This is a genomic window from Cellulosimicrobium sp. SL-1 (assembly GCF_011033075.1).
Classification (GTDB): Bacteria; Actinomycetota; Actinomycetes; order Actinomycetales; family Cellulomonadaceae; genus Cellulosimicrobium; species Cellulosimicrobium funkei.
This window is the reverse complement of sequence record NZ_JAACJC010000004.1, coordinates 170,528-228,198: the sequence shown is the minus strand read 5'-3', so window position 1 is coordinate 228,198 and position 57,671 is coordinate 170,528. Positions and strand designations below refer to the sequence as shown.

General features: G+C 74.7%; 46 protein-coding genes (3 of these 46 only partly in view). 35 read left to right on the top strand and 11 right to left on the bottom strand.

Annotated elements, in window-relative coordinates; all coding sequences use genetic code 11:
- Positions 1-2, top strand: partial view of an APC family permease gene (locus GWJ10_RS07675; protein WP_163186604.1) — a 2-nt sliver only. 1,642 nt of this gene lie to the left of the window's left edge; a 2-nt sliver of its 1,644-nt coding sequence is all that appears in the window; its start codon lies off the left edge, out of view; the stop codon is cut by the window's left edge — 2 of its three bases fall inside, at positions 1-2.
- On the top strand, positions 1-3,340 hold the 3' portion of the coding sequence (lysX, locus tag GWJ10_RS07670; RefSeq protein WP_163186602.1) for a bifunctional lysylphosphatidylglycerol synthetase/lysine--tRNA ligase LysX. Its footprint begins 2 nt before the window's first position; only the last 3,340 of its 3,342 coding nucleotides appear in the window; only part of the start codon is in view: it crosses the left edge, with 1 base visible at position 1; it ends in the stop codon at positions 3,338-3,340. Before GWJ10_RS07675 ends, lysX begins: the two co-directional genes overlap by 4 nt.
- 2 nt (positions 3,341-3,342) lie before the next feature.
- Positions 3,343-4,536 (top strand): alpha/beta hydrolase-fold protein, encoded by a 1,194-nt coding sequence (locus GWJ10_RS07665; RefSeq protein WP_163186600.1) that lies wholly within the window; start codon positions 3,343-3,345, stop codon positions 4,534-4,536.
- 7 nt (positions 4,537-4,543) lie between these two features.
- Here GWJ10_RS07665 and GWJ10_RS07660 read toward each other — a convergent pair whose 3' ends face one another.
- The 3 genes from GWJ10_RS07660 to GWJ10_RS07650 all read right to left on the bottom strand — a co-directional run bounded on the left by GWJ10_RS07660 (position 4,544) and on the right by GWJ10_RS07650 (position 7,884).
- Entirely contained in the window at positions 4,544-4,966 is a 423-nt protein-coding gene (locus GWJ10_RS07660; protein ID WP_076403937.1) for a hypothetical protein, read from the bottom strand.
- Between the two features lie 50 nt (positions 4,967-5,016).
- Positions 5,017-6,531 carry a putative glutamine/gamma-aminobutyrate antiporter GadC gene (gene gadC, locus GWJ10_RS07655; RefSeq protein WP_163186598.1) on the bottom strand — a complete coding sequence of 505 codons (1,515 nt, stop codon included), beginning with the start codon at positions 6,529-6,531 and terminating at the stop codon, positions 5,017-5,019.
- A gap of 78 nt (positions 6,532-6,609) precedes the next feature.
- Positions 6,610-7,884, bottom strand: a complete 1,275-nt coding sequence (locus GWJ10_RS07650) for an amidohydrolase (protein ID WP_051028465.1) — start codon at positions 7,882-7,884, stop codon at positions 6,610-6,612.
- Between the two features lie 545 nt (positions 7,885-8,429).
- Here GWJ10_RS07650 and GWJ10_RS07645 point away from each other — a divergent pair.
- From GWJ10_RS07645 to GWJ10_RS07605, 9 genes are all read left to right on the top strand, one after another.
- Positions 8,430-8,633, top strand: coding sequence for a cold-shock protein (locus tag GWJ10_RS07645; protein WP_076404113.1), 204 nt, complete (start codon positions 8,430-8,432; stop codon positions 8,631-8,633).
- A gap of 184 nt (positions 8,634-8,817) precedes the next feature.
- Positions 8,818-9,486, top strand: coding sequence for a Pr6Pr family membrane protein (locus GWJ10_RS07640; RefSeq protein WP_085386813.1), 669 nt, complete (start codon positions 8,818-8,820; stop codon positions 9,484-9,486).
- Positions 9,487-9,601: 115 nt separating this feature from the next.
- A complete protein-coding gene (locus GWJ10_RS07635; protein ID WP_085386812.1) occupies positions 9,602-10,099 on the top strand; it encodes a hypothetical protein in 498 nt (165 codons plus the stop codon).
- A 9-nt stretch (positions 10,100-10,108) separates the two neighbouring features.
- Positions 10,109-10,780 (top strand): hypothetical protein, encoded by a 672-nt coding sequence (locus GWJ10_RS07630; protein ID WP_128957648.1) that lies wholly within the window; start codon positions 10,109-10,111, stop codon positions 10,778-10,780.
- Between the two features lie 89 nt (positions 10,781-10,869).
- A complete protein-coding gene (locus GWJ10_RS07625; RefSeq protein ID WP_163186596.1) occupies positions 10,870-11,568 on the top strand; it encodes a copper resistance CopC family protein in 699 nt (232 codons plus the stop codon).
- A gap of 88 nt (positions 11,569-11,656) precedes the next feature.
- Positions 11,657-12,193 (top strand): hypothetical protein, encoded by a 537-nt coding sequence (locus GWJ10_RS07620; RefSeq protein ID WP_137279932.1) that lies wholly within the window; start codon positions 11,657-11,659, stop codon positions 12,191-12,193.
- 181 nt (positions 12,194-12,374) lie between these two features.
- Positions 12,375-13,109 (top strand): YcnI family protein, encoded by a 735-nt coding sequence (locus GWJ10_RS07615; protein ID WP_163186594.1) that lies wholly within the window; start codon positions 12,375-12,377, stop codon positions 13,107-13,109.
- A gap of 3 nt (positions 13,110-13,112) precedes the next feature.
- A complete protein-coding gene (locus GWJ10_RS07610) occupies positions 13,113-14,825 on the top strand; it encodes a copper resistance protein CopC (protein WP_163186592.1) in 1,713 nt (570 codons plus the stop codon).
- Positions 14,822-15,439 (top strand): DUF1775 domain-containing protein, encoded by a 618-nt coding sequence (locus GWJ10_RS07605; protein ID WP_163186590.1) that lies wholly within the window; start codon positions 14,822-14,824, stop codon positions 15,437-15,439. Before GWJ10_RS07610 ends, GWJ10_RS07605 begins: the two co-directional genes overlap by 4 nt.
- A 27-nt stretch (positions 15,440-15,466) precedes the next feature.
- Here GWJ10_RS07605 and GWJ10_RS07600 read toward each other — a convergent pair whose 3' ends face one another.
- From GWJ10_RS07600 to GWJ10_RS07580, 5 genes are all read right to left on the bottom strand, one after another.
- Positions 15,467-17,392: a sigma-70 family RNA polymerase sigma factor gene (locus GWJ10_RS07600; RefSeq protein WP_163186588.1), complete on the bottom strand. Its 1,926-nt coding sequence runs from the start codon at positions 17,390-17,392 to the stop codon at positions 15,467-15,469.
- A 329-nt stretch (positions 17,393-17,721) separates the two neighbouring features.
- Positions 17,722-18,063, bottom strand: a complete 342-nt coding sequence (locus GWJ10_RS07595) for a type II toxin-antitoxin system PemK/MazF family toxin (RefSeq protein WP_163186586.1) — start codon at positions 18,061-18,063, stop codon at positions 17,722-17,724.
- Complete coding sequence (locus GWJ10_RS07590) at positions 18,063-18,323, bottom strand: hypothetical protein (protein WP_163186584.1); 261 nt, start codon at positions 18,321-18,323, stop codon at positions 18,063-18,065. Before GWJ10_RS07590 ends, GWJ10_RS07595 begins: the two co-directional genes overlap by 1 nt.
- A gap of 236 nt (positions 18,324-18,559) precedes the next feature.
- Positions 18,560-25,900 carry a DUF5979 domain-containing protein gene (locus GWJ10_RS07585; protein ID WP_163186582.1) on the bottom strand — a complete coding sequence of 2,447 codons (7,341 nt, stop codon included), beginning with the start codon at positions 25,898-25,900 and terminating at the stop codon, positions 18,560-18,562.
- 322 nt (positions 25,901-26,222) lie between these two features.
- A complete protein-coding gene (locus GWJ10_RS07580) occupies positions 26,223-27,335 on the bottom strand; it encodes a GTP-binding protein (RefSeq protein ID WP_241005707.1) in 1,113 nt (370 codons plus the stop codon).
- Positions 27,336-27,616: 281 nt separating this feature from the next.
- Here GWJ10_RS07580 and rpmB point away from each other — a divergent pair, with 281 nt between their 5' ends.
- From rpmB to GWJ10_RS07545, 7 genes are all read left to right on the top strand, one after another.
- Positions 27,617-27,853, top strand: coding sequence for a 50S ribosomal protein L28 (rpmB, locus tag GWJ10_RS07575; protein WP_021483267.1), 237 nt, complete (start codon positions 27,617-27,619; stop codon positions 27,851-27,853).
- The gene (gene rpmG / locus GWJ10_RS07570; protein ID WP_021483268.1) at positions 27,853-28,020 is read left to right on the top strand and encodes a 50S ribosomal protein L33; all 168 of its coding nucleotides are present in this window, start codon (positions 27,853-27,855) and stop codon (positions 28,018-28,020) included. The genes rpmB and rpmG overlap by 1 nt, the downstream gene beginning before the upstream one ends.
- Complete coding sequence (rpsN, locus tag GWJ10_RS07565) at positions 28,020-28,325, top strand: 30S ribosomal protein S14 (protein ID WP_021483269.1); 306 nt, start codon at positions 28,020-28,022, stop codon at positions 28,323-28,325. The genes rpmG and rpsN overlap by 1 nt, the downstream gene beginning before the upstream one ends.
- A gap of 47 nt (positions 28,326-28,372) precedes the next feature.
- Positions 28,373-28,672, top strand: a complete 300-nt coding sequence (locus GWJ10_RS07560) for a type B 50S ribosomal protein L31 (RefSeq protein WP_021483270.1) — start codon at positions 28,373-28,375, stop codon at positions 28,670-28,672.
- Positions 28,669-28,791 (top strand): type B 50S ribosomal protein L36, encoded by a 123-nt coding sequence (gene ykgO, locus GWJ10_RS07555; RefSeq protein WP_021483271.1) that lies wholly within the window; start codon positions 28,669-28,671, stop codon positions 28,789-28,791. The genes GWJ10_RS07560 and ykgO overlap by 4 nt, the downstream gene beginning before the upstream one ends.
- Positions 28,792-28,903: 112 nt before the next feature.
- The gene (gene aztD, locus GWJ10_RS07550; protein ID WP_163186579.1) at positions 28,904-30,298 is read left to right on the top strand and encodes a zinc metallochaperone AztD; all 1,395 of its coding nucleotides are present in this window, start codon (positions 28,904-28,906) and stop codon (positions 30,296-30,298) included.
- 154 nt (positions 30,299-30,452) lie between these two features.
- Positions 30,453-30,734: an HU family DNA-binding protein gene (locus GWJ10_RS07545; RefSeq protein ID WP_021482680.1), complete on the top strand. Its 282-nt coding sequence runs from the start codon at positions 30,453-30,455 to the stop codon at positions 30,732-30,734.
- 94 nt (positions 30,735-30,828) lie between these two features.
- On the opposite strand, the gene GWJ10_RS07540 is transcribed toward GWJ10_RS07545, so the two are convergent.
- Positions 30,829-31,200: a hypothetical protein gene (locus GWJ10_RS07540; RefSeq protein WP_021482679.1), complete on the bottom strand. Its 372-nt coding sequence runs from the start codon at positions 31,198-31,200 to the stop codon at positions 30,829-30,831.
- A 168-nt stretch (positions 31,201-31,368) separates the two neighbouring features.
- Here GWJ10_RS07540 and rpmF point away from each other — a divergent pair, with 168 nt between their 5' ends.
- The 4 genes from rpmF (at position 31,369) to GWJ10_RS07520 (ending at position 35,640) form a co-directional block, all read left to right on the top strand.
- A complete protein-coding gene (rpmF, locus tag GWJ10_RS07535) occupies positions 31,369-31,539 on the top strand; it encodes a 50S ribosomal protein L32 (protein WP_009864893.1) in 171 nt (56 codons plus the stop codon).
- Positions 31,540-31,633: 94 nt separating this feature from the next.
- Positions 31,634-32,998, top strand: a complete 1,365-nt coding sequence (locus tag GWJ10_RS07530; RefSeq protein WP_241005706.1) for a YibE/F family protein — start codon at positions 31,634-31,636, stop codon at positions 32,996-32,998.
- The gene (locus GWJ10_RS07525) at positions 32,988-34,682 is read left to right on the top strand and encodes an AIPR family protein (RefSeq protein WP_163186577.1); all 1,695 of its coding nucleotides are present in this window, start codon (positions 32,988-32,990) and stop codon (positions 34,680-34,682) included. Before GWJ10_RS07530 ends, GWJ10_RS07525 begins: the two co-directional genes overlap by 11 nt.
- A 70-nt stretch (positions 34,683-34,752) precedes the next feature.
- Positions 34,753-35,640 carry a 2-dehydropantoate 2-reductase gene (locus GWJ10_RS07520; protein ID WP_206158366.1) on the top strand — a complete coding sequence of 296 codons (888 nt, stop codon included), beginning with the start codon at positions 34,753-34,755 and terminating at the stop codon, positions 35,638-35,640.
- Between the two features lie 19 nt (positions 35,641-35,659).
- Here the strand turns inward: GWJ10_RS07520 and GWJ10_RS07515 are convergent, their stop codons facing one another.
- A complete protein-coding gene (locus GWJ10_RS07515) occupies positions 35,660-36,520 on the bottom strand; it encodes an SDR family NAD(P)-dependent oxidoreductase (protein ID WP_163186573.1) in 861 nt (286 codons plus the stop codon).
- Positions 36,521-36,634: 114 nt separating this feature from the next.
- Here GWJ10_RS07515 and GWJ10_RS07510 point away from each other — a divergent pair, with 114 nt between their 5' ends.
- From GWJ10_RS07510 to GWJ10_RS07465, 10 genes are all read left to right on the top strand, one after another.
- Positions 36,635-37,228 carry a TetR/AcrR family transcriptional regulator gene (locus tag GWJ10_RS07510; protein WP_163186571.1) on the top strand — a complete coding sequence of 198 codons (594 nt, stop codon included), beginning with the start codon at positions 36,635-36,637 and terminating at the stop codon, positions 37,226-37,228.
- Between the two features lie 103 nt (positions 37,229-37,331).
- Positions 37,332-41,528: a hypothetical protein gene (locus GWJ10_RS07505; protein WP_163186569.1), complete on the top strand. Its 4,197-nt coding sequence runs from the start codon at positions 37,332-37,334 to the stop codon at positions 41,526-41,528.
- Positions 41,529-41,702: 174 nt separating this feature from the next.
- Positions 41,703-42,416 carry a LytTR family DNA-binding domain-containing protein gene (locus GWJ10_RS07500; protein ID WP_031317155.1) on the top strand — a complete coding sequence of 238 codons (714 nt, stop codon included), beginning with the start codon at positions 41,703-41,705 and terminating at the stop codon, positions 42,414-42,416.
- A complete protein-coding gene (locus GWJ10_RS07495; RefSeq protein WP_163186567.1) occupies positions 42,413-43,795 on the top strand; it encodes a GHKL domain-containing protein in 1,383 nt (460 codons plus the stop codon). The genes GWJ10_RS07500 and GWJ10_RS07495 overlap by 4 nt, the downstream gene beginning before the upstream one ends.
- A 344-nt stretch (positions 43,796-44,139) precedes the next feature.
- Positions 44,140-46,539: a glycoside hydrolase family 3 N-terminal domain-containing protein gene (locus GWJ10_RS07490; RefSeq protein ID WP_163186565.1), complete on the top strand. Its 2,400-nt coding sequence runs from the start codon at positions 44,140-44,142 to the stop codon at positions 46,537-46,539.
- A 128-nt stretch (positions 46,540-46,667) separates the two neighbouring features.
- Complete coding sequence (locus GWJ10_RS07485; RefSeq protein WP_021482261.1) at positions 46,668-47,084, top strand: hypothetical protein; 417 nt, start codon at positions 46,668-46,670, stop codon at positions 47,082-47,084.
- A 198-nt stretch (positions 47,085-47,282) separates the two neighbouring features.
- A complete protein-coding gene (locus GWJ10_RS07480; RefSeq protein WP_241005705.1) occupies positions 47,283-50,276 on the top strand; it encodes a glycoside hydrolase family 3 C-terminal domain-containing protein in 2,994 nt (997 codons plus the stop codon).
- A gap of 245 nt (positions 50,277-50,521) precedes the next feature.
- On the top strand, positions 50,522-53,011 hold the full coding sequence (locus tag GWJ10_RS07475; protein ID WP_163186564.1) for a glycoside hydrolase family 3 C-terminal domain-containing protein: 2,490 nt from the start codon (positions 50,522-50,524) through the stop codon (positions 53,009-53,011).
- Between the two features lie 21 nt (positions 53,012-53,032).
- Positions 53,033-53,671: a hypothetical protein gene (locus GWJ10_RS07470; protein WP_163186562.1), complete on the top strand. Its 639-nt coding sequence runs from the start codon at positions 53,033-53,035 to the stop codon at positions 53,669-53,671.
- The gene (locus GWJ10_RS07465) at positions 53,668-54,711 is read left to right on the top strand and encodes a glycosyltransferase family 2 protein (protein WP_021482550.1); all 1,044 of its coding nucleotides are present in this window, start codon (positions 53,668-53,670) and stop codon (positions 54,709-54,711) included. The genes GWJ10_RS07470 and GWJ10_RS07465 overlap by 4 nt, the downstream gene beginning before the upstream one ends.
- 9 nt (positions 54,712-54,720) lie before the next feature.
- Here the strand turns inward: GWJ10_RS07465 and GWJ10_RS07460 are convergent, their stop codons facing one another.
- Positions 54,721-55,197: an Lrp/AsnC family transcriptional regulator gene (locus GWJ10_RS07460; RefSeq protein WP_021482549.1), complete on the bottom strand. Its 477-nt coding sequence runs from the start codon at positions 55,195-55,197 to the stop codon at positions 54,721-54,723.
- A gap of 142 nt (positions 55,198-55,339) precedes the next feature.
- On the opposite strand from GWJ10_RS07460, the gene GWJ10_RS07455 reads away from it, so the two are divergent.
- Together GWJ10_RS07455 and GWJ10_RS07450 are read left to right on the top strand one after the other, a co-directional pair.
- Positions 55,340-56,653 carry a thiamine pyrophosphate-dependent dehydrogenase E1 component subunit alpha gene (locus tag GWJ10_RS07455; protein ID WP_163186560.1) on the top strand — a complete coding sequence of 438 codons (1,314 nt, stop codon included), beginning with the start codon at positions 55,340-55,342 and terminating at the stop codon, positions 56,651-56,653.
- Positions 56,650-57,671 carry the 5' portion of an alpha-ketoacid dehydrogenase subunit beta gene (locus tag GWJ10_RS07450; RefSeq protein ID WP_163186558.1) on the top strand. The gene runs 7 nt beyond the window's last position, so the window shows 1,022 of its 1,029 coding nt (coding positions 1-1,022); the start codon lies at positions 56,650-56,652; its stop codon lies off the right edge, out of view. The genes GWJ10_RS07455 and GWJ10_RS07450 overlap by 4 nt, the downstream gene beginning before the upstream one ends.

Sequence of the window (57,671 nt, the reverse complement as noted above, 5' to 3'; positions counted from 1 at the left end):
GACGGGTACCAGCACCGTCGGGCGCGAGACGCCCACCCCGGACGGCGGACGGCGCGCTCCAGCGCCGCCCGCCGTCGCGTCGCCCTGGGCGGAGACGGTCGCGCGCTGGGGCGGCCGGATCCTCGAGGTCTACGCGGTGTGGCTCCTCGTCGCGCTGATCCTCCGTCCCGTCGCGCACCACGCCGAGCGCCCGGTCGCCGAGGTCCTGTCGGTCACGAACGTGCCGTCGTACCCGTCGCTCTTCTCCGCGGTCGTGGTCGGGCTCGTCGCGAGCGGCTTCCTGCGCCGGCGCCGCGCCGCGCTGTGGTTCGTGGTCCTCGTCTGGCAGCTCCCGTCCGCGCTCGTCATGCTGCTCGCGATCGTGCTCGACCGGATCGACCCGGCGGCCGGTGTGCTCGACGACGTGCACTGGACGGCGTACGCGGGCGGGCTCGTCGGGCTCGTGCTCGTCGTGGTGCTCGTCGCCGCGCGCCACGCGTTCCCCGCCCGCATCGCCCGGGGTGCGTGGTGGACGGCGGCGCTCGTCCTCGTGCTCGGCCTCGCCGTCGCGACCGGCGTCGTGTGGGCGCTGCTCCAGGTCGTGCCGTCGAGCCTCGACGACCAGTCGGCGCGGCTCGGGTGGGCCCTGAGCGTCTCGGTCGGGCTGTCGCCGCACGAGGAGCCGTTCGCCATCGACGGCGGCGCGCCGGGCTGGCTCGCGCTCGTCGGCGGCCTGCTCGCGGGCGCCGCGCTGCTGCTCGCGGTGCTCGTGTTCCTGCGGACCGGCCCGCGCGACGCCGCACGCACCCCGGACGAGGAGCTCGCCGTGCGCCGTCTGCTCCTGGAGCACCCGAGCGACGACTCGCTCGAGTACTTCGCGACGCGCGACGACCGCGACGCGATCTTCTCCGGCGACGGCCGCGCCGCCGTGTCGTACCGCGTGGTGAGCGGCGTGCTGCTCGCCGCGGGCGACCCGCTCGGGGACCCGGCGTCGTGGCCCGACGCGATCGAGCGCACGCTCGCGTACGCGCGGCGCCACGGGTGGGCGCCCGGCGTGCTCTCGGCGAGCGAGAAGGGCGCGCGGGCCTACCGCGACGCCGGGCTCGCCGTCCTCACGATGGGTGACGAGGCGATCGTCGAGACGCGGTCCTTCGACCTCGCGTCGCCGTCGATGCGGCCCGTGCGGCACGCCGTCGCGCGGCCCCAGCGCGAGGGGTACACCGTGCGCCTGCGGCGGCAGCGCGAGATCCCGGCGGACGAGCTCGCGGCGCTCGCGCAGGCCGCCGACGCGTGGCGGCACGGCGAGGACGAGCGCGGCTTCTCGATGGCCTTGGAGCGCCTCGGCAGCCCGCGCGACCCGCGCGTGCTCGTCGTCACCGCGCACGACCGCGACGGCGCGCCGCGCGGCCTGCTCACGTTCGTCCCGTGGGGCCGCAAGGGGGTCTCGCTCGACTACATGCGTCGGTCTCCCGACGCGGTGCCGGGCGTCACGGAGCTCATGATCTCGACGCTCGCGAGCGAGGGCGCGGGCATGGCGATCGACCGGGTCTCGCTCAACTTCGCGATGTTCCGCGGCCTGATCGAGCAGGGCGAGTCGGTCGCGGCGAGCCCCTTCCAGCGCTTCCTGCGCCGCCTCGTCCTCACGGCGTCGCGCTGGTGGCAGCTCGACCAGCTGTACCGCTCGAACCAGAAGTACGAGCCGCGCTGGCGCACGCGCTACCTCTGCTACGCCGCCCCCGCGCAGCTCACGTCCGTGTCGCTCGCGGCGGGGCAGGCCGAGGGCTTCGTGCCGCAGTGGCCCGGCGCGCGCGGCGGCACCGGGAGCCAGCAGGTCGCGACGGCCGACGCCGCGCTCGGTGCCGCCGTGCGCGAGCAGGAGGACGCGCTGCTCGCGCTCGACGTGCCGACCCGGCGGCTCACCGACCAGGAGCGCGCCCGCCGCGCCAAGCTCGACGTGCTCGCGGCGGCCGGCATGCCCGCGTACCCCGTGGCCGTGCCGCGCACGCACCGGCTCGCCGACGTCGACGACCTGCTGCTCGGGCACGAGGTGTCCGTCTCGGGGCGCGTCGTGCGGCTCCGCGACCTCGGGGGCGTCGTCTTCGCCGTCCTGCGCGAGGAGAACCACGAGCGCCAGGTGATGCTCACCGCCGACGGCGCCGCCGACCTCGCGCTCTGGCGCCGCGTCGTCGACCTCGCGGACCAGGTGAGCGTCACGGGGACCGTCGCGCGCAGCCGGACGGGGGAGCTGTCCGTGCACGCGGGGTCGTGGGTCATGGCGTCGAAGTCGCTCAAGGCGCCGCCGGACAAGTTCCGCGGGCTCGCCGACCCGGAGACGCGCATGCGCCTGCGCCACGTCGACCTCGCGCTCGACACGCGGTCGTCCGTGACGCTCCGCGGTCGCTCCGCCGCCGTGCACTCGCTGCGCTCGTCGCTCGTCGAGCGCGGCTTCATCGAGGTCGAGACGCCGATCCTGCAGCGCGTGCACGGGGGCGCGAACGCGCGGCCGTTCCGCACGCACATCAACGCGTACGACATGGACCTGTACCTGCGCATCGCCCCGGAGCTGTTCCTCAAGCAGCTCGCGATCGGCGGCATCGAGCGCGTCTTCGAGCTGGGCCGCAACTTCCGCAACGAGGGCGCCGACGCGACGCACAACCCCGAGTTCACGTCGCTCGAGGCGTACCAGGCGTTCGGCGACTACACGACGATGCGGCACCTCACGCGCGAGCTCGTCGTCGCGGCCGCGGTCGCGGTGCACGGCGACGCCGTGTCGCGCCGGCCCGACGGCAGCGAGGTCCGGCTCGACGGCGAGTGGCCCGTCGTCACCGTGCACGACGCCGTCTCGCGCGCCGTCGGCGCCGAGGTCACCCCGGACACCCCCGACGCGGAGCTGCACGCCCTGTGCGCCCGGCTCGGCATCGAGGTCGGCGAGGACGAGACGCACGGTGCGGTGGTCAACGAGATGTACGACCGCCTCGTCGAGGGCCAGACGGTCGAGCCGACGTTCTACACCGACTTCCCGGTCGAGACGTCGCCGCTCACCCGTGTGCACCGCCGCGACCCGCGCCTCGCGGAGCGCTGGGACCTCGTCGCGTTCGGCGCCGAGCTCGGCACCGCGTACTCGGAGCTCATCGACCCGATCGACCAGCGTGAGCGGTTCACGCAGCAGTCGCTCCTGGCGGCGGCGGGCGACCCGGAGGCCATGGAGATCGACGAGGACTTCCTCTCGGCGCTCGAGTTCGCGATGCCGCCCACCGGCGGGCTCGGCCTCGGTGTCGACCGCATCTACATGACGATCATCGGGGCGTCGATCCGCGAGACGCTCGCCTTCCCGTTCGTGAAGCCGCAGCGCCGGTCCTGACCGTGGCGACCGGCCTCCCCGTCCCCGACACCGACCCGGCCCTGCCCGCGGCCGTGCTGCGCGAGCTGCAGCCCGCCGAGACGTACCTGACGAGCTACCCGGTCGCCGTCGTGCTGACGGTGCTCGGGGCGGGAGCGGTGGCGTGGGCCGTGGTGCGCGCACGGCGCGGCGCCCGGGCGCGGCGCGCGCGGCGGGCCCGGGGCGAGGACCCGCGCCGACCGTGGCGCTCACGCGTCGCGACGGCGTCCCTCGCGACGCTCGGCGCGCTGTCCCTCGTGCTGGGCCTGGCGGTCGGCGCCAACGCCTACTCCGGCTACGTCCCGACGTGGGGGGCCGCCCGGGTGCAGCTCGTCGCGCTGGGTCTGGCCGACCTGTCGGCCGACGCGCCGGGCGGCGCGCACCGGGGCCAGGTGCGGACGCTCGCGATCCCGGGGACGGCCGCCGAGCAGATCGCGGACGAGGACGCCTGGGTGTACCTCCCGCCGGGGTTCGACCCCGAGGGCTCGACCCGCTACCCGGTCGTGTACCTCATCCACGGGTCGCCCGACGACCCGAGCAGCTGGTTCGCCGCCGGGCGGGTGCCGCGCACGATGGACGTGCTCATCCGGCGCGGGCTCGTCGACCCGATGATCGTCGTCGCCCCCACGGTGAACGGCACGGGGCCGGGCGGGCTCGACACCGAGTGTCTCGACTCGACGACGGGCGGCGAGCAGGTCGAGACGTACCTGACGACGACCGTCGTCGACACCGTCGACGCGACGTACCCGACGGTCGCGGACCGCGAGCACCGCGTCCTCGGCGGCATGTCGTCCGGCGGGTTCTGCGCGCTCAACGTGGGTCTGCGGAACCTCGACCTGTACGGGGCGATCCTCGCGATCGAGCCCTACGGGAACCCGGGCCCCGGGCCGGAACGGACGATGCTCTCGACGCAGGCGGAGATCGACGCGAACACCCCGACGACGTACCTGCCCACGATGACGTTCACGCACCCGATGCCGGTCTTCCTCGACTCCGGGCAGGACGCGCCGCGGGAGGCGCTCACCACGGTGCGGCGGATGGCGCAGGACCTCGAGGACCAGGGGCAGACCGTCGAGCTCCGCGAGGAGCCCGGTCAGACGCACACGTGGGCCATGGCCGCGACCGCGCTCCCGTACGGGCTCGTGTTCGCGCAGCGGCAGATGGCGGGCGGCGGCTGACGCCGCGTCACTCGTCGGTGAGGAACTGCCCGCCGATGCCCGCCTGGGTCTCGAGCAGGTCGCCGGTGTCGCCGAGCACGACCCAGTTCGGCCCGGCGAGCGCGGCCTCGCCCTCCTCGGTGGGCTGACGCGGCAGGAGCGCGAGGAACTCGTCCTCGGCGATCCCGTCGGCGAACACGGCGAGGAGCGTCGTGTCGTCGCACGCGCCCAGCTCGACGTCCTCGCTGTCCGTGCTCTCGGTCGTGAACGACAGGCACGTGAGGCCGGCGGACGTGGCGGCGCGGTGGAGCGCGTCGAGCGAGTCGTACTCGACGTCCTTGTCGCCCGGGCCGGGGCCGGAGCAGGCGGCGAGCGCCCCGACGAGGACGACGAGACCGACGACCGGGCCGGTCGCGGCGCTGCGAGGGCGGGGAGCGGGTCGGGTAGGCATGTTCCGATGGTCCGCCGCCGCGCGGGTTCGCGCCACGGGAACCTCGCCCGTCACCCCGGCGGGTCGGGACCGCCCCGGTCGGGTGCGGCGTCCGCGGACTGCCAGGTGAAGGGCGCGAACGTCGACGAGTCGTCCCGCCAGGCCGGTGTGCGGGCGCGGTACAGGAGCAGCGGGAGGGCCACGAAGACGAGGGCGAGCGCGACGAGCAGCACGACGTACGTCGTCGGGCTGCCGACCGCGACCTGGCCGGGCGGGGCGAAGCTCGTGACGAGCGCGAGCAGCGACGCGACGAACCCGAGCCCGCCGACCGCCCAGACCCCGACGCGGCCCCCCGGCACCCGGTAGGGGCGCGGCCGGTCGGGCTGCGTGCGGCGCAGCACGACGACCGCGGCGAACATCAGGAGGTAGGCGACGAGGTAGAGGATCACGGTGAGCTGGCTGAGGAGCTGGTACGCGGACTGCACGGAGGGCATGACGACGAACAGCACCGACAGCACGGTCACGACCAGCGCCTGGACGAGGAGGATGTTCGTCGCCATGCCGCGGTCGTTCGTCCGGTGGAACCACCGCGGGAGGAACCCCGCCCGCGCGACGGCGTGCAGGCCCGTGGCGGGACCGGCGACCCACGTCGTGACGCCGGCGAGGACGCCGACGGCGAGCATCGCCGCGACGACCGGCCCGGCCCAGCTGATCCCCGCCCAGGCGAGCAGGTGGTCGAACGCCTGGAGCAGGCTCGTCGTGAGGCTGATGTCCTGCTGCGGCACGACGACCGCGATCGTCAGCGTGCCGAGGGTCAGCACGACGACGGCCACGAGCGCGGCGACGAGGATCGCGAGCGGGTAGGTGCGCTCCGGCCGCCGGATCGCGCGCACGTGGACCGCGTTGACCTCGATGCCCGCGTAGAAGAGGAAGATCCCGGCGGCGAGCACGATGTTGTCGAGGCGCGTGAGGTCCGGGACGAACGCGCCCCAGGAGAGCGTGGTCCGGGACGGCTCGCCGCCGAGGAGGTAGGCGGCACCGAGCCCGACGAGCAGCGCGGCGGGGACGAGCGTCCCGACGATCCCGCCCCAGCGCGCGGTGCGGGCGAACGCGGACGCGCCGCGCAGGGCGATGAGCGTCGCGGCCCAGAACACGACGAGCACGATCGCGAGGACGAAGAGCCGGTCGTCGGCGACCCGTTCGTCGAACCGCGCGTCGGGCCCGGTGTAGGCGAGCGTGACGGCGGCGAACGTGAGGACGGTCGGGAACCAGATGCAGCCCTCGACGAACACCATCGCGATCGCGAGGAAGCCCCACCTGCTCCCGAACGCCTCGCCGACCCAGCGGAACATGCCGCCCTCCTCGGGCCACGTGGACGCGAGCTCGGCCGCGACGACGGCGACGGGTGCGAGGAAGCAGACGGCGGCGAGCAGGTAGTAGAACGCGGAGGAGAGCCCGTACTCCGCCTCGGCGGGCAGGCCGCGCAGGCTGACCACCGCGGCGACGTTGAGCATGACCAGCGACGTGGCCGTGATGGTCGCCGCGGCGGGCCGGGCGGGGTGCTGCGAGGTGGCGGTCCGGGCCATGGCGTCCCCCTCGGCGGGCGCGACGGCCCTCGGGGGAACGCTAGCGACGCCGCGCGCGACCGGCGAGCGGGGCCGGCGTCAGGCCCGGAAGCGCTCGCCGCGCTCGACGACGCGGCCCGCGCCGCGCCCGTCGGCGGCCGTCGCGTCCCACGTGTAGACCTCGGTGCCGGTGATCAGCACGTGCTCCGCGCGCGACGTCACGTCGAGCGGGTCGCCCGACCACACGACGACGTCCCCGTCGAGGCCCGGCGCGAGCGCGCCGACGCGGTCGTCGAGACCGAGGAAGGCCGCGGGGTTCACGGTGAGTGCGCGCAGCGCGGTGTCGCGGTCGAGGCCCTCCTTGACCGCGAGCGACGCCTGGTGAACGAGGAAGTTGATCGGCACGACGGGGTGGTCGGTCGTGATGGCGACGCGCACGCCCGCGCGGGCGAGCGCCCCGAGGTTCGCGATGTCGCGGTTGCGCAGCTCGATCTTCGAGCGCGACGTGAACAGCGGGCCGAAGATCACCGGCACGTCGCGCTCGGCGAGGACGTCCGCGACGGCCGCGCCGTCGGTGCCGTGGTTGACGACGAGCCGGTAGCCGAACTCGTCCGCGAGGCGCAGCGCGGTCGCGATGTCGTCGGCGCGGTGCGTGTGCTGGTCCCAGTACAGCTCGCCCGCGAGGACGCGCGCGAGGGTCTCCTTCGCGAGGTCGCGGTCGAACGGCTCGCCCTTCGCCTCGGCCGCGTCACGCCGCGCGGCGTAGTTCTGCGCGTCGACGAACGCGGCACGGATGACCTTCGCGACGCCGAGGCGCGTCGAGGGCGTCTTCTTCTGGTCCCCGTACACGCGCTTGGGGTTCTCGCCGAGCGCCGACTTCACGGAGACCGCCTCGCGGATCACCTGCTCGTCGACGGTGCGGCCGCCCCACGTCTTGATCGCGACGGTCTGCCCGCCGATGGGGTTGCCCGAGCCCGGCTTCACGACGGCGCTCGTCACGCCGCCGACCAGCGCGTCGCGGAAGCCCTCGTCCTCGACGTTGATCGCGTCGATCGCACGCAGCGCCGCGCCGTTCGGGTCGGTCATCTCGTTCGTGTCGTTGCCGGCCCAGCCCTCGGCCTCCTCCATGACGCCCATGTGGGCGTGCGCCTCGACGAAGCCGGGCAGCACCCAGCGGCCGCGCGCGTCGAGGGTCGGGACGCCGTCGGGCACGACGACGTCCGCGCCGACCGCGGTGATGACCCCGTCCTCGACGAGGACGGTCCCGTTCTCGATCGGGTCGGACGCGACGGGCACGACGTAGCCGTTCACGACGGCGACGCTGCGGCGCGCGGTGCGAGGGGCGGTGCGGGCGGGGGTGGAGGAGGTCGTCATGCCCCCATCATCGCCCGGGGCGACCGTCCGCCACACGCCATGGTGTAGCGTGAGGGCTGCGCCCAGGTCGCGAGCAGGGTCTCGCGACGATCTTCGGTCCTCGGCATCGAAGCACGACCGTGGGCGCCGGGCAGCAGACGCTGCCGACGACGATCTCCGCCCCAGAAGCGCGCGGAGCGAGAGCAGAGAAACACATCACTTCTTCCACCATCCTCGACCGCCCGGCGACCGCTCCTGCGGCCGCGGGCACGCCCGGACCAGACCTCGTGCTGCGCCGCGCCGACGACGACCTGTGGGTCGCGACGGCCGACGGCGAGTACGCCGGGATGGTCACCCGACGCCCGGACGGCTTCCACGTCCACGACCGCTTCACGCGGCCCGTGACCGTCGTCGCCGCCCTGGAGCACGCGCGGCGCCATCTGAGCGCCCCGCCCGGTCGCCCGGCGGGCTCCCGCCGCGACCACACCCCGAACCGCCGGCGCCCTGCAGGGCGCGGTACCCGGACCCGCGCACGTGGGCCGGTCGTCTCGACGAAGGAAAACACCATGGCTACAGGCACCGTGAAGTGGTTCAACTCGGAGAAGGGCTTCGGCTTCATCGCCCCCTCCGACGGCACCGCGGACGTGTTCGCCCACTACAGCGAGATCCAGTCGAGCGGCTACCGCTCGCTCGAGGAGAACCAGAGCGTCTCCTTCGACGTCACGCAGGGCCCCAAGGGCCCGCAGGCGACGAACATCCAGGCACTCTGATCCCGCTCCCGCCCGGCGCCTCGCGCCGGCGGGGGTGACGATCTCCACCGGAGGGCCGCGCCTCGTGCGCGGCCCTTCGGCGTGCCCGGACATCGACGCGCGCGGCGGTGCCCGACGGCGGTCGTGCCCCGGCCGCGAGGACTAGGCTCTCGACCGGAGCCACACCGCGCGCGAAGGAGCCCGCATGCACGTCGTCGTCGGACTGTTCCGGCTGTTCCTCGTCGTCCTCGCCCTCGTCGGGACGCGCGCGATCTGGCGCGACGGGGACATCGAGGGCCTCGTCTACTTCACGAACCAGACGGGCTTCCTCATCGCGGTCGTCTTCGCCTGGGCGGGGGCCGCGTCCCTCCTGCGCCGCCGGCAGCCGCCGGGGTGGCTGAAGGGCGGCGTGACGCTGTTCGCCGCGATCACGGGCCTCGTGTCGTGGCTCGTGCTCGCGCCCGAGGACCCGGGCGCGCCCGCCGTCTTCCTCGGGCTCACCGACGGCCAGATCGAGCACGAGGTGCTCCCGCTCGCCGTGGTCGCCGACTTCCTCCTGCTCGACGCGCACCGGCGCCTGCGCGGCCTCGACGCCGCGCGCTGGCTCCTGTACCCGCTCGCGTACTTCGCGTTCACGACGATCCGCGGGTTCGTCAGCCCCGGCAGCGAGTACCCGTACGGGTTCGTCGACCTCGACGCGCTCGGCTGGACCGGGCTGCTCGTCAACGTCGTGCTCTACGGGGCGGGCTTCCTCGTGCTCGGGCTCGTGATCGTCGGGCTCGACCGGCTCCTGCCCACCGGCCCCGCGATCGGCCGGTACCCCGAGCGCGCGGGGCGCAGCATGCACGTCGTCGCGTCGGGCGAGCGCCCGTGACCGTGCCGCGCGCCGCACGGGCCGACGGGTGAGGCGTCGTCCGTCAGACCGGTGGGGTGGTCGGCGCCGTGCACGGTGGGGGTGGAGCCGTGGTGCGTTCACCGTCGGGCTGATCATGACGGGTGTGCTCACCGGGATCGTCATAGCGGACCGCGGCGACCAGCGGGTCGCCGAGAGGCTCGCCGAGACCGGAGTCCTCACGACGGCGAGCGGGGCGGAGGTGCACGTGATCGCCGTCGGTCGCGGCAGCACGCTGGACGTGGACGCGGTGCGCGCCCTCGTCGAGCTGCCGCACGGGCCCGCCGAGGTGTACCTCGTCGGGGCGTGGGCCGACGGCGAGGAGATCGGCGAGACGGGGTGGCACCCGGCACCGGCTCCGTACGCGGGGACGTTCGACGTCCTGCGGGACCCGCAGGACGCGGGCACGGTCATGGCGGTCCCGGACGTCGAGCACGCCGCGACCGGTGACGACGTCGAGACCGGCGCGGTCCTCCTCGGCGGTGCGGGTGCGTGGACCGTGGCGTTCGCGTGGCCCGCGTGGCGGTCGTTCCCGGAGTCCACCCGCGCGGCCGTACGCCGTCGGCTCGGGCGCCTGTGGCGACGGCCCCGCTAGGGTGTCCTCGTGCCCTCCCCGGTCGTCGGTCCGCTGCGCGTCGCCCGCGCCGCGCTCGTGGCGACCCTCGTGCTCGCGCTGACGGCGCTCGCGCACCGCGTCGCCGGGGGCGCGCTCCCGGACCCGCTGGTCCTCGCGGCGCTCGCCGCGTTCACGCTCGCCGGCACGACGGCGGCCGCCCGCCTGCGCTTCACGCCCGCCCGGCTCGTCGTGCTCCTCGGGGGTGCGCAGCTCGCGCTCCACCAGGCGCTCACCGTCCTGACCCCGGGGTCGTGCCACGCCGTCGGCGGGGGAGCCGGGCACGCTGCGCACCTCGCGGCGTCGTCGGGCGCGGTCGTGTGCGCGGTGCCGTCGGCCGACGGCGCGGCGTCCCCGCTGCACCCGGAGCACCTCGCGGCGTCGGGCGCGTGGATGGTCGCCGCCCACGCCGCCGCGACGGTCGTGCTCGCCCTCGTGCTGGCGCACGGCGAGCGCGCGCTCGAGCGGTTCCTCACCTGGGTGACCCCGCGCGCCGCGCTCCCGCTCCCGGCCCGTGCGGCGGTCCTCGGCCGCCGCGGCGTCGTCCCCGCGCGCCCGGTGCGCGTCGTCGGCGTGTGGCGGTCGCTCCGGGCGCCGACGCGCGGACCGCCGCGGGCGCACGGTCCGTCGGGAGCACTGCTGCGCCCCCTCGCCGCGTCCTGACGCGGCACCCGACGAGGCCGACCCGGCGACGGCCGGGCCCCCGGGCACCACCGTGCGGCCACCGGCCGCGCCTCGGACGGAAGAACCTCATGACCCTCTCCCTGCGCCGACCGCTGTCGGCCCTGCTCGCCCTCCTCGCCGCCGCGGCCCTGACGCTCGGCCTCACCGCGACCGTCACGACGCTCACGGCCGGCCCGGCGTCCGCGCACGACCGGCTCCTCACCTCCGACCCGGCCGACGGCGCACAGCTCGAGGCCCCGCCCGCGGCGATCACGCTGACGTTCAACACCGAGCCGCTCCCCGTCGAGCCGCAGGTCGTCGTCTCCGACTCGGCCGGCACGGTCGTCACGCAGGGTGCGCCCACGATCGACGGCAGCACCGCGACCTACGCGCTCGACCCGGCCGTCGCGCTCGGCGGCGACACGTACACCGTCGCGTGGCGCGTCGTCTCGTCCGACGGGCACCCGATCGAGGGCACGTTCGCGTTCGCCGTCGCAGCCCAGCCGGAGGCGCCCGCGACGGACGACCCCGCGACGGACACGGCGACGCCGGAGGAGACCGCGACCGAGGAGCCGACGACCGGCACCACGTCCGAGCCCTCCGCGACCACGACCACCGACGCCACCGAGACCGCGGACGACGGCACCTCGTCGCTGCTGCCGGTGCTCGTGGGGCTCGGCGCGCTCGTCGTCGCCGCGGCGGTCGTCGTCGTGGTCGTGCTGCGCCGTCGGGGCCCCGGCCCGGACGCCGGCACCGACGACGGCGCCCCGCACGACCCGCAGGGCTGACCGTGCCGGCGCACGCCGCCCTCTCCCGCGCGGAGAGGGCGGCGCCGGCCCCTGCCGCCGGAGCCCCTTCTCCCGCTAGGGTGCGTCCGTGACGTCGCCCGGAGCAGGGGTGCTCCGCGGCGTGCGGGTGCTGCTGCTCGCCGCCGCGGTCGTCGGGCTGTCCGTCGTCGCGCACGGCCTCGCCGGGGGCACCGACCCCGGGGCGGTCCCGCTCGGGGTCCTCGCGGTCCTCACCGCCGTGGCCGTGCGACCCCTCACCCGGCGCGAGGTCGGGCTGCCGCGGCTGCTCGGCCTGCTCGGCGCGGGCCAGCTCGTGCTGCACGTCGTCTTCGACCGCTGCGCCGCGCTGTCCCCGGCCGACGCCGCCGCGCACGCGCACTCCTCCTCGCCGCTCGCGATGCTCGGCGCGCACGCCGTCGCGACGCTCGCCGTCGCGCTCGTGCTGCGGTACGGCGACGCCGTGCTGTGGCGCCTGTGGACGTGGCTCGCAGGACGCCGGGTCCCCGGCCGCCCGCGGCCCGTCGTCGTCCTCGCGGCCCCTCCCGCCGTCGGTGCGCTGCCGACGGTGCGCGACCTGCTCGTGCGCGGCGCCGCGCCCGGGCGCGGGCCGCCCCTTCCTGCCTGACCTCTCCCGGACGCCCCCGCGGACGCCGTCGCCCGACGGAGTTCGCGGCGTCCCGCTCCCGCGCGCCCGCGCGACCGCTTACCCGCCGCCGGCCGGCTCCGCCGACCCGTGGCGCGGCGCGCCGTCGTGCCCGCCGGAGCAGCGTCCCCTCTCCCCGCACCTCTCCCCGAAAGGCACCACCATGCGAAAGACCCTGCGCGCCGTCGGCGCCGCCGCACTGACCACCGGGCTCGTCGTGACCGGCGCGGCCGCCGCGTCCGCCCACGTCACCGTCACGCCCGACACGACCGAGGCGGGCTCCTACGCCCTCCTGACGTTCGGCGTCCCGCACGGCTGCGGCGACTCCCCGACGACGAAGGTCTCCGTCCAGGTCCCCGAGCAGGTCGTCACCGTGACCCCCACGGTCAACCCCGGCTGGGACGTCGTGAAGGTCATGGAGGACCTCGCCGAGCCCGTGGACGACGGGCACGGCGGCCAGTACACCGAGCGCGTCGCGGAGGTCGTGTACACCGCGAAGGCGCCGCTGCCCGACGGCTACCGCGACGCGTTCGTGCTGTCGCTCAAGCTGCCCGACGCGGCGGGCGAGACGCTCGTCTTCCCCACGGTGCAGGAGTGCGCCGAGGGCGAGAGCGCCTGGGTGCAGGTCCCGGCGGACGGCGAGGACGGCGAGGAGCTCGACCTGCCCGCCCCGCTGTTCGAGCTGACGGCCGCGTCCGGCGGCGACGCGCACGGCACCCAGGACGCCGCGGCGGACGCGACCGCCGAGCCGGCCGCCGCGGACGGCGAGGAGGCGGAGGCCGCCGCGAGCACGTCGAGCGGCCCGGCCCCCGCGGTCACGTGGACGGCGCTCGTCCTCGCGGCGGCGGGCCTCGTGCTCGGGCTGCTCGGGTTCGTGCGCTCGCGCCCGCGGGCCTGACCCGTGGGCCGCCCCCTGGCGCTGCGCCGGGCGGTGGCCGTCGTCGTCGGTGCCGCGGCCGCGGTCCTGCTCGCGATCCTCGCGAGCGGCCCGGCCGCGGCCCACGCCGTCCTCGTGGGCACCGACCCGCAGGACGGCACCGTCCTCGACGCGCCGCCCGACGCGCTGACCCTCACCTTCAACGAGCCCGTCCAGGTCGTCCCCGGCGGCACGACGGTCCTCGCGGCCGACGGCACCCCCGTCGACGTGGACGTCGCCGCGGTCGACGACGCGCTCGTCGTCACGCCCGGCACGGCCCTCGGCGACGGCACCTACGTCGTCAGCTGGCGCGTCGTGTCGCTCGACACGCACCCCGTGGCGGGGGCGTTCACGTTCTCCGTCGGCGCGCCGAGCACGACCGCGGTCGAGGCGCGCGTGGCCGAGCCGACGGCGGCGCTCGTCGCCGTCCGGGCGCTCGACCAGGCCGCCGTCTACGCCGGGACGTTCCTCGTCGCGGGGCTCGTCGCGTTCGAGCTCCTCGTGCTGCACGTCTCGCCCGGCGCGGCTCCCGTGCTGCGACGGCGGCTCCAGCGCGTCCGGCGCGGGGCGCTTGGCGTCGCGGCCGTCGGGACCGTGCTCGCGGTCCCGCTCACGCCCGCCTGGCAGGCGGGCGGCGGGCTGGGCGCGCTCGCGGACCCGGCGACGTGGGCCGCGGGCCTCGCCTCCGACACCACCGTGGCGGGCGGGCTCGGGCTCGCGGGGCTCGTCGTCGCGACGCTGCTCGCGCCCCGGGCCGCGCGCGAGACCCGGGCCGCGTGGCCCGCGGGGACCGTGCTCGGCGCCGCCGCGCTCGCGCTGGGCTCGCTCGTGCTCGTGGGCCACACGCGGACCTTCGGGCCGGCGTGGCTCGTCGTCACGGCGGACGCGCTGCACGTCGCGGCCGGGGCGGTGTGGCTCGGCGGCGTCGTCGGGCTCGCGCTCGTGCTCGCGCCGTCCGCCCACGTGGACGCCCGCCGCGCGGGTGTGACCGTGGCGCGGTTCTCCGCGCTCGGCGCGTGGGTCGTCCTCGCGCTCGCGGTCACCGGGACCGTCCTCGGGTGGCGCATCCTCGGGACCCTCGACGCGCTCGTCTCGACGACGTACGGCCGGACGCTGCTCGTCAAGGTCGGCGTCGCGCTCGTGCTCGTCGGCATCGCGGCGTGGAACCGGTACCGGCTCGTCCCCGAGGTCGCCGGGCCCGGAGGTGCCGGTGCGGCGGGCGGCACGACCGCGACGACGGCGCGCCGTCGGCTCGGCCGGACCGTCGCGGTCGAGGCCGCGCTGCTCGTGCTCGTGCTCGCCGCGACGGGCGTGCTCGTCTCGCGCAGCCCGGTCGTCCCGGCGGCGCCGTCCGCGGAGGGCGCCGCGACCTCCGGCGTCGAGGTGGTCGAGGAGCTCGGGGACGGGACGCTCCGCGCGCGCGTCACGCCGGGGCGCGTGGGCGTCAACGCGCTCGAGATCGAGCTGCTCGACGCCGACGGGGCGCCGTTCGAGCCGGTCGCGGTGCCGGAGCTGGCGACGACGCTCGCCGACCCGGCGCTCGGCCCGTTCTCGCGGCCGCTCACGCGCACGGGGCCGGGCGCGTACGAGGCGGCGCTCGACCTGCCGATGCCCGGCTCCTGGACGCTCGAGGTGAGCGTGCGGACGTCCAAGTACGAGAACCCGATCGTCCGCATCCCCGTGGAGGTGACCTCATGACCCCCGACCGACGGCCGCCCGGGCCGCACCGCGGTGCGCGCGCCCTCCTCGCCCTGGCCGCCGCCGGGGCGCTCGCCCTGCTCACGGTCGCACCCGCGGCCGCGCACGTGCTCATCGAGACGGTCGAGCCGCGCGGCGACGGCACGTCGCGGCTCACGTTCACGTTCGACCACGGGTGCGACGGCGAGCCCACCGACGCCCTGCGCGTCACCCTGCCCGCGGGTGTCGAGGCGCTGGACGCGGGCCAGCCGGCCGGCTGGATCGCCGAGGTGACGGACGACGCCGTCGCGTGGGCGGGCGCGCCCGTGCCCGACGGCGAGCGCGCGGCCTTCACGCTCGACGTCCGCGTGACGGGCGAGCCTGGGCAGGCGTTCGTCTTCCCGGCGGTGCAGGAGTGCCCGTCCGGGGCGTCGTACGCGTGGACGGACACCGACCCGGCGGGCGCCCGTCCGGCACCCACGTTCGTCGCGACGGCGGCGTCGCTCGCACCCGCGCCCGTCGCGCCGGGCGCTTCCCCGACGCCGACCGGCCCGCTCGTCGGGGCGGTCGTGCTCGGGGCGGGCGTCGTCGGCGTCGCGGGCGGGGCGTGGTCCCGGCGGCGCGTGCGGGGGTGACGCCCGCAGCCGTCGCGGGTCCCGTGCTCAGGGGCCCGCGACGGTGAAGCCGACGCTCACGGTCGGCCCGAACCCGGCGGCGTCCGACGCCGGCTCGACGAACCGGATCCCGAACGTGTGCGGCCCGGGCGCGAGGCCGTGCACCTGGCGCACCGCGGGCTCGTCGCCGAGCTCGTGGAGGTTGCCGGTCGAGCGTCCGTCGACGAACGCCTCGACGACCAGGCCCGCGGCGCCCGCGAAGGTCACGAGGACGGAGAAGCGCGGGTCCTCCCACGGCGCGGTCTCGCGCGCGCCGAGGACGGTCTCGCCGGGGCCCGGCGACAGCACGCGCGGGAGGTCGAACACGTAGGGGCCGAGCGGCGCGGCGGACGCGGAGACGACGTCGTCGACGTCTTGGACGACGTCGAGCACGTGCTCCCCGGCGGCACCGAGCCCGGTCGCGACGAGCGCCCAGCGGCCGTCGGCGGCGGCGGTCGTCGTGCCGACGACCGCTCCCGTCGCGTCGAGCGCCCGCACGCGCGCCCCGGGCTCCCCGCTGCCGCGCAGGGCGGGGTAGACGGTGAGCGTCCCGGCCGGGGGCGCCTCGTCGACGACGGGTGCCGGAGGCGCGGGTTCCTCGGGCCCGGGCTCTTCGGGCGCGGGTTGCTCCGGACCGGGCTGCTCGGGCTCCGGCGGGGCCGGCGTGGCCGGCTCGACCGACGGCGGGGCCGGCTCGGGCACGGTCTCGCCGGCTCCGGGCGCGTCCTGCCCGTCCGGACGGGAGGCGGGCGGGGCGTCGACGCCTGCGGCGGGCGGCTCGGGGCGGTCGCCCGCCCCGCCGGGGGCGTCCGGCTCGGTCGCGAGCGGCACGTCGTCCGCGCCGTTCTCCGCCGGGTCGCCGTCCGGCAGGACGGGGAGCGGCGCGGCGAGACCGGGTGCGGACGACTGGTGCCCGGCTGCGGCGGGCGGCTCGGCGGCGGACCACGGCCGCGCCACGGCCAGCACGCCGACGACGGCCGCCACGACCACCGCGGCGAGCGCGCCGACCAGGACACCGGGGACCGCGGCCCCCGGGGCGGCGGCTCTCGCCCCGGTGCCGGGCGCCGGCCAGGCGGGCCCGCCCCCGGTCGCGCCGGTCGCCGGGCCCGTCGTGGCGCCGGTCGCCGGGCCCGTCGTGCCGGGCGCGGCGGCCGTCGCCGCGAGCGCGCCCGTGGCGGCGTCGACCGCGGCCGGGACGCCGAGGACGAGCGGCAGGAGGACGATGCGCAGGCGCGAGGCGACGTCGTCGACCTCCTCCGCGAGGATCGAGCACGACAGGCACCCGGTGAGGTGCTCCTCGACGCGGTCCTGCGCGGCGCGCGACAGCGACCCGCGCGCGCGGTCGCCCAGGCGTTCGACCGTCCAGCGGCACTCGGGGGCCACCGCGTCGCTGCTCACGTGGGCCTGGAGCCACTCGCGGCGCAGGCCCTCGCGGGCGCGGTAGGAGAGCGCGGCGGTCGCGCTCGCCGAGAGCCCGAGCAGCGGCGCCGCCTCGCGCGGCTCCATCCCCTCGACCTCGGTGTACCAGAGCACGGCCTGCCACCGCTCCGGCAGGCGGCGGAACGCGCGGACCGTCACCGAGCGCTCGAGGACCTCGGTCGACAGGTCGCGCGGGTCGACGACCTCGGGCACGTCCTCGACGGGCGTCGGGTCCGGCGTGCGAGCCCAGCTCGCCGCGACGCTGCGCAGCGTCGTGTAGAGGTAGGGCCGGAACGGGCCGGTCGGCCCGTGGCCGGACTGCAGCGCGCCGAGCACGCGCAGGTACGCCTCCTGGACGAGGTCGTCCGGGTCGTACGTCGCCGTGAGGCGGCGGGCCGCCGAGCGCCCGGCAGCCGCGTGCCGCTCCCAGAGCACGGCGAACGCCTCCGCGCGGCCCGCGCGCACCGCGTCGGCGAGCTGCTCGTCGCCGAGCTCCGTCAGGTCCTGCGTGTGCACGCCGCTCCCGTCCCGGCCGCCTCCGTCCGGCGGCCCTCAGGGAGGAAGACGCTCCAGGGCCGCGATCATGACGCGGTTCCGGGCGTGAGGTACGCCTCGCCCACGGCGCTGCTCTCGAAGCCCGCCCGACCCCGGCGTCGTCCTCGATAGCGAGCTCGTGGTCTGGCTGGATGGCCGGCGTCACTGTTTTTCGATCCCCATGCCATGCGGCTGGTCCGCGTCTGAAGGATGCCAGGCGTGGGGGAAAGCGGCCCCCTTGACGTCGCCGCACACGAGAAGGGCCCCGGCCGAATGGCCGGGGCCCTGGCCCGCTCGGTCAGGTCACGTCGTCACGGCATGCCGCGACCCCACAGCATGTCCACGGTCCGCAGGATCGCGGACACGTCGTGGACGTCGGGCTCGACCTTGGTGATGCGCTGGTAGGCGAACGAGCGCACCTGCTCGCACATCGCGAACGAGCCGGGGGACCACTGCACGTGCATCGGCCACCCACGGTCGGTGGACGTCAGCGGCACTCCGGTCAGGATCTGCGTCGCGCGGTGGGTCAAGGGCAGGGACAGCACCAGGTGCGGGCGGTGCTTGGCCTGCTCACGACCCTGGGTCGGGTCCATGCTCAGCCAGACGATCTGGCCCTGGGTGATCTGGTCGGGACGGGGGAGAGAGGAGGGCATCAGCTGTCCTTGGGCGTCGGTGCCGGCGCGGAGTGCGCCGACGGTAGAGAAGTCGCCATACGGTCCTCCAATCCGTAGTCGTCGTCCGCGGGCCACTGGCCCTCGGCCTGCATCTGGGCCTGGTACTCGTGCGGGGCAAGCTTGGCCATCGCCGCCCAGAACTCGCGCTCGGCGTGCTCCGCCAGCAAGCGGTCGATCGCGACGTCGAGCGTGACCGCCTGGCCGGCGGCGTACTCCCGCAGCTTGTCTCGGGTGCTCACCCGGACCTTCAACGTGGTGGTCGCAGCAGTCATACTTTGCAGACTACCAGCGATAACCCGCGTCGATACCTACCGCGCGGCAGTTCCTTGGTCGGCACCCGCAGGGTGCGGTCGGCCGACCATGCGGCGAACGTCGTCGGTGCAGAGCATCTGTTCGGTACCCGTCCGCCCGTGGTAGCGCCCCACGTCGTCGCCGATGTTCCGGTCGAGCGCAGGGCGGCGACGGAGCGGCCGCGTCAGGCGACGGGGCCCCTGCGCCGTCGCGCGAGCACGAGCGCCGCGCCGCCGAGGGCGAGGAGCAGCGCGAGCGCGGCCACCGCCCCGAGACGTGCGCCCGTCGTCGCCAGCCCGTTCCCGGCGCCGTCCGTCGTGCCGCCGGGCGTCCCGGCAGGTGCGTCGAACGTGTTCGTCACGACGACCGCCGCACCCGGCCGGACCGTGAGGTCCGCCGACGCGCCGTCGACCGTCGTCCCGGGCTCGCCCGGCGTGGTCACCGCGACCTGCGTGGCGGCGGCCCCGCCGGTCGCCGACTCCTCGACGGCGCAGGACGCGTCGAGGGGGAGGTCGGCGTACGTGACCGTCTCGTCCGCGCCGAGGTGGCGCACGCCGCCCCCGGGCACGTCGAGGGCGACCGTCTCGCCGTCGACCTCGCGCGTGCAGGCCAGGCGGACCGTGAACGGCCCCTCGGCGCCCGGCGCGTCGACCGCGCCCTCGACCCGCTTGGTGACGTCCAGCGACGCCACGTCGAACGTGTTCGTCAGCGTCACGACCGCGGGCTCGTCACCACCCACCACGACGGCGCCGTCCGCGCTGATGGCGGTGGCGTTCGCCCCGCCCGTGCGCGTCTCGGTCACGACGCACCCCGCCCCGACGGGCAGGTCGCGCACGGCGGCGCGGTAGCCGCCCGCGGCCGTGAGGGCCAGGCGGCCCTCGGCCGGGAGCGCGAGGGTGCGCGTCTCGCCGTCGACGTCCCAGGTGCACACGGCCTGGGCCTCGAACGGGCCGGCGCCCCAGAGCTCGGCGCCCGCGCCCTCGACGGTCTTGACGACCTCGAGGTCCGCGACGTCGAACGTGTTCGTCGCCGTGACGACGGCCTCCGACACCGTGCCCGCCTCGGCAGGACCGTCCACGACGACCCGCCCGTCGGCCGGGGCGAGCGTCGAGCGCGTCGCCCCGCCCGCCGTCGTCTCCTCGACGACGCACTCCGTCCCGGCGACGAACGTCCCGAAGGTCCGGCTGCCGCCCGCGTCGAGGTCGAACGACTCCTCCAGCACCGTGCGTCCGTCCCGCGTGCAGACGACGTCGAACCCGAACGGCCCGACGCCGTACGCGGCGGCACCCGCCCCGTCGACCTCCTTGGTCACGCGGACGACGCCCGCGTCGTACCCGTTGTGGACGACGACCTCGGCCGGGGTCGTGCCGACGAGCACGTCCGCGCTCCCGTCCCCGTGGTCGGTCACGCCGTCGCCCGTGACGACGACGCGCTGCGGCGCGTCCGTGGTCGTCTCGGTGACGACGCACGTGGCGCGTGCCGGGATCGTGCCCTCCGGCGCGGTGAAGGTCTCCCCGGCCCCGATCGTGAACCGCAGCTCGGTCGAGCCGGCGGCGTCGAACGTGACGGGCGCTCCGGTGGCCGCCGTGCAGACGAGGGTGAAGTCGAACGGCCCCAGCTCCTCCTGCGTGGCCTCGGTGTCGACCTGCTTGGTGACGGACAGGCCCGAGAACGCGTAGTCGTTGCCGACCGTGACGACCTGGGTGGCCGGCACGTCGGACTCCGGGGACGTCGCGACGTCGACCGCGACGGTCGCCGGCGAACCGTCGCGCGTCGTCTCGCCGTGCTCGCCGAGGGCGCCGCGCTCGGACACGGTGCACTCCGCCCCCACCGGGAGGCCGTCGACGCGGGCCGTGAGCCCGCCCTCGACGGTCAGGGAGAGCCGTGCCGCGTCACCGAGGTCGAGCGTCACGCCGTCGACGGTGCACACGACGTCGACCGGGTAGGCGCCGGGCGCGTAGCCCGCGGCGTCGCCGGTGACCTGCTTGTCGACGCGGAGGGCGCCCGTCGGGAGCGCGACGCCGACCTGGCTCGGCGCGAACCGCTCGAACGTCGCCTCGCCCGTGTAGCGCCACTTGACGCCGAACTGGTTCCACGCCACGTCCGGGCCCGACGGGGCGACGGGCGCGACCCCGCCCGGCGTCGCGTCGGACGCCATGCGGTTGACCGTCGAGTAGGTGACGTCGACGACCTCACCGCTGTCGAGGCGTCCGCTCGCGGTCGTGCGGAAGTCGAGCGAGACGCGCAGACCCGTCACGGCGGACCAGTCGGTCGCGTCGTCGGCGGGGGCCCACGTCTCGCCGTTCTGCTCGCACACCGCCTGCGTCGTGAGGTCGCGCCACGTGCCCGCGCACACGTCCGGGCTCGTCGTCACCTCGACGACGGTGGTCGTGCCGTCGGGTGCCGTGAGGCCCGGCATGCCGGTGAGGACGGGGCGGTAGGTCGACCCGCGCGACGCGCCGGTCAGGAGCATGCGGTCGCCCGCGGTGGGGAGCTGCTCGAACAGGACCATCTCCTCGACCGGGGTCGTGCCCGCGTTGACGACGTGCAGGACCCAGTCGTCCGTCCCGCCGACGACGCTGTTCGCGACGCACGGCGTGCGGTACCAGGCGCCGCCGGCCGCCTCGAGCGTCGGACGGCACGCGGTGCCCGGGGCGGACGGGTTCGTCGCACCGTCCACCGCACCCCGCACGCCCTTGACGCTGTAGAGGTTCGGCCCGTCGACGGGGGCGACGAAGTCCGTCGTCCCGCACGTGCGCGGGTCGCTGCCCCAGGCCGGGGTCGTCGCGGCACCGTCGAGGCCCGAGCAGGTGTCGAGCGCCTCGTCGGTCCGTACCGTCATCTGGTTCGTCGCGCGCTGGCCCGAGGCGAGCCCCGGCTGGAGCTCGAGGAACAGCCGCACGCGGAACGTCTCGCCCGGTGCCATGACGCGGCCGTCCTCGGGCCAGGTGAGGACCAGGTCCCGGCCGTCGACGGCGAGCGTGACGTCCGTGGACAGCAGCCCGCCCTCGGACGTCGCGTACGACGGCGCCGGGTCGCCCGGGTGCACGAGCGTGGTCGGCAGGGTGTCGCGCAGCTCGGTGAGCGTGAGGTAGCCCGTGCCCGTGTTGGTGAACGACAGGTCCCACGGGACGGCTGCGCCGACCGAGACCGTCCGGCTCCCCTCGTTGGCGACCTTGCGGACCGCGAGCTCGCGTGTCCCGGGAGACAGGGAGACGGTCGCGCTCGTGCTGCGCTCGGCCGACGCCTCGCCGTCCAGGCGCTCGCTGCGCACCGTCACGGTGTTGTCGACGGACCCGTCCAGGACGACCGGGTCGCCCGAGGACCGGGAGGTGTCGCGCAGCACGACCGTGAACGCGGCCCGGGCGTCCCAGGCCGGCGCGGGGACGTCCGGGCTGAAGAAGCCGCCGTCGGCGCGCGAGAAGGTGATGCGCACGCCCTGGACGTCGGGGTACGCCTCGGCTCCCACGGGGACCACCGGTGCGTCCACGGCAGCCGGTGCACCCTGCGCCCAGGCGAGCGCGCCGTCCGTGCCGAAGGGCCCGTAGACGTCGACCGCGACGCGGTCGGCGCCGTGCGGTGCGGTGAGCGCACCGAGCCCGGTGAAGCTGAACGTGTCCCAGAACTCCGGGGACGACGCGACGTCGTCGCGCAGCCAGACCGTGGCCGGCGCGAGCGTGCTCACGGGCCGGGTGCCGGAGGACGCGCCGAGCGTGACGGTCACCGGCGTGCGGCGCGACGGCTCGGTGAGCGCCGCGGGAGACACGGACTTGGTCGGCGCCACGTCGATGTCGCCGCCCGTGAGCACGACGCGCACGTCGTCGAGGTCGCCCGTCGCCGTGCCGGGCGCGAGCACCGGGTCGGACGACTGCGCGAACGCGCGGTTCGGGACCTCGGTGGTCTGGCCCGCCCGCAGCGCGATCGGCTCGCCCGTGCTGCGCACGTGCGTGCGCAGGACCGTGTCGAGGGTGAGCGTGAGGCGGTTCGCCGCGGAGATCGTCCCCCCGGTGGCCGCGGGGTCGCTGCCCTGGAACGTCACGCTCACGCCGACGACGTCGGCGAGGCGCTCGGGCCCCCACGCCACGAGGTCGGCGACCGTCGTGCGCTCGCTCGCGTGCTCGCCGTCCGCCGTGCGGTGCAGGACCCACGCCGTGCTCTCCGCGAGGTCGACCTCGTGCCCGAGGCCCGCGTCGACCCGCACGCCGGTGACGTCGTAGCGGTCGAACGCGCTGGCCGCGCCGTCGGGCGCCAGCCAGTCCACGTCGGCCGTGAACGGGTCGCCGACGGCGGCCTCGGCCGTGCCGGGCACCTCGCAGCCCGCCACGCCGCTCGCCGTCTCGGAGCACGCGGCGGGGTCGGTGATGCGGACGAAGGACGCGCGCGAGACGGACGTGCTCCGCGCCTGGATCGTGAACGTCGCCGTGGGCTGCGGCGCGTCCGAGCCCTCGCGGGGGACGTGGACGGCCTGCGTCGGGGTCACGGACTTCGTCACCGCGACGCCAGGCGCGTGGTCGACGAGCGAGACGGTCGCGGAGTCGGTGTCGCGGACGGGGTCGCCGCCCGCGGCAGGGACCGCCTCGATGCTCGCCGTGTTGACGACGCTGCCCGGGACGTCGGCGTTGAGGGCGCTCTCCTGCGTCACCCACGCACCGGTCGAGCGGGTCGTGGAGCGCACCTGCCAGTCGAGCACGAAGCGGCGGTCGCTGCTGCTCGCGGCGACGCCCGCGCCGGGCCGCGGCGCGTACGGGTCGAGCGCGGCGCCCGGCTGCCGGGCGGCCTCGCGGGCGGCGACGTCCTCCGCCAGGACGAGCCGCACGCCGGTGGCCGTGGCGCGCTGCTCGCCGGTCAGCGTGTGGCCGACGAACCGGCCGTCCTGCACCCAGCCCCCGGCCGGGGGCGCGACGGCGGTCCACGTGCCGTCGACGAAGAGCTCGACCGCGGTCACGGTGTCGTAGCGCAGGTACCAGCCGGTGCTGAAGGGCACGTCGCTCGCGTCGACCGGCGCGACGCGCACCAGGTCGAACGCGTCGAAGACGGTGCCGGCGACGTCGGCGGGGTCTCCCGCCGGGTCGCTGATCGTCACCGACGAGAAGCCCTCGCGGACGCGCCAGTCCAGCGCCGTGCTGCGCTGCTCGCCCGACTGGGACGGGACCGTGCTCTGCAGCCAGGACTTGTCGATCCCGACCGGGCCCGTGCCCTCGCGGGTGACGACGCGCGCCGTCGCGGTGTCCTCGGCGTCGTCGATGAGCGTGGTGCCGCCGCGGGTCACGCCCTCGGCCCGCACCGTCGCCGTGTTCACGAACGCGGTCGGCTCGTCGGGCCGCGCGGTCACGTCACCGCCGGAGCGCAGCGTGCCGCGCGCCTGCGCGACGACGTACGGCGTGAAGCTCGTGTCGACGGGCAGGCCCGTGGCCGACTCGAGCACGAACCGGACGCCCGTGAGGTCCGACGGCGAGACGCCCGCGGGGAGCGCCGCAGCCAGGTCGTCCGCCGTGAGCTCCGCGAGGAACGGGTCCTCCTGGGCGGGGAACGCCGCCACGCGCAGAGCCGAGCCGTCGGGGCCGATCGCCTCCACGGTCAGCGACGCACCGGACGGCACCTGGGTCGGCGCGACGCCGGCCAGGTCGAACGCGTCCCAGAACTCGCCCGCGCCGCCGGCCCAGACGTCCTCGACGACGAACGTCCGAGGGCTGACGTACTCGGACGTCCCGACGACCCGCGCGGCGAGGCCGGCGACGACCCGCGCGCCCGGCTCGACGGCGGTGCCCGGCCGGACCGTCTTGTCGAGCGTCGCGTCGAGCGCGGGCCGGACGAGCTCGAGCGTGTCGCTCGCCTCGTCGGTCGCGGTCTGCCCGTTCGGGGCGACGACCTCGGCGCTCGCGGTGTTGCGGGTGGCGCGCGAGGCGGCGTCGCCCGCGGCGTCCTCGGTGGTGACGACGTCGAGGACGAGCGTCGCGGCGGCGCGCGGCGCGATCGCCCCGGTGAACGTCACTTCGAAGCCCGTCACGTCGGTGCCGGGGACGTCGGGCGTCTCGCCGGGGGCCAGGATGACCGTCGTGGTGGAGCCGTCCGCGCGGTGGAGCACGAGGTCGGCGGACTCGGCGCCCTCGGGCCACGAGAACGTGCTGAAGCCGCCGAGCACGACGCCGTCGGTGAAGTAGTCGCGGTCGGTGACGGTGAGAGTACGGACGGGGACGTCGGACGTGCTCGTCGCCGTGATGGTGGCCGTGGCCGTCTCGCCCGCGGAGATGCGGTCGGGGGTGATGTCCTTGACGACGTCGACGCCGACGGTCGCGGGCGTGACGCGGTGCTGGGCCGTCGCGGTGTCCGTCACGGGGTCACGACCCTCGGCGGTGGCGGTGGCCGTCGCGACGTTGTCGACGACGTGAGTCGCGGCCGACAGGTCGGCACCGTCCCGGTCCGTCGCGCGCTGCGTGAGGTCGAGGCGCGCCGTGGCGGTCGCCCCGGGGACGATCTCGCCGGCGTAGGTCAGCCGGAGGCCGCCGACGGCGGTCGGGTCCACACCGGCGGGGAGGGCTGCGCCGGGGGCGGGGGTGCCCGTGACCCAGGACCACGAGCCCGCGTCGGAGCGCACGTAGGCGTCGACCTGGACGCTCGTCGCGCCCTCGGGCAGCGGGTCGGCGGCGAGCGCCGTGAGGTCGGCGAGCGTGAACGGGTTGGTCGCGTCGAGCGCGCCCGCGCCGTCGGCCGACGCCTGCGGCTCGGTGACGACGAGCGTGCCCACCGGCACGTTCGAGGTGTTGGTCGCCGTGAGCGTGACCGTCGACGGCGCGCCCGCCTCGAAGGTCCGTGCCGCCGGGTCCCACGACTTCGCGAGGTCGACGCCCGTCTCGACGGGGACGCTCAGGTGCACGGTCGCGCTGGCGCTGTCCGGAGCGGAGTTCGCCGCGGTGGTCGTGGCGGTGTTGACGATGTCCGTCTCGCCGGGCCGGGCGTCGTCGGGCACCTGGAGCGTCAGGGTCAGGGTGAACGTCGCCCCCGGCGTCAGGCCGACGCCCGCGGGGGTCTCGTCGCGGAACGCGACGTGGACGGCGGTCGCGGCGCCGACGACGGCGGGCCGGCCCACGGGCTGGCCGGCCTCGGTCCACGACACCTCGTGCACGGGACCGGTCGTGGTGCGCACGGCCTGGAGCTCGTAGCCCGCGAGCTCGGCGGGGAGCGCGTCGGTGAGGAGGGCGTCGACGCACGTCGTCTCGGAGCACGTGACCCCGACGCTGTACGTGAAGACGTCGCCGGGGGAGAGGGTCTTGTGGTCGACCCGCTTGCTGACCTCGAGGTACTGCGGGTCGCCGTCCGCCGCCGTGGCGGTCGCGGCCCCGGCGAGGGCGAGGGGCGCGGCGAGCGTGACCGCGAGGGCCGCCGCCCACAGCCGTCGCCAGGTGTGTCGTCGCCTGTCGTGCCGTCGTGTGCCGAGCCGTCGCGTGCCGTGGTGCACCAGTGCGTCCTTCGTTCGGTGGTCGAGCGCGCGCCCGGCGATCTGGGCGTGCGTCCAGGAGGTCCACACGAGAGGACTCGTCCGGGCACGGGCCATGACGCGAACCCGCAGGTGAGGCGGGTCACGTCGGCGCGCGCCGGTGCGCTTCCGGTCGTACTGTGATCCACATCACTGGCAACGCGCGTCACGAACGGGCGCCCTGGTGCTCTTGCACTGGTGGGGGACGTCGCCACGACGGGTCACGTGGCGACACACCTGGACCGGTGGCGGTCCGCGACGAGAGCTTCGCTGGGGGGAGCTCTCGCGGCGGATCGCCACCGGTTCTCCCGTCTCCGGGGGGTTTCCGTCCTTCCGGCACGCGCCCTCGCGTCCCGGTGGCAGCGCCCCGATCTCAGACGGCGTCCGTGCGCGCGCCGAGCCAGGGTGCGAGGACGTCGGTGCGCCCCAGCCAGCGCAGCCCGCCGTCGGCCAGCTCGTCCCGCGTCGCGAGCACGTCGCGGAACGCGTCGAGGACCCGCTCGCGCACGTCCTCGCCCGGCTCGCCCTCCGGCGGCGTCGCGCCGACGACCACCACGCGCGTGTGCGGCTCGACGGGCCGCCCCTCGGCGGTGGTCGCGTCGTCCCACGTGCCGAGCGTGCCGATGCAGAGCTGGCCGCCCGCGCCGTCCCACGCGCACAGCGAGTCCGGGCGGTTCGCGACGTGGAACACCCCGCGCGACCGGACCCGCCCCGTGCCCAGGTCCTCGATGCGGCGCAGCAGCCGCTCGGGGTCGAAGGGGCGGGCCGAGCGCAGCTCGACCGTCCAGCTCCGGTCGCCCGCGCGGCGCGCGCGCCGGGGGAGCGGGCCCCGCACGCCGAGCGGGTGGGCCCGGCGCTCGCCGGCCACCGGGTCGTGCGTGCGCCCCGCGAGGTCCGCGGCGGCGAGCGCGTGGAGGCCGTCGACCTGGCGGGTCCCGACGCCGCGCAGCCGGTCGACGAGCCCCGCCCCGGTCGCGGCGGCGACAGGATCGCCGGTCGTCACGACGAGGTCGGCGTGCTCGAGCTGCGCGGCGAGCACCTCCCCGACGGCCCGCTGGTCGTCCTCCGTGAGCCCCACCCCGCGCTCGGTGACGAGCTCGTCGTCGAGCAGGTCGTGCTCGAGCGTGTCGACGTCCGCGACGGCGAGCACGGTCGCGAGGCGCAGCCGATCGAGCTCGGCGCCGGGGGTGGTCTGCGCGGCGAGCGCGCGGACGACAGGCAGCGACTCGGCCGCCACGGGGAGCGCGAGCACGACGTGGTCCCAGCGCCCGTCGTCCGCGAGCCGCCGCAGCGTCGGGACGGCGTCCTCCCGGACCGCGCACGACAGGCACGCGTGCTCGAGCGGCACGACCTCGTCCTCGACGACGCCGCTCGCGTCGACGGCGACCCGGCGCAGCGCGCCCTCGGCGGCCCGGATGTCGTGGCGGAGCGCGACGACGCGCGGAGCCCCGACGACGAGCCCGAACACCGCGCTGTCGCGCAGCACGGGATCGATGGTCGCGAGGACGCTGAGGGCGACGCGGGTGTCGTCGGGCGCCGGGTCTGGCGAGGGATCCGGCGACGGGTCTGGCGAGGGGTGCGACGAGAAGGGCATGAAGCGCTCCGATCCGTGGTCTGGGGCGTCCCGGGAGGCTCGGCGGCCGACTCGGGAACAACCTGCTCCTGAGAACTGTTCTCGACAGCGGGTCAGCATAGCGTCTTGACGGGAATGATTCTCACTATCTAGTGTCGTCCCCGTCGCCCCGACCGACCCCGAGAGGAACCGCCATGTCCGCCGTCTGCCAGGTGCTCGGCACCGCTCCCGGGTTCGGCCACGCGATCTCGCACTCCCACGTGCGGACCAAGCGTCGCTTCGACCCGAACATCCAGAAGAAGCGCTACTGGGTGCCGTCGCTGGGTCGCCACGTGACCCTGCGCGTCAGCGCCCGGGGCATCAAGACCATCGACCGCCAGGGGATCGACGCCGTCGTGGCGCGGATCCTCGCCCGAGGGGAGAAGCTCTGATGGCTACCCGCACCGACCTCCGTCCCGTGATCAAGCTCCGGTCCACCGCGGGCACCGGGTTCACCTACGTGACCCGCAAGAACCGCCGCAACGACCCCGACCGGATGGTCCTGCGCAAGTTCGACCCCGTCGTCCGCCGCCACGTCGACTTCCGCGAGGAGCGCTGATGGCGAAGCGGTCGAAGATCGCGCGCAACGAGCAGCGGGCGGCCGTCGTCGCCCGCTACGCCGAGCGTCGCGCCGAGCTGAAGCGAGTCGTCGCGTCGCCGTCCTCGTCCTTCGAGGAGAAGGCGGACGCGGTGCGCGAGCTCCAGCGCCAGCCCCGCGACGCGAGCGCCACGCGCACGCGGAACCGCGACGTCGTCGACGGCCGCCCGCGCGGCTACCTGAGGAAGTTCGGGCTCTCTCGCGTCCGCCTGCGCCAGCAGGCGCACCGCGGCGAGCTGCCCGGAGTCACGAAGTCGAGCTGGTGACCGCCGCCCCGAGCGGCGGCCGGCCCTGGCTCAGCAAGGAGGCCACCATGAAGAAGGACATCCACCCCGTCTACGGGCCCGTCGTCTACCGCGACAAGTCCGCCGACTTCTCGTTCCTGACCCGCTCGACCCTCGCGGGCGACCACCCGCAGGGCCCGGGCGTCCCGCGCGAGACCGTGACGTGGACGGACGGGAACACCTACCCGGTCGTCGACGTCGAGATCTCGAGCGCGAGCCACCCGTTCTACACGGGCACGCAGCGCGTCGTGGACACGGCCGGCCGCGTCGAGAAGTTCCGCCAGCGCTACGGCGCCCGCGGCGGCGCGCAGGGCGGGGGCGCGCGATGAAGGTCCGCGCCTCGCTCCGCTCGCTCAAGGACAAGCCCGGGGCGAAGGTCGTGCGCCGGCACGGCAAGACCTTCGTCCTCAACAAGGCCAACCCGCGCTGGAAGGCCCGTCAGGGCTGACCCGCGCACCACCACCACCGGAGAGGAGCGGCCGCCCGGGTGTCCGGGCGGCCGACCACGCATGCACCACACCGCACCCGACCCGACCGACGCCGCTGCCGATCCCGCCCGGGTGACGGCCCCTCCCGGCGCCCGTGCCCGACGCCGCCCGCTCGCCCTCGCGCTCGGCCTCGCCCTCCCGCTCACGCTCGTCGCGGCGTGCGCGCAGGGCGCGGGCTCCGAGGGCGAGCAGGGCGACGCGGCGGAGCCCGCGCCGTCCGCCACGTCCGACGTGAGCGAGGCCGCGGCGCTCACCCCGCGCCTCGCGATCACCTACGACGGCGGCGTCCAGGTCCTCGACGCGACGACGCTCGAGGTCGTCGACGACCTCGAGCTCGACGGCTTCAACCGCCTCAACCCCGCGGGCGACGGGCGGCACCTGCTCGTCTCGACGTCCGGCGGGTTCCAGGTGCTCGACGCCGGCACCTGGGCCGAGCCGCACGGCGACCACGCCCACTACTACACGGCCGACCCGGTCCTCACGGACGTGACGTACGCGGCCGAGAAGCCGGGCCACGTCGTCGTGCACGACGGCCGCACCGCGCTGTTCGACGACGGCACGGGCGACATCACCGTGCTCGACTCGGCCACCGTGGCCGACCCGCACGGCATCGACGACGCGCGCACCCTGACCACCCCCGCGGCGCACCACGGCGTCGCGGTCGAGCTGTCCGACGGCTCGCTCGTCGTCTCCGAGGGCACCGAGGACGCGCGCACCGGCGTCCGCCTCCTCGACGCCACAGGTGACGAGGTCTCGGCGAACGACCAGTGCCCCGGCGTGCACGGGGAGGCCGTCGCCGCGGGCGAGGCCGTCGTCATCGGCTGCGAGGACGGCGTGCTCGTCGTCGCGGGCGGCGCGATCACCAAGGTCGCCGCCCCGGACGCCTACGGGCGCATCGGCAACCAGGCGGGCAGCGAGGCGTCGCCCGTCGTGCTCGGCGACTACAAGTCCGACCCCGACGCGGAGCTCGAGCGGCCCACGCGCGTCTCCCTCGTGGACACGCGCGACGCGAGCCTGCGCCTCGTCGACCTGCCCGCGAGCTACACGTTCCGCTCGCTCGGGCGGGGCGACGCGGGCGAGGCGCTCGTGCTCGGCACCGACGGGTCGCTGCACGTCATCGACCCGGAGTCGGGCACGGTCGTGCGGTCCGTCCCCGTCGTCGACGCGTGGGAGGAGCCCGAGGAGTGGCAGGAGCCGCGGCCGGCGCTGTTCGTCCAGGACGGCATCGCCTACGTCACGGACCCGGCCGGTCGCGCGATCCACGCGGTCGACTACGTGGGCGGCGAGGTGTGGAAGAGCGCGGAGCTCGACGTCGTCCCGAACGAGCTCAACGGGGTCACCGGCAAGCCGGCCACCACGGGGGGCCACGAGGCCGACGAGCACGCCCACCAGGACGGCGAGCACGGTCACGACGAGCCCGCGCACGACGAGCACGAGGGCCACGACCACGAGCACGAGGACGGCTGAGCGAGGACACGCGACGACGAGAGCCGCGAGAAGTCGCGCGAAACTCCGCGTGTTCCCTAGTGTTGTCCCCGGTGCACGGCCCCGCGGCTGGCACACTGAGACCGTGACGACGGGTGGTGACCACCGCGCGTCGTGAACCGAAGAAGGGATTCGCATGTCGCTCAACAAGTCCGAGCTCGTCTCGGCCATCGCCAGCAAGGCCGACCTGTCGAAGGCGGACGCCGAGAAGGCTCTCAACGCCTTCCAGGAGGTGCTCATCGAGTCGCTGGGCAAGGGCGAGGCCGTCAAGGTCACGGGCCTCCTGTCCGTCGAGCGCGTCGAGCGTGCCGCCCGCACGGGCCGCAACCCCCGTACGGGCGAGGAGATCTCGATCCCGGCCGGTTACGGCGTGAAGATCAGCGCCGGCAGCCTGCTCAAGAAGGCCGTCGCCAAGTGACGTCCCGCTGACCGGCCGTCGCCGGCCCGGTCAGCAGCACGAAGGCCCGGACCCCCGTGAGGGGATCCGGGCCTTCGTGCGTGCGGGGGGCGGGTCAGGCGTGCACGACGTTCGCGAGGATGCCGTGCTGCGTGAGGCGCGTGCCGATCGCCTGGTCGACCTCGCCGAACGCCTTGTTCGAGCGCGCGACGCCGACGGCGCCGGCCATCGCGCCGTGCCCGGTCGGGCGGTCGATGCGCGCGACGAGCTGGTCGCCGTGGACCATGAAGTCGACCGTGAAGACGAGGTGCTGGGCCTTGCCGGCGAACGCGCCGAGCCAGAACGTCTTCTGCTTGCTGCCGCGCTCGGCGGCCCACTGGCCCGTGGGGCGCGTGGTCACCGTGAAGCCCTGCTCCTGGAGCGCGGCGTGCAGGTGCTGCTTGGCGACCTCCGGGTCACCGGAGAGGAAGTAGTCGACCGTGGCCATGAGGGCTCCTCGTGCGTCGTGGTGGCGGGTGCGGCGGTCGCGCCGGGCCGTGCAGGGCGCGTGCGGCCCCGGGGATGCTACCGCCGGGCCGGGCCAGCGACCGGACTGTCTTGAGAATCGTTCTCACGAACCGGTAGGCTGGACGCTCGCCCACCGGAAGGACCCCTGATGGCCGTGCCCAAGCGCAAGCTCTCCCGCTCGAACACCCGCGCCCGTCGCTCGCAGTGGAAGGCGCAGGTGCCCGAGCTCGTGACCGTCGTCGTCGACGGCCGCGAGGTCACCCTCCCGCGTCGCCTCGTCGCGGGCGTGCGCCGCGGCCACGTGACGCTCCCCGAGTGAGCCGGAGGGGGCCCCGGACGGCCCGGCCCGCGCGATCGGTGCCCGACGGCGCGTGCCGCCGGGCGCCGTCGGGCCGCCGTGGCAGCATCCTCGCGTGAGCGCACCGACCCCTCCCGAGACGCCCGGGCGCGGCGAGCGCCGCACGCTGTCCCGGCGGGTGCCCGACGTCCTGGCGCGCGGCACCGTGCGCACCCCGGCGCACGCCCACGCCCACGCGCACGGCCCGGCCGCGCCCGCGACCCGGCGCGTGCGGGTCACGCTCGCCGCGCTCCTGGTGCCGGCGCTGCTCGTCACGCTCGCCGGGCTCGTCGCGCTGTGGCCCGCGGCGGCGGACGTGCCCGCACGCATCCCCGTCGCCGCGGAGGGCAGCACCGTCCTGCGCGCGACCGTCACCGGGCCGGTCGACGAGGCGACGGGCGAGGTGCCCGCCCGGCTCGACGCGGGCTCCCGCGCGGGCGGCGAGGACGTGGGCGGCGACGCGATCACCGTCAACGCGCCGCCCGAGTACGTCGCCTACGGGTTCGACGAGGGCGACCGCCTGCGCGTCCTGTACATCGCCGAGGCCGCGGGCGCGGGCGGCACGCCCTACGTCTTCATGGACTTCGAGCGCGGGCTGCCCATCGGCGTCCTCGCGGTCGCGTACGCCGTCGTGGTGCTCGCCGTCGCGCGGTGGCGCGGCCTCGCGGCGCTCGCGGGGCTCGCGGGGGCGTTCGTCGTCATCACGTCGTTCACGCTGCCCGCTCTCCTCACCGGGCAGAACGCGCTGGGCGTCGCGCTCGTGACGTCGTCGCTCGTCATGTTCGTCGTGCTGTACGTCGCGCACGGATTCACCGCGCGGACGTCGACGGCGCTGCTCGGCACCCTCGTCGGCCTGGTGCTCACGGCCGTGCTGGGCTGGTGGGGATCCGGGGCGGCCAACATCACGGGCCTCACGTCGGAGGAGTCCCTGTGGATCCCGCAGTACGCGCCCGAGCTCTCGATCCGCGGGGTCGTGCTGTGCGGGATCGTGCTCGCCGGCATGGGCGTGCTCAACGACGTGACGATCACGCAGGCGTCCGCGGTGTGGGAGCTGCGCGCCGTCGCGCCGCTCGCGACCCGGAGCGAGCTGTACGCGCGCGCGATGCGCATCGGGCGCGACCACATCGCCTCGACCGTCTACACGATCGCGTTCGCGTACGTCGGCGCCGCGCTGCCGCTCCTCATGGCGGTCTACCTCTCCGACCAGAACCTCGCGACCAGCCTCACGTCGGGCGAGATCGCGGAGGAGGTCGTGCGCACCCTCGTCGGCTCGATCGGGCTCGTCCTCGCGATCCCCATCACCACGGGCATCGCGGCGCTCACCGTCCCCTCGACGCGAGATCTTGGATACGCATTGCGGGTAGATGCCGGTCTCGCCTCCGATACACTCCCGTCACGAGAGGCGCCCGAAACGTCGGAAGGACGCTTAAATGGCGAATAGAATTCAACTTCGGCAGGTCGAACGTGCACTGCTTCGGGAGTATGAAAAGTACCTCGATCTATCCGACGTGAAATCGGCGTCAGACGAGCAGCGCGGAAAGAACCTTCGCACGCGCTCCCTGGCAGCAGAGGCGGTCCGACTGGCCGCTGGTGTCACACATCCGGAGGCAGCCGATTGCGTCACGGATGGCACTGGCGACAATGGTATTGATGCCGTTTTCGTTGACGAGGCTACCTCGCGGATCACGCTGGTTCAGTCAAAATGGCACGCCTCGGGGAGTGGGACGATCGGGGTCGGCGAGGCCCACGCCTTTATCAGGGGTTTCAAGGACCTGACTGACGAGAACTTTGAGGCGTTCAATGAGCGAGTGCGCAGAAAGAGCGATGCCATCACAAATGCGCTCAATGACACCAAACTTGTGATCGATATGATTATTGTCACTAGCGGCGGAGATGAGCTTGCCCCCGAGGTGTCTGTGCTTATTGACGACCTATGCGCGGAGATGAATCACGACAGCGAGATGCTCGTGGTGAACGTGTGGGGTGTTGAGTACCTGCGAGCGCGCCTGGCGGCGGAATCTGTCGGGACGCGAGTGGACCTTAGTGGGGTGCCCATCGAACACTGGGGAATGCTCTCGGAGCCATACCAGGCGTATTACGGGGTAGTAGACGGGGCTGTTGTTAAGGCCTGGCACGATGTGCACGGCGAGGCACTGTTCAGCCAGAACATTCGAAAATCGCTCGGTGCTACTTCGGTAAATGCTTCCCTCGGACAGACTGTTTCCGAGGACCCTGAACACTTCTGGTACTTCAACAACGGCGTAACAGTGCTCTGCGACAAAGTGAGCAAGCGCGCCCGCGGGGCGACGACTCGAACGATTGGCGAATTCGACCTCGAAGGCGCCTCGGTCGTGAACGGTGCTCAGACAGTCGCTTCGATAGCCCGGGCCCTGATTGATTCTCCGGTTGACGGCATGAATCCAAAGGTCTGGGTTCGGGTGATTTCACTTGAGGGGTGCCCCCCTGATTTTGCAAATCGAGTAACGCGCGCGACAAATACGCAGAATTCGGTGGAAAGCCGCGACTTTGTCTCGCTGGATGACGAGCAACTGCGCCTACGAACAGACTTTCGCTTGTCCCTAGACAAGACCTATTCGATCAAGCGTGGTGAACCTGAGCCAGAGCCGTCAAGCGGGTGCACTGTCATCGAGGCGGCGATTGCTCTAGCCTGCCTCCAGCGAGATGTGTCCCTTGCGGTGATCGCAAAGAGTGCGCCCGGTCGTCTTTGGGACATGCAAGGTCGATACTACCGCCAGCTCTTCAATTCTGGGACCACGCCCCATCTCGTTTGGAGGTCGGTTCAGACGATGAGATGGGTGGACAGCGCCCTGGACAATGCGTATTCGACATTGCGAGACGGGCGGCCTAGAGCTGTCAATGCGCAGGGTCGCAGGATTGTGCTGTGGACCGTCTTTCGAGCGCTAGATTCAGGTAGGCTGGATGATGCAGATTTTGATTGGTCGGAGATGCAGCCGAGGGTGATGGCGTTGGCTGATTCCGCAGCCGCTGCAATGTATGAGGAGGTCGAGCGGATGTTCCCGGCGAATTATATCGCTAGCCTCTTCAAGAACAGTAGTCGGTGCCGCGCTTTATCCGAGGCGCTCGTTGAGCGTATACCGTTCTAGCGGGGAGGGCAATGTGCCGTTTCGGAGTGTCGATTTGGATCGGTTCCACGATTTCCGTCAGGGGGTCTATGTGGCGGTGCTCGGGCCGGGCGGGGTCGGCGGGCTGGTCGGCGCGCTGCTCGTCCGGTCGGGCGCCCGGGTGACGTTCCTCGCGGGCGACGCCACGGCGGCCACCCTCACGGAGCGCGGCCTCCACGTGCGCAGCCGCCAGGTGGGCGACCTCCACGTGCCGGCGCGCGCGGCCACGCGCCTCGACGCCCCGGTCGACGTCGTCGTGGTGGCGGTCAAGCAGACCGCGCTCGACGACGCGCTCGACCGCGTGCCGCCGGAGGTGCTCGGTGACGGCGTGGTCGTCCCGATGCTCAACGGCCTCGACCACCTCGACGCGCTGCGCGCGCGGTACGGCACCGCGCGCGTGCTCCCCGCGACGGTCCGCGTCGAGTCCACGCGCGTCGCGCCGGGCGAGATCGAGCACACGAGCGCCTTCGTCGAGGTCGACGTCGCGCCGGGCGGGGTGGACCCGGAGCGGGTCGAGGCCGTGCGCGCGCTCCTGGAGGGTGCGGGCATCCCCACCACCGTGCACGACGACGAGACGGCGCTGATGTGGGCAAAGCTCGGCTTCCTCGCGCCGTTCGCGCTGCTCACGACGGCGCACCGCGCCCCGATCGGCGAGGTGCGGACCACGCACCGGGCCGAGCTCGAGGCGCTCGTCCGCGAGGTCGCCGCCGTCGCGGCGGCGAGCGGCGCGCCGTCGGACCCGGACCGCACCCTGACGTTCTACGACCGCTTCGGGGCCGACGCGAAGTCCTCGATGCTGCGCGACGCCGAGGCGGGCCGGCCGCTCGAGACCGACGCGATCGGCGGCGCGATCGTGCGCGCCGCCGACCGCGCGGGGGTCGACGCGCCTCTGACGCGCGCGCTCGTCGAGCGACTCCGGGGCTGGGCGCGGCCGTCGTGAGGTCTCCCGGCGCGCGGGCTCATCCCGCGGCCGGGCCGGGCGCAGCGACGGCGTGCTCGGCGGCGCGGCTCACGTCCTCCCAGGCCGCCCACGTGTCCTGACGCTGCCGCGAGATCCCCTGGGCGAGGTCGTAGACCATGCTGCCGAGCAGGAGGCGCAGCGGCGGGTCCTCGCTGTCGACGAGCGTGAGCACCGCGTCGGCGGCGAGCCGCGGGTCGCTGTCGACCGAGCCGTCCGCCCACTGCTTCTCGAGCTCCGCGCGCAGGGGCGCGTAGGCGTCGAGCGCGGTCGTCGTCGTCATGCTCGTGTACAGGTCCGTCCAGTACCCGCCCGGCTGCACGACGGTGACCGAGACCCCGAAGGGTGCCGCCTCCAGGGCGAGCGCCTCGCTCATCCCCTCGAGCGCGAACTTGCTCGCGCTGTACAGGCCCGTGCTCGGGAAGCCCGCGAGCGCCGCGATGCTCGACATCTGGAGCACGTGGCCCGAGCCCTGGCGCCGCAGGTGCGGCAGCGCCGCCTGGCTGACCCACAGCGCCCCGAAGAAGTTCACCTCGAGCTGCGCGCGCGCCTGCGCCTCGGTGAACTCCTCGACCATGCCCATCGACATCGTCCCGGCGTTGTTCACGACGACGTCGAGCCGGCCGAGGTACTCGACGGCGGTGTCGACCGCGGCCACCACCGCGTCGCGGTCGGTGACGTCGAGGGGGAGCGCGAGCACGCGGTCGTGGTGCTCCGGGGCGAAGGCGTCCCGGGACGCGGTGCGCGCGGCGGCCACGACGCGGTCGCCACGCTCCAGCGCCGCGACGGCGATCGCGTGCCCGATGCCGCGGCTCGCGCCGGTGACGAACCAGGTCCGGTCCGGCGGGGAGGTGTGTCGCATGACGGTTCCCTTCGATGATAAGACGAGACGGTCCGTCTCGTTACGCTGACCGTAGAGGTCTGCAGAGCCGCCGTCAAGACGAAACGGTCCGTCTCGCCGGGGTAGGCTGCCGCCATGGCCGCACCCGATCCCTCGCGCCGCAGCGAGTCCTCCCGCCGCGCCGTCCTCGCCGCCGCGCTCGACCTCCTCCAGGAGATCCCGTACCCGCAGCTGAGCATCGAGGGCATCGCGGCCCGCGCCCGCGTGGGGAAGCAGACGATCTACCGGTGGTGGCCCTCGAAGGCTGCGATCGTCCTCGACGCGTTCCTCACGCTCAGCGAGGGCGAGGACGGGGGAGCGCCGGTCCTGCCCGACACCGGAGACCTCGTCGCCGACCTGCGGCACGTGCTGCACGCGACCGTCGCCGAGCTGGAGGACCCGCGTCTCGCCGCGCCCATGCGCGCGCTCGCCACGGAGGCGGCGCACGACCCGGCGCTCGCGGACCTCTACCGCGAGCGCCTCGACGGGCCGCTCCGCGAGGCCAAGCGGCAGCGGCTCCGCAGCGCGCAGGAGTCCGGGGAGCTGGCCCCCGACGTCGACCTCGACGTCGCCGTCGACCTCGTCTGGGGCCCGGTGCTCAACCGCTGGCTCCAGCGGACGGGCCCGCTCACCGTCGAGTACGTCGACCGCGTCCTCGACACGGCGCTGGGCGGGCTGCGCCCGCGCTGACCCGCGGTTCCTCACGACGGCGGCCGAGCTCTTCACCGGACCGCCACGCGACCCCCTGTGGACGCGTCCCCAGGCGCCTCACAGGTTCGCCAGGATGTCCGTCATGAGAGAGCCGTGGGTCGACGTCGCGCTGGCGCGGCTCCCCGAGACGCGTTCCTGCCCCGCGTGCGCCGCGCCGTTGCGGTCGTCGCGGTGCGACCGGTGCCTGCTCGACCTCGTCGGGCCGCTCGCGTTCGAGGTGGCGGCGGCGTCGACCGACGCGGCCGACGCGCTCCGGCGGCGCCAGACCGCCCTCGACACGCTCCGCGCCGCTCAGCCCGAGGCGGCCGCGTGGGCCGCGCGTGCCGCCGTCGCGGCCCCGCCCGGCATGCTCCCCGGCATTCGGCCCGGTGGCCGGCCCGGCGCAGCAGCGGGCGGTGGCTGGGGGAGCCCGGCGGGCCCGCCGCCGATGCGCCCGCTCGACACGGCGCGGCGCGGCGCGGCGGGGCCTCGCCCGCCGGCCCTCTCGCCCGCGCCCGGACCGGGTGGCCCGGTGCGTCCCGGAGCGGCCGGCCCGGTCGCGCCTGTGCCTGTGCCTGTGCCTGTGCCGGGGCCCGCGGGCCCGCGCGCCGGTGGCGTCGGTCCTGGTATGGCCCCCGCGCGGTCCGTCGGCCTCCAGCCCGTGCTCGCCGGGGCGGGCGCCGGGCTGCTCGCCGTGGCCGCCGTCGTCTTCGTGTTCTTCACGTTCGCCGACGACCTCGCCCTGCGCGCCCTCGTCACCGGGGTCGTCACCGCGCTCACCGTCGGGGCCGCGGTGCTCCTGCGGTCGCGCGGCCTGCGGTCGTCCGCGGAGGCCGTCGCGGCGCTGGCCGTCGTGCTCGCCCTGGTCGACGTCGAGCTCGCGCTCAGCGCGTGGGCGCTCGACCCGGTGGGTGCCGCCGCGGCGCGCGCGACGCTGCTCGCCGTCGTGCTCGTCGGCCTCGGCGTCGTGGGCGAGCGGGCGCGCGTCCGGGCCTGGGTGACGGGCGCCGTCGTGCTCGGTCCTCTCGTGCCGCTGGTCGCGGCGCCCGCGGCCCAGGCGTCGTGGGGCTGGGCGGTCGCGCTCCTCGTGACGGCGTGCCTGACGGCGGTCGCCGGCCCCGTCGCCGCGGCGGCGGGCGCGCGCGTGGGCGGCACCCTCGGCGCGGAGCGCGGGTTCCTGGGCGTCGTGCGCACGGTCGCCGTGCTCCTCGCGGTCCTCGTCGGGCTCACCGTCTCCGCGCCGCCGGGGCTGCCCGGGGGCGCGGGTGCGGCGCTCGTCGCGCTCGGGGCGGCGCTCGTCGCGACGCTGCTCCGGGTCACGACGGGCGAGCGGCGCTGGTACGCGGTCGGCGGCGCCGCGGCGGTGCTCGCCGGCGCGCTGCTCGGCACGGGCGACGGCGTCGGCTTCGTGGGTCTCGCGCCCGCGCTCGGCGCGCTCGCGTGGGTCGTCGTGCTGGTGCTCACCGGCCGCCGCGTGTCGGCGGGGGTGCTCCGGGCACCCGTCCCCGCGGTCGGCCGCTCCGACGCGCTCCTCGGGGGCGCCGTCGTCGTGCTCGTCATGGCGGGCCCGGCCCTCGCGCTCGCGGGCCTGCGGGCCGCCGAGGTGCTCGTGACCCCGACCGCGGGGACGAGCCCCGTGCTCGACGCCGCGCCGCTGGGTGTGGGCGTCCTGTCCGCCGGGCTGGCGGGCGAGGGCACGGCGCCCGGGACCGTCGGCGCGACGCTGCTCGACGGCACGCTCGTCGGCCTCCTCTCCGTGCTCGTCGTCCTGCTCGTCGCGGCCCGGCTCCCGCTGCGCACGTCGCGGACCGCGCCGCCCCTCCTCGGTGGGACGCCCCGGCTCGGGACGGCGCCGCTCGTCGTGACCGGGCGCGCGCTCGCGCCCTGGGCGGCCCTCGCGCTCGTCCTCACCCTCGTGCTCGACCCGCGGCTCGCGGGCGTCACGTCGCTCGTCCTGCTCGCGCTGCTCGCCGCGGCGCTGCTCGTCGCGACGGCGCGGCCGGCCCCGGCCGCCGCGCCCGCCGGCACCGATCCCTCCGCGGGCGCCCCGTCGACCGGGGCCGTCGTGCGCGCCGTCCGGCGCGGGCTGGGACGCGCCCTGCGCCCCGTCGGGCGCCTCGTGCCCGGCGCGCGCACCGCCGTCCGCCACGGTCTGCTGCCCGTCGGCCGGTCCGAGCGGCGGTCCGCGCACGCCGCCGCCGTCGCGGGCACCGTCCTCGTGCTCGTCCTCCTCGTCGCCGGGTCGTGGGTCGCGCGCCCGACGGCGACCGCCGGGGCCGTCGTCGTCGGCCTGCTCCTCCTCGCGGCGCGCGCCGCCGCGCCGCGGTCCCTGCACGCGCCCCTCGTCGGGGTCGCGTACGGGTACGCGCTGCTCGTGCTCGGGGTGACGCTCGCGTGGAGCGGCGCCGGGACGGTCGTCGTGCTGTGCGGGGTCTCCGGCGTCGCCTCGCTCGCGGCGCTCGCGGTGACGCTCGCCCCGCGCGTCGACCGGCACTCGTGGTGGGCGGTCCTCGGCGTGACGGCCGTGCCGTTCGGGCTCGGCGTGCTCACCGTCGTCGACGAGCGCAGCACCTGGTCCGTCGCGGCGTGCCTCGCGATGCTCGCGCTCGAAATCGTGCTGGTCGGCTCCCGGCGCCCCGGCTCGGTGACGGCGCTGCGCGTCCTCGCCGCGGCCCTCGTGCTCCCGACGGCGGCCGTCGCCGTGGTGAGCGCGGGCGCCCTCGTGCTCCCGGGCAGCGGCTCGCCCGTCGTCCTGCCCGTCGTCGCCGTCCTCGTCGCGGCGGCCCTCGCGGGGGCCCGGCCGCTCGCGGCACGGCTCGACCTCGGCGCCGGCCGCGTCGCCGTCGAGGCGAGCGCGGCCGTGACGGGGGCCATCGCGGTCGGGCTCGCGTACGGGCGCCCCGCCGCGGGGCCGACGATCGCCGTCGCCGTGCTGCTCCTGCTCGCCGTCGGTGCAGGGCTCGCCGCGCGCGACCGCGACCGGCGGGGGGAGTGGTGGCTCGCCGCCGTCCTGGGCACCGCGGCGCTGTGGACGGCCCTCGCGGCCGCCGAGGTCGGGCTCGTCGAGGCGTACACCGCGCCGCCCGCGGTCGCTGCCGTCGTCGTCGGCGCGCTCCTCGCCCGCCGTGCGCGGCGCGGGTGGGATCTCGCGGGCGCGGGTCTCGTGCTGCTCGTCGTGCCGTCGGTGCTCGTCCTGGGCGCGGCCCCGGGCGCGGGCGACGTCCGCGCGTCGCTGCTCGTCGTCGCCGGTGCGGTGTCCGTCGCCGGTGCGGTGCTGCTCCGGCAGGGCACGACGGCGGGCGGCGTCGCCCCGGCCGCGACGACCCGCAGCGCGTGGCGGCGGGCCGGTGCGCTCCGGCTCGCCGGAGCCGCGGTGCTCGCCGCGGTCGCCGGGACGGTGGAGTCGCTGCACGTCGCGCACGTGCCCGGCGGTGGCGCGCTGTTCGTCCTCGGGTTCGCGTGGGCGGTCGCGGCGGGCGGCGTGGCGCTCGGCGCCGGGTTCGTCGCGGCGCGCGCGGCGTCGGGTCGTGGCGCCGTGGCGGCGCGGCGCTGGGCCGTCGCGCCCGCCCTGACGCTCGTGGTGGTCGGCGCCGTCGCGAACGTGCGGCCCGTGTGGGGCGTCATCGCGACGGTCTGGCTCGTCGAGGTCGCGCTCCTCGCGGTGCTCGTGGTGGGGGTGCGCCGCGCCGTGCGCGGGCGGCTCGACCTCCCGCCCGCCTGGTTCCTGTGGCTGCTCGCCCTCGTCGCCGCGATCGGTGCGTGGTCGCCGCGCGAGCTGCGCGTCGAGGTCTTCTCCCTGCCCCTCGGCGCCGGGCTCCTCGTCGCGGGCTACCTCGCGCTCGCGGCGGGAACCGCGGGCACGGCGAGCGCGGCCGCGGGCGGACCGAGCGGTCTCCCGGCGGCGCGCGCGGCCCGGCCCCTCGGCGGCTGGCCCGTCGGCGTCGTCGGGTCGTGGCGTGCCCTCGCGCCCGGGCTCCTCGCGCTCGTCGGGCCGTCGGTGCTCGCGACGTACACCGACGCGCGCACGTGGCGCGCGATGCTCGTCGTCGTGCTCGCGCTCGCGGCGGTCCTCGTCGGGACGCGCAAGCACCTCGCGGCCCCGTTCCTGCTGGGCGTCGCCGTGCTGCCGGTCGAGATCCTCGTGGTCTTCGTCTCGCAGCTCGGCACGCGCATCTCCGCCGGGCCGTGGATGCTCACGCTCGCCGCGGCGGGCGGCCTGCTGCTCATCATCGCGACGTACTACGAGCGGCGGATCGCCGCGTACGACGGCGCCGCCGCGTACGTCCGGGACCTGCGCTGACCGAAATCCCTACCGGGTGGCCCGTTTCTCCGCCGGGTGGCCCATAATGTTCGGGATCCGCCGCACGACGGCGGGCTCATCGGCAACGTAGGCGGGGGCGAGGCCGCGACGGCACACGGAGGTGTCCGGTCGTCGGGCCACGCCCCGGGGGCGCAGTCCCTGGAGAACGGCATCGTGATCAGGATCGGCATCGTGGAGGACGACCCCGCGAGCAGCGCGCTGCTCGTGGAGTACCTGCGACGCTACGAGCAGGAGCACGGCGAGCAGTTCGCCGTCGCGCTCTTCGCCGACGGCGAGCAGGTGGTCACCGGGTATCGGCCGGACTTCGACATCCTGCTGCTCGACGTCGAGATGCCGAACCTCGACGGCTTCAGCGCCGCCCGCCGCATCCGCCAGGTCGACGCGGACGTCGTCCTGATCTTCATCACCAACATGACCCAGCACGCGATCAAGGGGTACGAGGTCGACGCGCTGAGCTACATGCTCAAGCCGCTGCGGTACTTCGCGTTCTCCCAGGAGCTCAAGCGGTCCGTCGCCCGGCTCCGACGGCGGTCGGCCGACTACCTCCTGCTCGCGGTCGACGGCGGCCTGGCCCGCGTCGCGACGGACGACATCGTCTTCCTCGAGAGCGCGAAGCACCGCACCACCGTGCACACGGTGGACGGGAGGCACTCCGTCGTCGGGCCGCTCAAGGCGCTCGAGGCCCAGCTGGAGGGCCGGGACTTCTTCCGGAGCAACAGCGGCTACCTCGTGAACCTGCGGCACGTGCTCGCGGTCCAGGGCAGCAGCGTGCTCCTGGTCGGCGGGCACGACCTGCTCATCAGCCGGGCGCGGAAGAAGGCGTTCCTCGCAGCCCTCACCGACTACCTCGGGGCACGACGGGCATGAGCGCCGCGACCGACCTCATGGCGACCCTGCCCGACATCCCGCGCGCGCTGACCGGCCTCGCGGAGTGGCTCGCGTGCCTGGTCTACGTGCTCCTGCGCCGACCCCGCCTGCCGCGGGCCCGGCTCGTGGCGCTCGCCGTCGCCGCCCTCGCCGCGCAGGTCGGGGTGCAGGCGCTCGCCGACCTGCTGCCGCGCCAGCTGTGGACCGTCGGGATGGCCGCCGCGGTCGCGTGCATGTACGGGTTCATCGTCGCGGCGGCGCGCGTCTCGGCGCGCGACGCGGGGTACTTCGCGGCGCGCGCGCTCGTGCTCGCCGAGCTCGTGGCGGCGCTGCACTGGCAGGTCCACTGCTTCTTCTTCCTGCCCGACGGCCGACCCGGCACGGCCTGGCAGGTCGCGTTCTTCGTCCTCGTGTACGCGGTGGGGTACGGGGTCGCGTACGTCGTCGAGTCCCGCCACTTCCGCCCCGACCAGGAGCTCGACGTCACGGTCGGCGAGCTCGCGTCGGCGGTCGCGATCGCGCTCGTCACGTTCTTCATGAGCAACATCAGCTTCCTCAACGCGAACACGCCGTTCAGCGGACGCCTCGGGCTCGAGATCTTCTACATCCGCACGCTCGTCGACCTGTGCGGGTTCGTCGCCCTCTACGCCCAGCAGGGCCAGCGGCTCCAGCACCAGGCGCGGTCCGAGGTGCGCGCCATCGACGAGATGCTGCGCCGGCAGCACGAGCAGTACCTGCAGTCGAAGCGGAACATGCAGATCGTCCACCGCAAGTACCACGACCTCAAGCACCAGATCGGGGTGATCCGCGCCGAGGCGGACCCGGGCCGGCGCGCGTCCTACCTCGACCACCTGGAGGCCAGCATCTCCGGCCACGCCCGGCAGGCCGACACCGGCAACGGCGTGCTCGACGTGATCCTCACGACCAAGAGCCAGGAGTGCGCGGAGCGGGACATCGACCTCACGTGCGTGGTCGACGGCGCCCTGCTCGACTTCATGTCCGCGATGGACGTCGCCGCGGTGTTCGGCAACGCCCTGGACAACGCGATCGACGGCGTCATGGCCGTCCCCGACCCGGAACGGCGGATCATCAAGGTCGCGGTCTACGCGCGCGACCGCTTCGTGCTGCTCACGGTCGAGAACTACTTCTCCGGCGAGCTCCGCACCGAGGGCGGGGACATCGTCACCCGGCGTGCCGACCGCACCCGGCACGGGTACGGGCTCAAGTCCATCCGGTACACCGCGGAGAAGTACGGCGGGTCGATGACCGTGAACACCGAGGACCGCTGGTTCCTCCTGCGAGTCCTGCTGCCCATGCCGGAGGACCGCGCGCCCACGGGCTCGCCGCGGCAGGCGGCGTCGGCCACGCACCCGGCGTAGACCCGCGCCCTGCGGCCACGGACCCGGCCGGGGTCACGGGCCGCCGCGCGGCCACGGACCGCCGCGCCGGAGGCCGCCGGACGACCCCTCCGGGCGGGACCTGCGACCCGCCCACCGTGACCCGGCCGTGACCTCGGCGACCGTTCGTGGACGCAAAGCGACGGTTCGTGCACCCGGCCGCCCTCGCCGTCGCCCGCGTCCATAGCGTGACGGCGCGGCTCAGGGACCACGACGTCCCGGGCCTCGACGGGTTCGCAGAGCTCGCTGCGCCACGCACGCGCCTCCGGGTGGGTCGCCGGGGTCGGTGCGGAGCGGGTGGGCGCGGAGACGACAAGGGAAGGTCGATGAAGACAACGACAACGGCGGGACACCGCGACAACCGGGCGGGCCGCGTCAAGGGAGCGGCGGCGCTCGCGAGCCTCGCGCTCGTGGCCGCGGCGGGTTGCACGGCGGGCACCACGGACGACGAGAGCGCGGCCGACGCGTTCACGACCCGGGAGGTCACGGACGGGACCACGTCCTTCGTGGTCGTCGACAACCCGGGCGACGGGCCCACGCTCTCCTACGGCAAGGACAGCGCGGTCGAGCTCCTCACCGAGGAGGTCGACGGCCAGGAGTTCGCGTTCAAGGACATGAACGCGAACGGGACGCTCGACACGTGGGAGGACTGGCGCGAGCCGGCCGAGGAGCGCGCGGCGGCCCTCGCCGAGGAGCTCACGATCGAGCAGATCGCGGGGCTCATGCTCTTCAGCTCGCACGAGCGGTCGCAGGCCGACGGCCTCACGGACGCCCAGAAGGAGTACCTGACGGACTCCCACCTGCGCAACGTCCTGCACGCGGGCCCGAGCGACGTCGAGGCGACCGTCACGTGGGCCAACGAGATGCAGGCCTACGCCGAGTCGCTCGCGACCGCGGACGAGCCCTACGTCCCGGTGAACTTCGCCTCCGACCCGCGCTCGACCGCGGGCTCCGGCGGCTACAACGCCGAGGGCGCCGACATCTCGCGGTGGCCGTCGAACCTCGGCCTCGCGGCGACGTTCGACGTCGAGCACATGGACAACTTCGCCGAGATGTCCTCCGCGGAGTACCGCGCGCTGGGCATCACGACGGCCCTCAGCCCGCAGATCGACCTCGCGACCGAGCCGCGGTGGCTGCGCGTCGGCGGCACGTTCGGCGAGGACGTCGAGCAGAACACGGAGCTGGCCGCCGCCTACGTGGACGGCTACCAGAGCACGAGCGGCCAGGACGGCTGGGGCCCCGAGTCCGTCAACGCGATGATCAAGCACTGGGCGGGCGACGGCCCCGGCGAGGGCGGCCGCGAGGCCCACACCGACGCCGGCAAGTACGGCGTCTACCCGGGCGGCAACTTCGACGCGCACACCGAGGCGTTCCTCGGGTCGCTCGACTCCGCGGCCGTCATGTCGGCGTACTCGATCGCGCTCGACGGCGCGGGCGAGCCGCTGTTCGGCGAGCGCGTCGGCACGGCGTACGACGACACGCGCATGAACCTGCTCCGCGAGGAGAACGGCTACCAGGGCGTCGTCGTCACCGACTGGGGCGTCACGACCGGGATGAACGACGAGGGCGCGGTCATCGCGACCGGCTGGGGCGCCGAGGACCTCACCAAGGAGCAGCGCCACTACGAGATCCTCAAGACCGGGCACGACATGTTCGGCGGCAACAACGACGTCGCGCCGGTCCTCGCGGCCCACGAGATGTGGCAGGCCGACTTCGAGGCCGGCACGAACGACGTCGACGCCGACACGCGCTTCCGCGAGTCGGGCGCGCGCATCCTCACGATGCTCTTCAACCCGGGCCTGTACGAGAACGCGTACCTGGACCTCGACGAGTCCACGTCGATCCTGGCGAGCGACGACAAGGTCGACGCGGGCTACGCGGCACAGCTCGACTCCGTGGTCCTGCTGAAGAACGACGGCGAGACCGTCACCGCCGCGGACGCCGAGGCGTGGAAGGACAAGACCGTCTACATCCCGCGCAGCTACAACACCGGCTTCGCGAGCTCGTTCGGTCCGGGCGAGTACACCGAGGGCGCCGGGATCGACCTCGAGGTCGCCGAGCAGTACTTCGGCACCGTGCTCACCGACGAGGCCGTCACGGACGCCGACGACAAGGTCACGAGCTACACCGCTCCCGACCTGTCGGACGTCGACCTCGTGCTCGTCGGCATGGACAGCCCGGACAACGGCGGCACGTTCTCGAACATCGGGCACGACCTCGAGAACGACACCTGGTACCCGCTGTCGCTGCAGTACCGCCCGTACACCGCGGACGGCCCGAACGTGCGCCAGACCTCCATCTCCGGCGACCTGCTCCCGGACGGCACGCGCCAGAACCGCTCGTACTTCGGGAGCACGTCGAAGATCGCGAACGAGTCGGACCTCGACGCGTTCGAGCGGGCCGTGGCGGCCGTCGAGGCGACCGGCAAGGACATCCCGGTCGTCACCGTCCTCAAGGCGACCAACCCGGTCGTCCCGGCCGAGTTCGAGGCCGCGTCCGACGCGATCGTCGTCGGCTTCGGCACGAGCGACCAGGCGCTCCTCGAGGTCGTGCTCGGCCTCCACGAGCCCCAGGGCCGCCTGCCCGTCCAGCTCCCGAAGGACATGGACACGGTCGAGGCGCAGCAGGAGGACGTCGCGAAGGACATGACGCCCTACACCGACGCCGCGGGCAACGCCTACGACTACGGCTTCGGGCTGAGCTACGGCGGGCCGATCACGGACTGACGGACCGCACGGGCGGGCGGTCGCACGAGCGGCCGCCCGCCCGGGGCGGACGGCGCCCGTCCGGCGCCGTCCGACCCCGACCAGGCCGCGGGGTGGGCCCGCGGCACGAACGAACCAAGGAGCAGGAAGTGAAGCGGAACAAGGCGCTGACCACGGGGATCGGGCTGCTCGTCGCCGTCACGGGGGCCTTCGGGCTGACGGCGTGCGGGAGCGGCGACGACTCCGCCGCCGGGCCGTCGTCGTCCGAGAGTCAGGCGACCGACGTCGACGTGGCGACCGACCTCGAGAACGCGCGCACGGCGGTCGCCGACGCGCTCGCGGAGGACGACAGCTGGGCGCAGATCATGCTCGCCAGCGACGTCAAGGAGCCGACGGTCAAGTACGGCCTCCTCGTGGTGCCGTTCGTCCCCTCCGACGCCGCCTCGCGCGTCCAGGGCACGGTCGACATCAAGGACGGGAAGTACACGATCGAGGCCGACTCCGCCGAGACCGGCGAGACGTGGCAGATCGACCAGGACGGCACCATCACCCCGGCCGGGGAGTAGCCGCACCGCTCCCCGCCGTCCGCCTCCCCGCCCGCCTCGCCGGGCGGACGGCGAGGCGGACGGCGGGGGCACCGGACGGCACGGGTCGAGCACGGACGACCGTCCGTGCCGCAGAAACGACCGATCGTGCAGCCGCGGCGGGCGGCGCCGTACCCCGCTCCTAGCCTGAGGAACGGGCCGCACTCGAGGAGGAATGCAGTGAACGCCAGGGCGAAGAACGCCGACGGTGCCAGGACACCGATGTCGAACAAGAAGTTCCTGTGGATCTGGGTCCCCGTGCTCGCGACGGTGACCGTGCTCGTCGTCGTCGCGAACGTCGCGCTCAACGTCGCAGGCGGCTGGGTCGCGTCCCAGCTCGGGTCCGGCACCTACACGTTCACCAACTCCGAGGAGTCCTCGGGCTGGGACACCGCGTACTACACGGCCGAGCACGACAGCCAGGAGTCCGTCGACGAGGCCGCGAAGGCTCTCGTCGAGGAGATCGCGGCCGGCGGCATCGTCCTCGCGAAGAACGAGGCCGGCGCGCTGCCCCTGACGCCCGACGCCCGCGTGACCATGCTGGGCCGCGCGTCCGCGGACCCGGTGTTCGGCGGCTCGGGCTCCGGCTCGGTCGACACGAACTCGGCCGTGACCGTCCGCGGGGGCCTCGAGAACGCGGGCCTCACGGTCAACGACGAGGTCTACGCCACGATCGAGGCGTTCGCGGCGGAGAACCCGCGCGGCCACATCGAGATGGACAACCCCGACGCGTCGAGCTACACCGTCGGCGAGCTGCCCGTCGGCGACTACGAGGCCCGGTCCGGGACGTTCGCCGAGTTCGGCGACGCCGCGATCGTCACGATCGGCCGCCCCGGCGGCGAGGGCGGCGACCTCACGCGCGACATGACCGGCTGGGACGACCACGCCGAGCCCGGTCAGCACCAGCTCGAGCTGAACAAGGACGAGAAGGACCTGATCGCGCTCGCGAAGTCGAGCTTCGAGACGGTCGTCGTGGTCGTCAACGCGTCCACGACCCTGGAGCTCGGCGAGCTGCAGGCCGACCCGGAGGTCGACGCGATCCTCCTCGCGGGCTCGCCCGGCGCCACCGGCTTCAACGCCCTGGGGTCGGTCCTCACCGGCGAGGTCAACCCGTCCGGCCGCACGGTCGACGTGTGGGCCGCGGACTTCACGGCCGACCCGACGTTCGCCAACTTCGGGAGCTTCTTCTACTCGAACGTCGAGGCGTCCTACCCCGTCTCGGCGGTCGAGAAGGCGACGTCCAACGCGACGGTCACGAGCAACGCGCCGTTCGTGAACTACAGCGAGGGCATCTACGTCGGGTACCGCTACTACGAGACCGCGGCGGCCGAGGGCTTCATCGACTACGACGACGCGGTGGTCTACCCGTTCGGCTACGGCCTGAGCTACACCGACTTCGCGTGGGCGGTCACGGGCACCGAGGCGGGCGACGTCGACGGGACCGTCGCGGTCACGGTCGAGGTGACGAACACGGGCACGGTCGCCGGCCGCGACGTCGTCGAGCTCTACTACTCGGCGCCGTACACGCCCGGCGGGATCGAGAAGTCCGAGGTCGTCCTCGGCGACTTCGCCAAGACCGGGACGATCGAGCCGGGCGCGAGCGAGACGGTGACCCTCGAGCTCGCCGTCGAGGACATGGCGTCCTACGACCACCTGGGCGCGAAGGCGTACGTCCTGGAGGCGGGCGACTACACGCTCAGCCTGCGCACGGACTCCCACACCCTCGCGGCGGGCACCGAGCCGATCACCTACCCGGTCGCGTCCGACGTCGTGTACACGGGCGAGGAGCACCGCGCGTCGGACCTCGCCGAGGTGACGAACCGGTTCGACGACGTCTCCGCGCGCTTCAGCGCCGACGGCGCGGACGGCACGGTCGTCCCGATGTCCCGCGCCGACTTCGCGGGCACGTTCCCGCAGGCCCCGACGGCCGAGCAGTCGGTCGCGGACGAGGCCACCCAGGAGGGCTTCGCCGCCTGGGACCACGAGGCCGAGGCCGCCGCGTTCGACGGCGAGATGCCGGCGACGGGCGAGCGCTCCGACCTGACGCTCGTCGACCTGCGCGGCCTGCCGAAGGACGACCCGCGGTGGGAGGAGCTGCTCGACTCCCTGACGGTCGGCGACATGACGGACATGCTCCTCAACGGCGCGTACCAGACGGCCGCGATCGCCTCGATCGCCAAGCCGCAGACGGTCGAGCCGGACGGCCCGGCGGGCTTCTCGTCCTTCATCAACTCGTCGATCAACGGCGTCGCCTACCCGTCCGAGGTGCTCATCGCGCAGACGTGGGACGTCGACCTCGGGACCGCGATGGGCACGATGATCGGCGAGGAAGCCCTGCAGAAGGGGCTCAACGGCTGGTACGCGCCCGCGGTGAACCTGCACCGCTCGCCGTTCGGCGGCCGCAACTTCGAGTACTACTCGGAGGACCCGCTCCTCTCGGGCCGGATGGCCGCCGCCGTGTCGAACGGCGCGGCGAGCAAGGGCGTCTACACGATGCTCAAGCACTTCGCGCTCAACGAGCAGGAGACGAACCGCGTCGACAACGGCCCCGCGACCTGGGCGACCGAGCAGACGATCCGCGAGATCTACCTCAAGCCGTTCGAGCTCGCGATCAAGGACGTCTCCCTGGACGTCCGCTACATCGCGGACGACGAGGGCACGATCGAGGAGACGACGGTCGGGGCGCTCGGCATCATGAGCTCGTTCAACCGCATCGGCGCGACGTGGACGGGCGGCTCGAAGCCGCTCATGACGGACGTGCTGCGCGGGGAGTGGGGCTTCGAGGGCTTCGCGATCACGGACTTCAACCTGTACCCGTACATGAACCCCAACGAGGGTCTCGACGGGGGCACGGACCTGACGCTCACCTTCCAGCCGTCGAAGTCGTTCGGCGACACGACGTCCGCGAAGGCCGTCACCGACATCCGGAACGCGACCCACAACATCCTGTTCACGGTGGCCAACTCGAACGCCATGAACGGGCTCGCCCCCGGCGCGACGGTCACCTACACACCGCCCACCTGGGTCTACGTCCAGATCGGCGTGTCGGTCCTGCTCGGGCTGCTCGTCCTGGTCGGCGCCTTCCTCGTGGTCCGGCGCGTCCGCCGGCACCGGTCGGCGGCCGAGGAGGTCGCCGCACCCGCCTCCGAGCCGGCGGTCCCCGCCGCCCGGTAGCCGGTGACCACGGGCCTCCCGGGCGGGCGACCGCCCGGGAGGCCCGGCACCCGGCGCCGTCGGGCCGGTGGCGCCCACCACCGCCGGCCCGACGCCGGGGCCCGGACCGCCGTCCGGCACCGGGCCCCCGCCCCGCACGTCCGACCAGCCGCCGTCCGCGGCGCACCGCCGACGGCCGGCCCCGGCCTGCCCGGGGCCGCCCCGACGCACCCCGCACGACCCGACGACCACGCAAGGAGAGCACCGTGCAGCTCCACGGCGAGACCACCGCCGCGGCCGGCGAGACGGCCGCGGCCCCGGGGCCGACGACCGCCGTCGTCCCGACCGCGAGCCTGACGCTCCTGGAGAAGGCGGCCCTGCTGACGGGGAAGACCGTGTGGGAGACGCACGACCTCCCGCGGCTCGGCGTCCGCTCCCTCTGGCTGGCCGACGGCCCGCACGGCGTCCGCAAGCAGCTCGGGGCGGCCGACCACCTCGGCATCGCGGCCTCGCAGGAGGCCACGTGCTTCCCGACGGCGGCCGCCGTGGCGAACACGTGGGACGTCGAGCTGGCGGAGCGCGTGGGCTCCGCGCTCGGCGCCGAGGCCGCGGCGCAGGACGTGGACGTGCTGCTCGGCCCGGGCCTCAACATCAAGCGGTCGCCGCTCGGCGGGCGCAACTTCGAGTACTTCTCCGAGGACCCGCTGCTCGCGGGCCGGATGGCCGCCGGCTACGTGCGCGGGATCCAGTCCCACGGCGTCGCCGCGTGCCCCAAGCACTTCGCGGTGAACTCCCAGGAGCTGCGTCGCATGGTCTCGGACTCCGTGGTCGACGAGCGCACGCTCCGGGAGGTCTACCTCTCGGCGTTCGGGATCGTCGTCGCGGAGGCCCGGCCCCGGACGGTCATGTCGTCGTACAACCTCGTCAACGGCGTCTACGCCCACGAGGACCCGTTCCTCCTCACCCAGGTCCTGCGCCGGGAGTGGGGGTTCGACGGCGCCGTCGTCTCCGACTGGGGCGGCTCGAACGACGTCGTCGCCGCCGCGGCGGCCGGTGGCACCCTCGAGATGCCGGCGGCCGGCCTGGGCTCGGCGCGCCGGCTCGTCGACGCCGTGCGGTCGGGCCGCCTCGACGCGGCCGACCTCGACGCGCGCGCCGAGGAGGTGCTGCGGCTCGTCGCCGCGGCCCGCGAGCCGGGCACCGCCCCGGCCGTCGACGCCGACGCCCACCACGCGCTCGCCCGCGAGGTCGCGGCGCGCTCGGCGGTGCTGCTCAAGAACGAGGACGCGATCCTGCCGCTCGCGGCGGGGACCAGGGTCGCGGTCGTCGGCGACTTCGCGCGCACCCCGCGCTACCAGGGCTCCGGGTCGTCTGCGGTCAACCCGACGCGCCTCGACAGCGTGCTCGACGTGATCGACGGCTCGGGGCTCGAGCTGACGACGTTCGCCCCCGGCTTCCGTCGGGACGGCACGCCCGACGCCGCGCTGCGCGAGGAGGCGGTCGCGGCCGCGCAGGGCGCGGACGCGGTGCTGCTGTTCCTCGGCCTCGACGAGATCGCCGAGTCGGAGGGCCTGGACCGCACGACGCTCGCGCTGCACCCGGCGCAGGTCGAGGTGCTCGAGGCCGTGGCCGCGGTCAACCCCGCGACCGTCGTGGTCCTCGCGGGCGGGGGCGCGATCTCCACCCCGTGGCTCGGCGCGGCTCGCGCGCTCGTGCACAGCTACCTCGGGGGGCAGGCCGGGGCCGGGGGCGTCCTCGACGTGCTCACCGGCGCCGTCAACCCGTCGGGACGGCTCGCCGAGACGCTGCCCGTGCGGCTCGCGGACACCCCGACCGCCGCGTCGTTCCCCGCGACCGGGCGCACCGCCGTCTACCGCGAGGGCCTGTACGTCGGCTACCGGTACTACACGAGCGCGGACGTCCCGGTCGCGTTCCCCTTCGGGTTCGGGCTGTCGTACACGACGTTCGCGCACTCCGACCTCGTGGTCGACGCGGACGCGGGAGCCGTCGGCGTGACGGTCACGGTCACCAACACCGGGCCCGTCGCGGGGGCGGACGTCGTGCAGGTGTACGTGCGCCGCGAGACGCCGGGCGTCCACCGCCCGGACCGCGCGCTCGCGGGGTTCGCGCGCGTCGAGCTCGACCCGGGCGAGTCGCGCACGGTCACCGTGGCCCTCGGGGACGCGGCGTTCCGGCACTGGGACGTGGCGACCGGGGCGTGGCAGGTCGAGCAGGGTGCCTGGTCGGTGCTCGTCGGCTCCCACGTCGACGACCTCCCGCTGCGTGCGACGGTCGAGCTCGACGGCACGGTGCCTCCGCGCACCGAGGACGACCTGCCCGAGCCGTACCGCACCGGACGCGTCCACGACGTGTCGGACGCGCAGTTCGCGGCGCTCCTCGGCCGGCCGGTCCCGACCGCGGCGTGGTCCGGGGTGCTCGGCGTGAACGACCCGCTCTCGCGCCTCGCCGACGCGCGCTCGCCCCTGGCCCGGCTCGCGTTCCGCGTCCTGTCCTGGCGGCGCGACGCGGCCGACCGCAAGGGTGCGCCGGACCTCAACGTCCTCTTCCTGCTCAACATGCCGTTCCGAGCCATCGGGAAGATGACCGGCGGCATGGTCGACGACGCGATGGTCGACGGCATCGTCCGCATCGTCAACGGCCACTTCTTCCGCGGCACCGGCGCCGTCGTGCGCGGGTTCGTCCGCAACCGCCGTGCCGACCGTCGTACCGCCCGCACGCTGCGCGGCGACGCCTGACCCGCTCGAAAGGGAACACCCATGCTCACCCGCCTCCGCGACGCCTGGCGCCGGTTCTCCGAGAAGCGCCCCGGGACCGCGCAGTTCGTCGTGTTCTTCGTGCTGAGCAACGGCATCACCGTGCTGCAGCTCGCGCTCATGCCCCTCATCAAGTGGGTCTTCGGCATGACCGCCCTGGTGGACGTGGCGTTCCAGGTCTGGCCGGTCGGGACGAACCCGGACGGGTCGGCCTACTACGTCTTCGACTACGCCGCCGGTCCGCTCCCGGGCGGCGGCGGGGGGCTGGCATACTTCCTCGCCGTGCAGATCACCTTGCTGGTGGCGCAGGTGATCAACTTCTTCGCTCAGCGCACCATCACGTTCAAGTCGAACTCGTCGGTCGCGAAGGCCGCGCTCTGGTACACGATCGCGTACGTCGTCATCTCGATCGCGGCGGCCGCCGCGCAGGGCCTGTACAAGACGCCGATCTACGAGCTGTTCATCGACACGTGGGGCCTGGGCGGCGCCGGCGAGACCCTCGCGGACTTCACGACGATGATCATCAACGCCGCGATCTCGTTCTGGGTGTTCTTCCCGATCTTCAAGGTCATCTTCAAGCAGGTGCCCGAGACGCCGGCCGCGCCGGAAGCGGAGCACGCCGGAGAGGTGCGTGCGTCGTGACCCCGCTCCTGACCGTCGTGGTCCCGGCGTACAACGCCGAGCCGTACCTGGCGCGCGCCCTCGACTCGCTCGTCGGGTTCGGTCCCGAGGTGGAGGTGCTCGTCGTCGACGACGGCTCCACCGACGGGACGGCGGCGCTCGCCCAGGGCTACGCGGACCGGTACCCGGGCGAGGTGCACGTGCTGCGCAAGGCCAACGGCGGGCACGGGTCGGCGATCAACACCGGCCTCGACCACGCGCGCGGGGAGTACCTCAAGGTCGTGGACGCCGACGACTGGGTGGACCGCGCCGCGCTCGCCCAGGTGCTCACGACGCTGCGCGGGTTCGTGCGCCGGTTCGTGGACGCCGGCACCCCCGGCGGGGAGCCCGTCGACCTGCTGGTGAGCAACTTCGTGTACGAGAAGGTCGGCAAGCGCGTGAAGACGGCCGTCCGGTACCGCGGCGCGCTGCCGCGCGGACGCGTGCTCACGTGGTCGCAGACCCGCCGCTTCGCCAAGCGCCAGTACATGATGATGCACGCCCTCATGTACCGGACCCAGGTGCTGCGCGACGCGGGCCTGCGGCTCCCCGAGCACACGTTCTACGTGGACAACCTGTACGCGCTGGTGCCGCTCGCGCACGTGCGCACGCTGTACTACCTCGACGTCGACCTCTACCGGTACTTCATCGGCCGCGAGGACCAGTCCGTGCACGAGGCGGTCATGCTCAAGCGGCTCGACCAGCAGCTCCGCGTCAACTGGCTCATGCTCGAGCACGTCTCCCGGACCCCGGTGACCGACCGGCGCCTGCGCCGCTACCTGCTCCACTACGTGGAGATCATCTGCGCGGTGTCGTCGATCCTGCTCGTGCGCGCGGGGACGCCCGCGTGCCTCGTGGAGAAGGAGCGGCTCTGGTCGCGCCTGCGCGCCCAGGACCCCCAGCTCTACCACCAGGTGCGCTGGTCGGGCCTCGGGCAGATCGCCAACCTCCCCGGTCCGGCGGGACGGCGCGTGACCGTCCTGGCCTACCGGGTCGCGCAGCGCGCGATCGGCTTCAGCTGACCGTCCCCGTCAGCGCGGGCCGCGGCGCTGCTTCTCGATGAGCGGCCGCAGCCGGTAGGGGATGAGCTCGCCCATGGAGAGCGACGTCTCGGTGCGCTCGACGCCGTCGATCGCGAGGATCGCGGCGTCGATGCGGAACAGGTGGTCCGTGTCGCGGCACGCGACGGTGACGCGCAGGTCCGCGGTGCCGCTGCGCCCGAACGCCTGCACGACCTCGGGGATGCGCGCGAGGTCGTCGACGATGCGCGCGAGCTCCTTCTGCCGGAGCTGCACCTCGACGAACGCCGTGAGGGGGTGTCCCAGCACGTGCGGGTCGATGCGCCGGTCGAGGTCGAGGAACGCGCCCTCGGCCTCGAGGCGTGCGAGCCGCGCGGCGACCGTGTTGCGGGAGAGCCGCAGCCGGTCGGCGAGCGCGACGATCGTGGCCCGCGGGTCGTCGGCGAGCGCGAGCAGGAGGTCGAGGTCGACAGCGTCGGCGCTGTGCATGGTGCCCACCCTAACCGAGTGACAGCGGTCACAGTGCACGGTGCGTCAGGCGTCGGTGGAGCCATGTGCGTGACGCGGGTTACGTTCCCCCTACCTCGGTCCTCGACGGAGAGGACCGGCTCCCCGAGGTGAGGTGGCGACGATGCCCAGCGAACCTGCGGTGCGGACCGGACCGACGGCGGCGACCCCGCCGAAGGCGTACGACGGTCACCGGGCGGCAACCCCGCGCGACGCACGAGCAGACCGGAAGAACGTGGTGCGCGACGTGCGCAAGGACGCGCCGCGGCAGGACCCGCCCGACCCGAGCCCCGGGTCGACGCCGACCCTGCGCGTGCTCGACGAGGACGGCACCCGCCACCGCGACCCGGACCTGGACCGGTGGCTCGCGGACCTCGACCCGACGGCGCCCGACGACGCCGCGCGCGCGTCGGCCCGGTCGGCGCTGCTGCGGCTCCACGAGGACATGGTCGTGGCGCGTCGCATCGACGCGGAGGCCACGGCGCTCCAGCGGCAGGGCGAGCTCGCGCTCTGGCCGCCGCTCCTCGGCCAGGAGGCGGCGCAGGTCGGCTCGGCACGCGCGCTGCGCGACGACGACTTCGTCTTCTCCTCCTACCGCGAGCACGCCGTCGCGCGGGTGCGCGGCGCGGCGCTCGTCGACCTCGTCCGCGTGTGGCGCGGCGTCGCAGTCTCCGGCTGGGACCCGTACGCGATCGGCATGGCGTCGCCGCAGGTCATCATCGGCGCCCAGGCGCTGCACGCGACGGGCTGGGCGATGGGCGTGCAGAACGACGTCGACGCCGGCCGCGTCGACGCCGCCGCCGGGCTGCCGGTCGGGGTGTCGTACTTCGGCGACGGCGCGATGAGCCAGGGCGACGTGAACGAGGCGTTCGTCTTCGCGTCCACTTACCGCTCGCCGGTGGTGTTCTTCTGCCAGAACAACCAGTGGGCCATCTCCGAGCCGGTCGCGCTCCAGTCGCGCGTCCCGCTCGCGGAGCGCGCCCGCGGGTTCGGCCTGCCGGGCGTGCGCGTCGACGGCAACGACGTCCTCGCCGTGCTCGCCGTGACCCGCGCCGCCCTCGACCGCGCCCGGCACGACGGCGGCCCGACCTTGATCGAGGCCGTCACCTACCGCATGGGCCCGCACACCACGGCCGACGACCCGAAGCGCTACCGCGACGCGGCCGAGGTGGAGGAGTGGACGCGCCGCGACCCGATCGCGCGCTTCGAGGCGTACCTGCGCGCCGTCGGGGTGCTCGACGACGCGGGCGCGGCGCACGTTCAGGAGGTCGCCGACGCGGCGGCCGCCGAGCTGCGCGCCGGGTGCGTCGCGCTCACCGACCCGCCGCCGCTCTCGCTCTTCGACCACGTCTACGCGGAGCCGCACCACGCGCTGGACCGCGAGCGCGCCGAGTACGCGCACTATCTCGCCGGCTTCGACGGGGAGGAGGCACGATGACGACCCTCACGCTCGCGAAGGCGCTCGGCGCCGGGCTGCACCGTGCGATGACCGACGACGACCGCGTGGTCGTCATGGGCGAGGACGTCGGCCGCCTGGGCGGCGTCTACCGCGTGACGGACGGGCTCCAGGCGGAGTTCGGACCGCGGCGCGTGCTCGACACCCCGCTCGCGGAGTCCGGGATCATCGGGACGGCCGTCGGGCTCGCGTACCGCGGCTACCGGCCGGTGTGCGAGATCCAGTTCGACGGCTTCGTGTTCGTCGCGTTCGACCAGATCCTGTCCCAGCTCGCGAAGATGCACGCCCGCACCGGCGGGAAGGTGCGCCTGCCGATCACGATCCGCATCCCTGTGGGCGGCGGCATCGGCGCGGCCGAGCACCACTCGGAGTCGCCCGAGGCGCTGTTCGCGCACACGGCCGGGCTGCGCGTCGTGTCGGTCGCGAACCCCCAGGACGCGTACACCGTGCTCCGTCAGGCCGTCGCGTGCGACGACCCGGTGATCTTCTTCGAGCCCAAGCGGCGCTACCACCTCAAGGGCGAGGTCGACCTCGACCCCGTCGACCCGCCGCCCATGGACCGGGCCCGCGTCGTGCGCGAGGGCCACGACGTCACGCTCGTCACGTGGGGCGGCCTCGTCGGGACCGCGCTCGACGCGGCCGTCGCCGCGTCGGACGACGGCGTCTCCGTCGAGGTGGTCGACCTGCGCTCGCTGTCGCCGATCGACCACGACACCGTCGCGGCGTCGGTCCGCAAGACCGGTCGGGTCGTCGTCACGCACGAGGCCCCGCGCCAGGCCGGGCTCGGCGCGGAGATCGCCGCGACCGTGACGGACCGCTGCTTCGAGTACCTCGAGGCCCCGCCCGTGCGGGTCACGGGCCACGGCATGCCGTACCCGCCCGCGAGGCTCGAGGGCCACTACCTGCCCGACCTCGACCGCATCCTCGACGGCGTCGACCGCGTCCTGGGGCGCGTCGAGCCGTTCGTGCCGTCGTCCGGGCGTCCCGTCGCGGAGGTGGC

What these genes read in the sequence shown, in the direction of transcription:
- GWJ10_RS07660 (WP_076403937.1), bottom strand. Translation starts at nt 4,966, where the DNA reads ATGCCTACCCGACCCGCTCCCCGCCCTCGCAGCGCCGCGACCGGCCCG.
- gadC (WP_163186598.1), bottom strand. Translation starts at nt 6,531, where the DNA reads ATGGCCCGGACCGCCACCTCGCAGCACCCCGCCCGGCCCGCCGCGGCG.
- GWJ10_RS07650 (WP_051028465.1), bottom strand. Translation starts at nt 7,884, where the DNA reads ATGACGACCTCCTCCACCCCCGCCCGCACCGCCCCTCGCACCGCGCGC.
- GWJ10_RS07645 (WP_076404113.1), top strand. Translation starts at nt 8,430, where the DNA reads ATGGCTACAGGCACCGTGAAGTGGTTCAACTCGGAGAAGGGCTTCGGC.
- GWJ10_RS07640 (WP_085386813.1), top strand. Translation starts at nt 8,818, where the DNA reads ATGCACGTCGTCGTCGGACTGTTCCGGCTGTTCCTCGTCGTCCTCGCC.
- GWJ10_RS07635 (WP_085386812.1), top strand. Translation starts at nt 9,602, where the DNA reads ATGACGGGTGTGCTCACCGGGATCGTCATAGCGGACCGCGGCGACCAG.
- GWJ10_RS07625 (WP_163186596.1), top strand. Translation starts at nt 10,870, where the DNA reads ATGACCCTCTCCCTGCGCCGACCGCTGTCGGCCCTGCTCGCCCTCCTC.
- GWJ10_RS07615 (WP_163186594.1), top strand. Translation starts at nt 12,375, where the DNA reads ATGCGAAAGACCCTGCGCGCCGTCGGCGCCGCCGCACTGACCACCGGG.
- GWJ10_RS07605 (WP_163186590.1), top strand. Translation starts at nt 14,822, where the DNA reads ATGACCCCCGACCGACGGCCGCCCGGGCCGCACCGCGGTGCGCGCGCC.
- GWJ10_RS07595 (WP_163186586.1), bottom strand. Translation starts at nt 18,063, where the DNA reads ATGCCCTCCTCTCTCCCCCGTCCCGACCAGATCACCCAGGGCCAGATC.
- rpmB (WP_021483267.1), top strand. Translation starts at nt 27,617, where the DNA reads ATGTCCGCCGTCTGCCAGGTGCTCGGCACCGCTCCCGGGTTCGGCCAC.
- rpmG (WP_021483268.1), top strand. Translation starts at nt 27,853, where the DNA reads ATGGCTACCCGCACCGACCTCCGTCCCGTGATCAAGCTCCGGTCCACC.
- rpsN (WP_021483269.1), top strand. Translation starts at nt 28,020, where the DNA reads ATGGCGAAGCGGTCGAAGATCGCGCGCAACGAGCAGCGGGCGGCCGTC.
- GWJ10_RS07560 (WP_021483270.1), top strand. Translation starts at nt 28,373, where the DNA reads ATGAAGAAGGACATCCACCCCGTCTACGGGCCCGTCGTCTACCGCGAC.
- ykgO (WP_021483271.1), top strand. Translation starts at nt 28,669, where the DNA reads ATGAAGGTCCGCGCCTCGCTCCGCTCGCTCAAGGACAAGCCCGGGGCG.
- GWJ10_RS07545 (WP_021482680.1), top strand. Translation starts at nt 30,453, where the DNA reads ATGTCGCTCAACAAGTCCGAGCTCGTCTCGGCCATCGCCAGCAAGGCC.
- GWJ10_RS07540 (WP_021482679.1), bottom strand. Translation starts at nt 31,200, where the DNA reads ATGGCCACGGTCGACTACTTCCTCTCCGGTGACCCGGAGGTCGCCAAG.
- rpmF (WP_009864893.1), top strand. Translation starts at nt 31,369, where the DNA reads ATGGCCGTGCCCAAGCGCAAGCTCTCCCGCTCGAACACCCGCGCCCGT.
- GWJ10_RS07525 (WP_163186577.1), top strand. Translation starts at nt 32,988, where the DNA reads ATGGCGAATAGAATTCAACTTCGGCAGGTCGAACGTGCACTGCTTCGG.
- GWJ10_RS07515 (WP_163186573.1), bottom strand. Translation starts at nt 36,520, where the DNA reads ATGCGACACACCTCCCCGCCGGACCGGACCTGGTTCGTCACCGGCGCG.
- GWJ10_RS07510 (WP_163186571.1), top strand. Translation starts at nt 36,635, where the DNA reads ATGGCCGCACCCGATCCCTCGCGCCGCAGCGAGTCCTCCCGCCGCGCC.
- GWJ10_RS07505 (WP_163186569.1), top strand. Translation starts at nt 37,332, where the DNA reads ATGAGAGAGCCGTGGGTCGACGTCGCGCTGGCGCGGCTCCCCGAGACG.
- GWJ10_RS07495 (WP_163186567.1), top strand. Translation starts at nt 42,413, where the DNA reads ATGAGCGCCGCGACCGACCTCATGGCGACCCTGCCCGACATCCCGCGC.
- GWJ10_RS07490 (WP_163186565.1), top strand. Translation starts at nt 44,140, where the DNA reads ATGAAGACAACGACAACGGCGGGACACCGCGACAACCGGGCGGGCCGC.
- GWJ10_RS07470 (WP_163186562.1), top strand. Translation starts at nt 53,033, where the DNA reads ATGCTCACCCGCCTCCGCGACGCCTGGCGCCGGTTCTCCGAGAAGCGC.
- GWJ10_RS07460 (WP_021482549.1), bottom strand. Translation starts at nt 55,197, where the DNA reads ATGCACAGCGCCGACGCTGTCGACCTCGACCTCCTGCTCGCGCTCGCC.
- GWJ10_RS07455 (WP_163186560.1), top strand. Translation starts at nt 55,340, where the DNA reads ATGCCCAGCGAACCTGCGGTGCGGACCGGACCGACGGCGGCGACCCCG.